Source organism: Rhizorhabdus histidinilytica (assembly GCF_900167915.1).
In the GTDB taxonomy this organism is placed as follows: Bacteria; Pseudomonadota; Alphaproteobacteria; order Sphingomonadales; family Sphingomonadaceae; genus Rhizorhabdus; species Rhizorhabdus histidinilytica.
Map to the genome: position 1 here is coordinate 336,743 of NZ_FUYM01000005.1, position 52,271 is coordinate 389,013.

Below are 52,271 nucleotides of genomic sequence, written 5' to 3' on the forward strand. Positions count from 1 at the left end.
GCCCGACAGGCGCGCCGCCGCGCCCTTGGCACCGTCGCTCGCGATCTGGACCTGGCGGAGCAGCGGGTACATGTCGTCGGCCAGCCGGTAGCCGAGCCATTCGTCCTCGGCCACGCCTGCCGCGGCGAAATGCTCCGCGCCCTTGTCGAGCAGGGTCGAGAGATTGGCGAGGCTCCTGCGGATCACCGGGATCGAAGCCTCGTAGAGTGTGGTCGCGGTCATGGCATCCCCTTCGGATATGGTTCGCCATCGCTATAGCCCGCGATCGTCGCGGGCAGAAGCGAGGTCCGCCCGAAAGCAAACCGCCCGCTCCCCGCGGACGGGAAACGGGCGGCGCGGATGCTGCGGGAGGGGGGCATTGCCCGCAGCAACAGCTTGCCGGTCAGCGGGCGAGCATCGCCACCGCCGAAATCTGGCCGGGATGGAAGCCGAGCTCGATCAGCCGGGGGCCGAGATCGGACACGTCGGCCCGATCGCGCACCTGGCCGACGAAGCGCCGCAGCGTCTCGAGCCGCGGATCGGCGAGCGGCAGCCTGGGCCGCAGCCCCGCCGCCGAGCCGACCAGCCGGGTCAGCCAGCTGCGCCGGCCGGCGCCGCCATCCTCGCCCGCCTCGCGAATCGCCAGGCTGACGACCTTCCATTCGAGCGGCGAGAGCGGCGGAAAATCCGCATCGGTCCCGGTCCTGATCGCAACGGCAGTCGTCATCTCTTCCTCCTCTTGGAAAGCTGTCTACGACTCAGCCGACCAGCTTGGCTGTGATCTCGGCCACATGCCGGCCCTGGAATCGCGCGCCATCCAGATCGGCTGCGCTCGGCTGGCGCGAACCGTCGCCGTCGGCGATGGTGGTGGCGCCATAAGGAGCGCCGCCCTTGACCTCCTCGACGCCCATCTGGCCCTGATAGGCATAGGGCAGGCCGACAATCGTCATGCCGAAGTGCAGCAGGTTGGTGATGATCGAGAAGAGCGTGGTCTCCTGCCCGCCGTGCTGGGTCGCGGTCGAGGTGAAGGCCGCGCCGACCTTGCCGTTGAGCGCGCCGCGCGCCCACAGGCCGCCCGCGCCGTCGAGGAACGCCGCCATCTGGCTCGACATCCGCCCGAAGCGGGTGCCGGTGCCGACGATGATCGCGTCGTAATTCTCCAGCTCGGCGACGGTCGCGACCGGGGCCTTCTGATCGAGCTTGAAATGATTCTTCTCGGCGATGTCGAGCGGCACCGTCTCGGGCACGCGCTTGACGTCGACGTCGGCGCCGGCCGAGCGCGCGCCTTCGGCGACGGCTTCGGCCATCGTCTCGATATGGCCGTAGGTCGAATAATAGAGGACGAGGATCTTGGGCATGTCGGTGACTCCGATGGGATGGATGGATTTCCTTTTCCGTCACCCCGGCGGAGGCCGGGGTCTCGGGAGGCTCACGCGCTGCGCTGCTCCCGAGGTGCCGGCCTCCGCCGGCACGACGGAGGATGGTTGCTACGCCACGTCGACCAGGACGATCTCGGCATCGTCGATCGCCTTGACCTCGATCGTGTCGAGATCGGCGATCGCCACGCCGTCACGCGGATCGGCAGCGACGCCGTTGACCTCGATCCGGCCTTCGGTCGCGACCAGATAGGCCTTGCGGTCGCGGCCGATCGCGTGGGTCGCGGTCTCGCCGGCCTTGAGCGTCGCACCGATCACCCGGGCGTTCGCCCGGATCGGCAGCGCGTCGCCGTCGCCCGCGATGCCGCTCGCCAGGGTGACGAACTGACCGGCGCGGTCGCCCTTGGGGAAGGGGCGGGCGCCCCAGCCGGGCTTGTCACCCTGCCGATCGGGAATGATCCAGATCTGGAACAGGGTGGTGTCGACATCCTCCTCGTTCCGTTCGGAATGGACGATGCCGGTGCCGGCGGACATCACCTGAACGTCGCCCGCCTCGGTGCGGCCGGCATTGCCCAGGCTGTCGCGATGGGTGATCGCGCCGCGGCGGACATAGGTGATGATCTCCATGTCGTTGTGCGGGTGCGGCGCGAAGCCGGTGTGCGGAGCGATGGTGTCGTCGTTCCAGACGCGCAGCGCGCCCCAATGGACCCGCTGCGGATCGCGATAGTCGGCAAAGGAGAAATGATGCTTGGCGTCGAGCCAGCCATGGTTGGCACCGCCGAGCGACGAAAAGGGGCGGACTTCGATCATCGTGCTTACTCCTCTGGCCACCCGATGGGGCGGCCTCTTCGAAAACCAATCTAGGCTTGCGCATCGGCAAATAAATGGAGATGATCGAAACCCATCGTTTCCATTTTCGACCTTTGAGGGTCTATGCCGCGCCTTCCCGATTTCGAGGCCTGGGCGATCTTCGCCAAGGTAGCCGAGCTGGGCAGCTTCTCCGCCGCCGCCGACGAGCTGGCGCTGTCGAAGGCGACCGTCTCCAAGGCGGTGTCGCGGCTCGAGCAGCGGCTGGCGGCGCCGCTGTTCCACCGCAGCTCGCGCAAATTGTCGCTGACCGAAAGCGGGCAGATGGCGCAGGAGCGCGCGGCGCTGCTGCTTGCCGAGGGCGAAGCGATCGAGGAGGCGATCTCCGAGCGCGGCGCGGTGCCGCGCGGGCTGGTCCGGCTGGCCGCGCCGATGTCGTTCGGTATCGCGCATCTGCGCCCGATCCTGCCGCTGTTCCACCAGGCCTATCCTGAGGTGGTGATCGACCTCCACCTGTCCGACGAGCAGGTCGACCTGATCGAGCGGGGTTTCGACGTCGCGCTGCGGATCGGCCAGCTGGAGGATTCGGCGCTCAAGGCGCGGCGGCTGTTCCCGGTGCGGCTGCCGCTGGTCGGCGCGCCCGCGCTGTTCGACCGGCTCGGCCGGCCGGGACATCCGCGTGACCTCGTCCGTTACCCGGCCTTCGTCTACACCCATGTGCGCCATCCCGGCCGCTGGCATTTCCGCCATCCGGTAGAAGGCGAGCTGTCGGTCGAGCTCAACGGGCCGATCCGCGCCAACAATGGCGACGTGCTGATCGACGCGCTGGTCGCGGGTGCCGGCATCGCGCCGCTGCCCGACTTCCTCGCCTGGCGATGCCTGGCCGAGGGCAGCCTGGAGGAGGTGCTGCCCGACTGGACGTCGGGGCCGAGCATCGCGCTCCACGTCGTCACCCCGCCGACCCCGCTACGCCCGGCGCGGGTCAAGGTGCTGATCGACTTCCTCGCCGCCGCTTTCCTCAAGCCCCCCTGGACGACGAGCTGAGCATCTTTCGTCATTCCGGCGGAGGCCGGAATCTCCGGAGATGAAGGACCGCGCGACTCTCCCGAGGTTCCGCCCCCCGCCTGAACGACGCCTTGGCATGGGGATGGGAGCGGTTGAGCCCATGCCCAAAGCTGGCTAAAGCCGCCCCCATTCCCCCTGAACCGGACCGCAGCCATGACCGACACGATGCCCGACCGCCTCTCGATCAACCCGTCGAGCCCGCATTTCAACGCCGAGCTGCTCGAGCGCGGCGTCGGTATCCGCTTCAAGGGGGTCGAGAAGACCAATGTCGAGGAATATTGCGTCAGCGAGGGCTGGGTCCGCGTCGCGGTCGGCAATACCCGCGACCGCAAGGGCAACCCGCTGACGATCAAGCTGAGCGGCCCGGTGGAGCCCTATCTGAAAGATACCGCCGAAGGCTGATCCATCCCGGATCGGAAAAATTCGTCGAATCCCGTCAAGGGTTTGGCTGGCATCTTGACGGAAGCCGGCGGCGAACCAAATTCGCCTCCGGCGTTTCCGCCGCAATGGAAGGAGTGACTGGAAGAAAGGAGGCATATCCCATGTCCTTCTCCACTTTTCGCCGCCCGTTCGACGTGGCGCGGCACCCCACCCTCGAGCCCGAGGTCAAACGGGCGATCCTCGCATCCTGGGCTTCCGACGCTGCCGCGGTCCCCGACCGCCCGGCACTCCGCCGCCCGCACCGACGCGGCAAGCCGATTCCGGTCGACGACGTGCTGTCGGCACTCAAGTCGCTCGACAGCTGAACGGAGGAAGGCATGTCAGACCGATTCTTCCATTATCTCACGCGCGAGCATGCGCGGCTCGAGGCGCTGATCGAGGAGCAGCGCCGCCGCCCGCTTCCCGACGACATGGAGATCGCCCGGCTCAAGAAGGCGAAGCTGGTGGTCAAGGACCAGATCGCGCGCTGGCGGGCGGACCGGGACGAGAGCGTCGCCGCCTGACGCCACGGGGCGGAGCGGCCGCGCCGGCCGCCCGTCCCGGGCATTGCCACCGGCGGCAAGACATGATGAGATCGACGCTCCACCATCGGAGCGACCATGCCCAAAGCGCGCACGCCCGGCCCGATCTGGAAACAGGTGACCGCCTATGGCGGGCTGCTCGCCGCCGGCACCCTGGCATTGCAATGGCTCGACTATCGCCGGTTCGCCCGGTCGCAGACCGACGAGATCGCCGTCGCGCTGGTCGCCGGGGGCTTTCTGGTGCTCGGCATCGTCATCGGTATCCGCGCCTTTGCGCCTCGCGCGCCCATACCGTTCGACGGGAATCCGCAGGCGATCGAGTCACTCGGCATCACCCCGCGCGAGCTGGCGGTGCTGCATGAACTCGCCGCCGGCCGATCGAACAAGGAGATCGCCATCCGGCTCGCCGTCTCCCCCAATACGATCAAGACGCATGTCACCCGGCTGTTCGAAAAGCTCGGCGCCGCGCGACGCACGGATGCGCTGGCCCGCGCCCGCGAACTGGGCATCCTGCCGTGACGACCCGACATTTTTCGGGCGATTGCGGCCGAATCACCCTTTTGGGCGATTGCATCCGCGCTGCAGCCGTCCTTCGATGCCGCCGGCCCTGACAGGAGGACGCCATGATCCGCACCATCCTGACCTATGGAAGCATCGCCGGCCTGATCGTCGGCATCCCGCTCTTCGCCATGGCGGTCGTGCTCGCCGGGCGGCCGCCGCTGCCCTATGGCGTGGCGCTCGGCTATCTGATCATGCTGGTCGCGCTCAGCACCGTCTTCGTCGCGATCAAGCGACGGCGCGACACGGCGCTGGGCGGGGCGATCCGCTTCTGGCCCGCCTTCGGCATGGGCCTCGCGATCAGCCTGGTCGCCAGCCTGTTCTACGTCGTTGCGTGGGAAGCCGCGCTGACGGTGACGGGGATGGGCTTCATCGACGATTATGCGAAGGCCGCGATCGCGGAGCAGCGCGCCGCGGGCGCCGGGCCCGAGGCGCTGGCCAGGCTCTCCGCCGAGATGGAGCAGTTCAAGGCCGACTATGCCGATCCGCTGTTCCGCCTGCCGATCACGCTGACCGAGATCCTGCCGATCGGCATCCTCGTCTCGCTGGCGTCGGCGGCGCTGCTGCGCAACGCGCGCTTCCTGCCGGCGCGGCCGCTCCCAGCCTGAGCGCGTCAGCCCTCGAATTCGATCGTCACGCTATCGGCCGAGCGCCTGGCCGGACCATGGTGGACCGCCTCGATATTGTTGCCGTCGGGATCGATCAGGAAGGCGGCATAATAGCCCGGATGATAGGATCGCTCGCCCGGCGCGCCATTGTCGACGCCGCCTGCGGCGAGGCCGGCCCGGTGGAAGGCGTCGACCATGGGCCGGTCGGCGGCCTGGAAGGCGAGATGGTGGCGGCCGGTGAGCCGGCCCTGCGCCGCCGCGCTGTCGGCGGTCGAGACGAACAGTTCGTCGGCCCAGAAATAGTCGGCGCCCGATCCGGCGATGGGGATGCCGAGCACGTCGAATATCGCTGTGTAGAAGCGCCGGCTGGCGTCGAGATCGACGACGACAAGCTGGATATGATCGATCAGCCGGCCGCGTTCGAGGCGTTGGGTTTCCATGGTCCTGCTCCTGTGTGTCGGGATAACCGGGCGGGGGACCGGCGGTTCCACCGTCCGTCGCGGGCGCGGGAACCATTCGCCGCCGCCGGGCGTCCTGCGGCCGACGACCGAAAAGCGGCTTAGGCGAGGCCCCGCCATGATCCGACCAAGCGACTGGATGTCCCTGGCTTTCGACGGTTGGCGCCTCGGCGCCGAGGCATCGGCGGTGATCGCGATGCGGCTCGCCAAGCTCGCCGCAGGCGACGCCGCCGCGATGGTCGAGGCGCAGCGCATGATCGCCGAGAAGGTGGAGGCGGCTGTCGCCCTGCAAAGCGGCGCGCTGGCCGGGCGGCTGGGAACGACGCCGGCCCGGCGCGCGAAGGCGACGATCGGCCATTACCGCCGGGCGGTGGCGAAGAACCGGAAACGGCTGCGACGCGGGCGCTGAACCCGCCCGGGCCGGCCAGGCAGCCCGGTCCGGCGGTAGAGCCATCACCGCCGGGCCGGGCGCCACTCCAGAGAAGGTGGGGGCGATTCCCCTGCGCCCCCATACGCCTACGCAACCACTCGGACGCCATGCAACGCCGGACACCGGGCTACTATGGTTGACGGAGCGCGGCAGTGATGCGCGTCACAGTCGCGAAAAACCGCTACGGACGATGGTTGACGCGAGCGCTTGACCCAGGGGCCGGCGCCACCCACATTCGCGTCATGGACAAGGTCGACCTCAGCGACGCCGAATGGCGCGAGAAGCTCAGCCCCGAGCAATATCATGTGCTCCGCCAGGCCGGGACCGAGCGTGCCTTCACCGGCAAATATTGGAACACCAAGGACGCCGGCAGCTATCGCTGCGCCGGCTGCGGCGAGTTGCTGTTCGACAGCGATACCAAGTTCGATTCGGGCTGCGGCTGGCCCAGCTTCACCGCCCCGGCCGAGGGCGAGGTGGTGACCGAGCATCGCGACACCAGCCATGGCATGATCCGCACCGAAGTCCGCTGCGCTCGGTGCGAGGGGCATCTCGGCCATGTCTTCCCCGACGGGCCCGGCCCGACCGGGCTGCGCTACTGCATCAACTCGGCATCGATCGACTTCGAGAAGAAATGAGGCAGGGAGCCGGCGTTCATCGCCCCGTCATCGCTCCTGGTCGATAGGGCTGGACGATCGGTCGAAATCGGGGGCGTTCCGCTTGGCAGAGTCGGGGATAAAGGCTAATCGGACGGTCGCGCATGTCGACCAAACCGAACCCCAGGAAAAAGCCTAGCCGTATGGGCTGGCTCCGCACCCTCTTCAAGATCGGCCTTTTCACCGCGCTCGCCGGCCTCGGCGCGCTGGTGATCGCCGTGCTGATCGCGATGGCCTCGCTGCCCGGCTTCGAGGAGCTGAAGTCGAGCCCGAACGGGCAGACGGTGCGCGTCCGCGCCGCCGACGGATCGGTGATCGTCGCGCTCGGGCCGAGCTATGGCGACTGGCTGCCGATCGCGCAGATCCCCGATCCGATGAAGAAGGCGATGGTCGCGGTCGAGGACCGGCGCTTCTACATGCATCCCGGCATCGACCCGATCGGCATGGCCCGCGCCGCCTGGGTCGGCTTCCAGCGCAAGGGCGAGGGCCGCCGCCTGCAGGGTGCGTCGACGATCACCCAGCAGCTCGCCCGCAACATCTTCCTGACCAACGCCTACAGCTTCGGCCGCAAGTTCCGCGAGGTGATCCTGGCACTGGCGATGGAGCGCAAATTCTCGAAGGAGCAGATCCTCGAGCTCTATCTCAACCGGGTCTATTTTGGCGGCGGCGCCTATGGCATCGACGCCGCGGCGCGCAAATTCTTCGACCATTCGGCGACCACGCTGAACCTTGGCGAGAGCGCGATCATCGCCGGGCTGGTCAAGGCGCCATCGCATTATTCGCCGACCGCCGACCGCGAAGCCGCGATCGACCGCGCCAAGGTGGTGCTGGAGGTGATGCAGGACGCGGGGGCGATCACGCCGTCCGAGGCCGAAGCTATCGATCTCGACAAGGTGCGCCTCGCCCCCGAGCGCGACCAGAACGCGGTCCGCTACTTCACCGACTGGGCGCTCGCGCAGCTGGACGATCTGGTCGACGAGCAGGTCCAGCCGATCGACGTGTGGACGACCATCGATCCGGTGATGCAGAAGGCCGCCGACGCGGCGATCCGCGCCAATGCCCCGCCGGGCGCGCAAGGCGCGCTGGTCGCGCTCGATCGCGACGGCGCGGTCCGCGCGATGGTTGGCGGGCGCGACTATGTCAGCTCGATCTACAACCGCGCGACCCAGGCAGAGCGGCAGCCCGGCTCCGCCTTCAAGCTGTTCGTATATCTGGCGGCGATGGAGGCCGGGATGAAGCCCGACACGCCCGTCACCGACGAGCCGATCGACATCGACGGCTGGAGCCCGCGCAACAGCAACCGCGAATATGCAGGCCCGATCGACATCCGCACCGCCTTTGCCTTCTCGGTCAACACCGTGGCCGCCAAGATCGGCCAGCAGGTCGGCTTCGACACCGTCGCCGACATGGCACACCGCTTCGGCATCGGCACCAAGCTCAACACCCATCCGTCGATGGTGCTCGGCACCTCCGACGTGCGGCTGATCGACATGACCCGCGCCTTTGCCGCAGTCGCGCGCAAGGGCGTAGCCGTGGTTCCCTATGGCATCGTCAAGGTGACTACCGCCAAGGGCGACCTGCTCTACGAGCATCGCGCCGACGACAATCGCGTGCTGGTCGCGCCCTGGGTCGCCGCCGAGGTGACCGACCTGCTCCAGACCGCGGTCAACACCGGCACCGCGCGCGCCGCGCAGATCGGCCGCCCGGTCGCGGGCAAGACCGGCACCACCTCGTCGAACAAGGACGGCTGGTTCCTGGGCTTCTCGTCGGGCATCACCGCGGGCGTGTGGATGGGCCGCGATGACGCCAAGACGGTCGGCGGCCTGCAGGGCGGCCGCGCGCCCGCCCGCGCCTTCGCCGATTTCATGCGGGTCGCGGTCGCCAAACGCCCGGTCGAGCCGTTCGAGACGCAGGTGACGCTCCCCGAATTCCAGATAGAGCCCGACGACGAGGCCTTCTTCGGCGCGCCCGACGACAGCTTCGTCAACCCCGACGGCTTGCCCGCGGACCAGGATATCGAACCGCAGGCCGACCCCGAGGACGGTTTCGAGCCCCAGGCGACGGCCCCGGTAGCCCCGGCTGCGGCGCCTCCTCGCGTCCAACCGGGCGCACCGCCGTCCACCCAGCCGCGCCCGCAGCAGCAACAGCGTCCCTCGCTCGGCTCGGATTTCCTGAGCGGCATCGACCAGCCCCGCCGCAACGCGGACCGTCCGCGGCCCTGATCTCCGTCATGCCGGCAGGGGCCGGCATCTCGGCAGGGAGGAGAAAGGTCGAGGCAGGAGCCGCCCGAGATTCCCAACCCCCGCCGGGACGATGGGTCAGGCCTCGCGCCCCAGCCAGTAGAGCTCACGCCCGCGGCGGCGCAGCCAGCCGCGCTCGGGCATCGGGTCGCGGCCCAGCAGCCGTTCGACGGCGGCGTGGAAATCGGGGCTGTGGTCCATGTGCAGGCGGTGCGCGACCTCATGCGCGACCGTCGCCTCGAGCACTTGGGGCGGGGCGAGGATCAGCCGCCAGCTGTACCGGATGTCGCCGCTCGCCGAGCAGCTTCCCCAGCGCGCGCGCGGATCGCCGACCGAGACCCGGCCGATCGTAACCCCGGCGATCGCCCCGAAGCGCGCCGTCTCCGCTTCCAGCCGGGCGAGCGCCTGCGCGCGCAGCCAGCGGATCACCCGCGCCGCGAGCATGTCGGCGGGCGGCGGCACGACCAGCCGATCACCTATCCGGCGGACGATCCGTCCGCCGTCGCCCAGCTCGATCGTCAGCCGCTCGCCCGCCACGTCGATGGCCAGGCCCGGCACGATCGGCCGCGCGACCGGCAGCGCGCCGAGCGCCTCCTCGATCCAGTCGCGCTTGCTCTCGACCCATTTGAGCGCCTGGCGCAGTGACGCCTGGGCGGGCAGCACCAGCCGGACCCCACCATCGCGCGGATCGACGCTGAGCCGCATTCGCCGCGCCTGCGCCATGCGCCGCACCTCGAGCGGACGACTGCGCCCGCCCGCTTCGAACAGCATCACTGGCTCGGGCTTGCGGCGGAAGATCATGCGCGGGAGTCTAGCGCCTTATCATGTCGGTTGGAATCGGGCTGGTCATCACCGGTCATGCTGAGCGCGTTTCAGCATGGCGGCCTTTCGTAGGGATGCGGCATCCCTACGAAACCTCTACAGATCGCGGTCGACCAGATGATGTTCGAGGTCGCCGGCCTCATCCTCCGACACGGTCCAGCCGCGCACCGACACGCCGGCCTTGTGGACCGATTCGGGATCGCCGCTGACCAGCGGGTGCCAGTCGGGCAGCGGCTGTCCCTCGTCGAGCAGCCGGTAGGCGCAGGTCGAAGGCAGCCAGTCGATCTCGCGCAGGACGCGTGGGGTCAGCCGCACGCATTCGGGAACGAAGGTGCGGCGGTGCTTATAGTCCTTGCACAGGCCGGTACGGCGATCGAGCAGGCGGCAGGCGACGTTGGTCGCCATCAGTTCGCCCGTCTCCTCGTCCTCCAACTTGTGGAGGCAGCATTTTCCGCAGCCGTCGCACAGCGACTCCCACTCGGCCCGCGTCATCTCGTCGAGCCGCTTGGTCTCCCAGAACGGCTTGTCGTTTGCCATCTACCTTGCCCAGCGCTCGATGTCGGCGGCGACCGCGTCGGCATCCTTGTCCTGGGCCACCAGCGCCAGCGGCTTGCCCTGCGGATCGAACAGCATCGCCTGGCGGCTATGGTCGACCAGATAGCCGGGGGTGCCGGGCGTACCGTCCTGCTTCTTGTAATAGATCGCGAATTCCTTGGCCACGGCGGCGATCTCGGCCTCGCTGCCGGTCAGGCCGATCAGCTTGGGATGGAAGGCGCGGACGAACTGCCTGAGCACCGGCGGGGTGTCGCGCGCGGGATCGACGGTGATGAAGATCGGCTGGATCTTCGCCGCCAGCGCCGGGTTCGACGCCTCGATCTTCCGATATCCCTTCATCAGGGTCTGCACGTCGACCGGGCAGACGTCGGGGCAGAAGGTGTAGCCGAAATAGATCAGCCGGTACTTGCCCGCGAAATCGCCGTCGCTGATCTTGCGGCCGTCCTGGTCGGTCAGGGTGAAGGGGCCGCCGATCTTCGCGTCGGCCAGCGGCGGCGTCTCGGCCGCAGGGCCGCAACCCGACAGGAGCGGCGGTGCCGCGAACAAGAGCAGCGCGGCGAGCGCGCGCGACAGGATCGGATTGTTCATGGTGCGGCCAGCCATGCTTTGCTATTGGCCCAGGCGCAAGGGCGTTTCATAACAGGGACATGCCACATATGATGATCCGCCGCCACCTGCTGGCCGCTGGCGTCGCCGCCACGATCGGTCTCGCCGCCGCACCCGCCGCCGCCCAGTTCTCGGACAGCTACAATTTCCTCAACGCGGTTCGCCAGTCCGACGGGACCAAGGCGACCAAGGCGCTCGAGGGCAATGGCGCGACGCTGGTCAACACGCGCGACTATTCGACCGGCGAGACCGCGCTGATGATCACGATCAAACGGCGCGACCTGACCTGGTCGAGCTTCCTGCTCGGCAAGGGCGCCAACCCCAATGTCCGCGACGCGCAGGGCAATGCCCCGCTCCACGCCGCGGCGCTGCTCGGCTTCACCGAAGGGGCCGAACTGCTGCTGGGCCGTCGGGCGCAGGTCAATATGGCCAACAACAGCGGGGAGACGCCGCTGATCATCGCCGTGCAGCAGCGCAACGTGCCGATGGTCCGCCTGCTGCTGATGAACGGCGCCGACCCGAAGATCGCCGATCGCATCGCCGGCAAGTCCGCCCGGGACTATGCCTCCGAAGACCCGCGCGGCAGCGCCGTGCTCAAGGTGATCGACGAGACCAAGTCGACCGTCGCGCCAAAGAAGAACATCGCGGGGCCGGGGCTTTAAGCCTGGAATAGCGGCCGGTCGAGCAGCAGATGGACGAGCGGATAGGGGCGCCCCTGTCCGTCGCGGTCCGAGCGGCCGGTCGGCACGAAGCCGAGCCGCCGATAGAAGCCCACCGCCTGCCCGTTCTGCTCATTGACGTCGGTGGTGACCGCACCGTGCAGCGCCGCCGCATGATCGACCAGCGCGCGGCCGACGCCGGCGCCGCGATGCCGCGGATCGACGAACAGCGCCTCCATGTGCGAATCGTTCATCAGCAGGAAGCCGATCGCGTGGTCGTCTTCGCCGACCGCCAGCCAGAGCGGCGCGCCCGGCAGGAATTCCGCGACCTCACGGCCGATCGCGGCGCGATCCTCAGGCGTCAGGAAATCATGGGTGGCGTCGACCGCATCGCCCCAGATCTCCACCGCGCGGGCGCCTTCCGCGGGTCGCATCGGCCTGATCCTGATCATCGGCGCGGCTGATAGCGGCGCTGGCAGGCGCCGGCAACGGGTCCGGAGCCTCTCCTATACGCAGCTTTCCGGAAACGGGTCGAGGTCGCCCCACAACCGGCGCGCGGCGCGACGGGCGAAGCGGAGGGTTTCGGCCTTGCGGCGTGCGCCCGGCAGCGGGCGGTGGAGCGGTTCGCGCAGGACCGCGGCCTCGTAGCGGTCGGCGACGATCAGCCCGCAGCAGTCGGGGCGGAACGGGTCGGTGCCGAACGGCGACAGATCGAACCCGCCGGGCACCGCCCAGAAGAAACGGTCGCAATAGTCGAGGTAGAAGGGCCATTTGGCGTCACCGAGCAGGTCGGCGCGCGACACCTTGATCTCGACGATGGTGATGCAGCCCTTCGCGTCGATCGCCATGATATCGGCGCGCCGGCCGTTGCCGAGCGGAACCTCGGGCAGCGGAGTCAGCTCGGCCTGAAGGAACATCCGCGCCACCCCACGCGCGACATCGGCCGCAACCATCGGGGCGAGCGAATCGATCGAGTCGGGGGCACTGGCCATGGTTCGGAAATAGAACATTGCGGGAACGATGGGAAGGCCCGTCGTCAGAGCAACACCTCGCCGGCGATACGCCCGGCCTCGGGATGATCGATCTCGACCGCCCATAGGTCGGGGTCGGAGCGCCGCCGCCGCGCGACATAGTCGCCGGCGGCGCCCGGTTCGTCGGGATCGGCGGGCCCGACCGGCTCGAGGCCATGTCCGCCCTCGAACCGCCACACCCGCTCGACGATCGCGCCGAGCACGCCGCGATCGGCCAGCAGCAGCAGGATCGCGCCGGCGATCGCGTCGCCGCGATGGATGACCATCGCCGATCCGCCCTCGGCCTCGATCCGGCGGATCAGCGCCGAGACCAGCAGCCCGGACGCCGCCCGCGGCTCGGTCATAGGCGCGCGTAACCCGGCAGGGTAGCGAGCGGGATGCGCGATCGCATGAAGGTCCCGGTGCCCCGCGCGACCTCCTCCCCCTCCGCGTCGATCAGCCGCGCGTCGGCGACCAGCACGCGGCGGCGGCCGTTGACCCAGCGGCCCTCGGCGGTCACCGGTCCCTCCTTCATCGGCCGGGTGAGCAGCAGGTTGAAGGCGGTGGTGAGCAGGAAGAAATCGTTGACCAGGCTGTTCGCCGCATAGAAGGCGGCATCGTCGAGCATCTTGAAATAGGTGGTGCCGTGCGCCGCGCCGGCGGCGTGGAAATGAACCGGATCGACGGTGAAGTGGATTCGCGACACCCCTTCGCCACCGATCTCCAGCCGCGACTGGAACAGTCGGTTGATCGGCGCCGCCGCATAGAGCGACTCGAGCGCGCGATAATGCGCTTCCGCCCCGGTCTCGCCGCTCATCGCCCGATTCCCATCGGCGGCGTCAGGCCGCGTGCCGGGCCTCGCCGGCCGCGAACAGCGCGTAGAGCGCATCGTCCGACCCGGCGCCGCGGAGCTTCGCGACGAACGCCTTGTCGCGCATCCGCCGGCTGACGCGGGCGAGCGCCTTGAGATGCTCGACCCCGGCGTCGACCGGCGAGAGCAGCAGGAAGACCAGGTCGACCGGCAGGTCGTCGATCGCCGCGAAGTCGATCGGATTGGCGAGTCGGGCGAACAGGCCGACGACTCGATCGAGTCCCTCGATCTTGCCGTGGGGAATCGCGACGCCGCCACCGAAGCCGGTCGATCCCAGCCGCTCGCGCTCCACCAACCGTTCGACGATCACCCGCGCCTCGCCGTCGACGAGCTTCGCGGCGACGCCCGCAAGCTGCTGGAACAGGGCCTTCTTGTTGGGGACGACCAATGCGGCCTGCACCGCCTGAGGCGATAGCAGGTCGCTCAGGTCGTCCATCGATTTGTTGTCAGTCATTCGACGGGGTTCGCTATTCCTTATCCGGCCGCCCGGCTCGGCTCCACCCAGCCGATCGTGCCGTCGGTGCGCCGATACACCATATTGAAGGCGCCCGTACCAGAATTTCGGAAGAGAAGCGCGGTCGTATTTCGAAGGTCGAGCATCATCACCGCGTCGGACACGCTGGCGTCGGGAACGTCGACCCGCGTTTCGGCGATGATCACCGGGCTGTCGCCGGCGGCCTCGTCCTCGCTCGGCGCCTCGAACACGGTATAGCCAGCATTCTCGTCGATCGCGTCGACGAGCTGCGGCGTCGCGGGAACCCGCGACTTGAGCCGGTTCATATAGCGGCGGAGCTGGGTTTCGATCCGGTCGGCGGCCTGGTCGAAGGCCGGATGCGCATCCATCGCCTGGCCCGATCCCTTCAGGATCACGCCGTGCATGACATGGGCGACGATGTCGCAGGAAAAACCGTTGCCGTGCTGGCCGCGCCCGAAGGTCACATGGGCGGAGAGGCTTCGGGAGAAGAATTTGTCGGCGATCGCGTGGAGCCGGGTCTCGACATGGGTCCGGAGGGCGTTGCCCGTATCAACCTGATGTCCCGAAACACGAATTTCCATGGCAATTCTCCAACTTCTGGTGTGCCGGTGGTGGACCGCCCCGTGGCTTGCCGCCATCCGGACATTATCGGATTGTCTTCTCAGCCCGTTGCACCCTCCAACCAGAGCGGCGCATCAAGCTTCTCAACAAAGGCCTTGTGTCGTTCCAGTTCCTCCTCGCTCGCAAAATGGGGGCGGATCGCCCGGATCGTCCTGCTCGCCGCCACGACCGCACGGGGGGTGGCGACGACAACGACCTCCTCGACCACGGCCTCGCCGATCGACAGGCCGATCTGGCGGCCGCCGGTCAGCTCGACATAGAGTTGGGCAAGGAGCTGTGCATCGAGCAGCGCGCCATGCTTGACCCGGTGGCTGCGGTCGATCCCGTAGCGGCTGCACAATGCGTCGAGGCTGTGCTTGGCGCCCGGGTGGATCTTGCGGGCGATCTGCAGCGTGTCGACCATCCGGCCCATGTCGACGATCGGCCGGCCGCAGGCGCCCAGCTCCCAGTTGAGGAAGCCGAAGTCGAAGCTGGCATTATGCGCGACCAGCGGTGCGTCGCCGATGAAGTCGAGCAGCTCCTCGACCTTGTCGGCGAACAGCGGCTTGTCGCTCAGGAAGCGTTCGGACAGGCCGTGGACCTGTTCGGCCTCGAACGGCATCGGCCGCTGCGGGTTGAAATAGCAGTGGAAGCTGTTGCCAGTTTCGACCCGGTTGACCAGTTCGACGCAGCCTATCTCGACCAGCCGATCGCCCGTTGCGGGGTTCAGGCCGGTTGTTTCGGTGTCGAAGACGATTTCACGCATGCCGGCAATATCGGACTCCGCGCGCGGTGAGGCAAGAGACGAGATGACGGACGGCCCCACGGGTCCGGTCGATCGTGCCGCCCGTGTCGATCACCATGTCGGCGCGCGCGCGCTTCTGGTGATCGGGCAGTTGCAGCGAGCGGATATGCTTGAGTTTCAACGGATTCATTCCCGGCCGCGCGAGCACCCGGCGGGCCTGCTTCCACGCCGGGGCCGACACCACGGCGATCGCGTCGACCTGTCGCCAGCCCTTCTTCTCGAACAGCAGCGGGATGTCGAGCACCACCAGCGGGCGCGATCGGTGCCGTCGGAGGAAGAGTCGGCGCGACTCGACCAGTGCGGGATGGATGATCCGTTCGAGTCGGTGGAGCGCCGCCTTGTCGCCGAGCACCGCCTTGCCGAGCACCGTACGGTCGATGCCGTGCGGCCCCGCCGTGCCGGGAAAGGCCGCCTCGATCGCCGCGACCAGCTTGCCGCCGCGGCCCTGGAGGCGGTGGACCTCGGCATCGGCGTCGTAGACCGGGACACCGAGGCGGCGGAACATCGCCGCCACGGTCGACTTGCCCATGCCGATCGATCCGGTGAGGCCGAGGACGATCATCGCGACCCCGTGCCTCAGCCGACCAGCAGCGCGCGCAACGCGTCGTCCGCGTCGCGCGGCGCGGGCCGGCCGAAGAAGCGCTCGAACGCCGCCGCCGCCTGGCCGATCAGCATGTGAAGCCCGTCGATCGTCCGCAGCCCCCGGCGCTTCGCCTCGGCAAGCAGCGGGGTTTCGAGCGGGGCGTAGACGATGTCGTAGATCACCGCGTTGGGCGGGACATGGCTGAAGTCGAGCGCCAGCGGCGGCTGTCCGCTCATGCCGAGCGAGGTGGTGTTGACGACAAGGTCGAGGATGCCTTCGCGGTCGTCGAACGGGAAATCGGTCGGGTGGGCGAAGATCTCGATCGGCGCGATCAGGCGCTCGTCGGGCTCGAACGCTTCCCGCAGCGAACGCGCCTTGGCGAGGTCGCGGGCAGCGATGACGATGGTGAAGCCATGGTCGTGGAGCGCCAGCACCACCGCCTTGGCCGCGCCGCCGGTGCCGAACACCCGCGCCATGCGGAACAGGTGCTGCTGCGCGAGCAGCGGTTGGATCGGCTCCAGGAATCCCGCATAATCGGTGTTGTAGCCGACCAGCTCGCCATGCTCCGGCACCACCGTGTTGACCGCGCCGATCCGCTCGGCGGCGGGATCGATCCGGTCGATCAGCTTCATCACCGCCTGCTTGTGCGGGATGGTGACGTTGCAGCCGCGCCAGGCGGGATCGCGGCGGCGCTCCTCGAAGTAGATCCAAAGGTCTTCGGGCTTCACATGCGCCGCGCGATAGTCCGCTGCGAGTCCGGCCCGGTCGAGCCAGAATTTGTGGATCGTCGGCGACTTCGAATGGCCGATCGGATCGCCGATCACCTCTGCGAATGGCAGTTCGCTCATGACGGCATCACCCCCCGAAGGCGCAGATAGTCGAGCAGCGGCAGCAGCGGCAGCCCCAATATGGTGAACTGGCTGCCCTCGATCCGCGCAAAGAGCTGGGCGCCGCGTCCCTCGATCCGGTAGCCGCCGACGCAATGGCCGATCTCGGGCCATTCGGCATCCAGATAGGCGTCGACGAACGCCTCGCCGAGCGGCCGGACGTGGAGGATCGCAGTATCGACATGGCGCCACACCGGCGCGCCGCCCTCGCAGATCACCGCCGCGCTGTGGAGCTTGTGGCGCTTGCCCGACAGCCGCAGCAGCAGGTCGCGCTGCGCCGCGCGCGTCTCGGCCTTGTCGATCATCGTGCCGTCGTCGAACGCAACGGTCGAATCGCAGCCGAGCACCAGGTCGGTCGGATGGCGCCGCGACAGCTTGGTCGCCTTGAGCTCGGCCAGCGCGTCGGCGAGATTGCGTGGCGACACACCCTCGGCACGCAGGCCGGCCTTCATGGAATCCTCGTCGACCCCGGCCGCCATCGCGGTGAACGGTACCCCAGCGGCATCGAGCATCCCCCGCCGCGATGCGGATTGCGAGGCGAGGATCAGCATGGCTGCGCCTCCCGTCCCCTCGTTCCGGGGAGGAACGGAGCCGGAGTGTCCCTCACTTCGCTTCTTCCTTCGCCGAGCGTTCGTTGACGAGATTGATGATCGCGGCCGCCGTCTCCTCGATCGAGCGGCGGGTGACGTCGATCACCGGCCATCCCTGGTCGGAGAAGATGCGCCGCGCGAAGCTCAGTTCGGCGGCGACCTTCTCATGGTCGACATAGGCGGTCTCGGGCGACTGGTTGAGCGACAGCAACCGGTTGCGGCGGATCTGGACGAGCCGCTCGGGGCTGGTGGTCAATCCGACGATCAACGGGTGGACCAGCGCGTAGAAGGAGGGCGGCGGCGGGGATTCGACCACCAGCGGCACATTGGCGACCTTGTAGCCGCGATTGGCGAGGTAGATCGAAGTCGGCGTCTTCGACGATCGCGATACGCCGGTCAGGATGATGTCCGCCTCCTCCCAGTCCTCGGAGGCGATGCCGTCGTCATGCGCGATCGTGTACTGGATCGCCTCGACCCGCGCATAATAGGCGGCATCCAGGATGTGCTGCCGTCCCGGCCGGGCAAGCGCCTGCTGGCCGAGCAGCTGCGACAAGGCGTCGATCACCGGATCGAGGGCCGAGACGCTGGGCAGACCGAGCGCGTGGCACCGCGATTCGAGCCGGGTGCGGATGTCGTTGTTGACCAGGGTGAAGATCACCAGCCCCGGCCGCTGCGCGATTTCGAGAAGGATGCGGTCGAGGTGCCCCTGGCTGCGCACCATCGGCCAGAAATGCTTGATCGTCTCGACTCCCTCGAACTGGGCGAGCCCCGCCTTGGCGATGTTCTCGAGCGTCTCGCCGGTCGAATCCGACAGGAGGTGGAGATGGAGGCGGATCATCGATCGTTTGATCCACTGACGTGGAGCGCGATACCCAAGGGGACGGATCTGTGGAAAACCATGCGGATGGAGCTAGCGGAAGGGCGGGGACGCTTTCAAGCGGCGGATTCATCCCCGCTGACCGAGCCGATCTCCGGCGATCCATCCACAGGGGATAGGATCGATCCACAGGCTGTGGATAATGGGAATGGCGTGAGGGACTCGGAAGGGCGCCGCGATTCCGCGTGAGTCAAGCTGTTGGCAATCGCGCCAACTGTGAATAAACCCCGGCACCCAACGCCCTACAAACCTCTTCAGTTCCTCTTCAAAGAATCAATAAGGAAGATAATGGCTGCCCTTCCCGCCGAGACGCGCCCCCTGCTCGCCGTGCTCCGGGGTGAGCGCCGCGATCCCCCGCCGGTCTGGCTCATGCGCCAGGCTGGCCGCTATCTTCCCGAATATCGCGCGCTGCGGGAAACCAAGGGCGGCTTCCTCGAGCTGGCCTATGACAGCGACGCCGCAGCCGAGATCACCTTGCAGCCGATCCGCCGCTTCGGCTTCGACGGCGCCATCCTCTTCTCCGACATCCTGATCATTCCGCACGCGCTGGGCCAGGACCTGCGCTTCGAGGCGGGCGAGGGGCCACGCCTGTCGCCAACCCTGGTCGACCGGACGCTCGCCGATCTCGAACCGGTGCCGGCGCGGCTCGAACCGATCTACGGCACCGTCCGCCGGGTCCGCGCGGCGCTGCCGTCCGAGACGACCTTCCTCGGCTTCGCGGGCAGCCCATGGACCGTCGCCACCTATATGGTGGCCGGGCAAGGCAGCCGCGAGCAGGCCGAGACACGGCGCAAGGCCTATCGCGATCCTTCCGGCTTCCAGGCGATCGTCGACGCGCTGGTCGATGCCACTGCCGACTATCTGTCGAAGCAGATCGAAGCGGGAGTCGACGCGGTGCAGCTGTTCGACAGCTGGGCTGGCAGCCTCGCCCCGCGCGAGTTCGAACGCTGGGTGATCGCCCCCACCGCCGAGCTGGTCCGCCGGCTTCATGCGCGGCATCCGGGCGTGCCGGTGATCGGCTTTCCGAAGGGTGCGGGTGGCAAGCTCCCCGCCTATGCGCGTGAGACCGGCGTCGACGCGGTCGGGCTCGATGAGACCGTCGACCCGGCCTGGGCCCACGCCAACCTGCCCCAGGGATTGACTGTGCAAGGCAATCTCGACCCGCTCGCGCTGGTATCGGGGGGCGAGGGGCTCGACGCCGCGGTCGATGCGATCCTGGGGGCTTTCCCCGGGCGCCCGCATGTGTTCAACCTGGGACACGGAATCCTGCTCGACACGCCGATCGCCCATGTCGAGCGGCTGCTCGCGCGAGTCAGGGGATGAGGCCATGACGACGATGATGGGTTTTCTGGGCAACGCCTACCCCTGGGTGAAGGCGGCGCACCTCATCTTCGTCATCTTCTGGATGGCGGGGCTGTTCATGCTGCCCCGCTTCTTCATCTACCACCATGCCGCGGCGCCGGGATCGGCCGAGGACCGCGCGTGGATCGAGCGCGAGCGGCGGTTGCGCTCGATCATCATCACCCCGGCGATGATCCTGGTCTGGCTGTTCGGACTGATGCTGGCGTTCGACCAGGCGCTGTGGAGCGTCCACTGGTTCCAGGCGAAGTTCGCCACCGTCTTCCTGCTGTCGGGTTTCCACGGCTGGGCGGTCGGCTATGGCCGGCGGATGGCGGCGGGCTACCGCGCCCCGTCGGACAAGGCACTGCGCTTCATGAACGAGATTCCCGGCATCGCCACGGCGGTGATCGTGATCCTGGTGATCGTCCGGCCGTTCTGAGTCGCCACCACCTGCGAACCATCGCCGGACTCTTGACTTGAACCCGGGCCGCGCTTACCTCCCGGCCAAGAACAGGCCCGCCGTTCGAGCGGGGACCCTTTCTCCTGCCAAAAACCGAAGCGGCTCCTTTCCCATCGCCGCCCGAGACTTCTCCCGACCGATCTGAAGACCCAGACCAGGAATTCCCTCGATGCACCTGAAGGACCTCAAGAAGAAGAGCCCCGCCGATCTCGTCAGCATGGCCGAGGAGCTCGGAGTCGAGGGCGCGTCGACGATGCGCAAGCAGGACCTGATGTTCGCCATCCTCAAGGTCGAGGCGGAGAATGGCGAGCAGATCATGGGCGAGGGCACGATCGAGGTGCTGCCCGACGGCTTCGGCTTCCTGCGCAGCCCGGAGGCGAACTATCTCGCCGGTCCCGACGACATCTACGTCTCGCCCAACCAGGTGCGGAAGTTCGGCCTGCGCACCGGCGACACCGTCGAAGGCGAGATTCGCGCACCCAAGGACGGCGAGCGCTATTTCGCGCTGACCCGGTTGGCGTCGATCAACTTCGACGATCCCGACGTGGTCCGCCACCGCGTCAACTTCGACAATCTCACCCCGCTCTATCCGGAAGAGAAGCTGCGGCTCGACACGCTCGACCCGACCGTCAAGGACAAGTCGGCGCGCGTCATCGACATCGTCTCGCCGCAGGGCAAGGGCCAGCGCGCGCTGATCGTCGCGCCGCCGCGCGTCGGCAAGACGGTGCTGCTCCAGAACATCGCCAAGGCGATCACCGACAACCATCCGGAGGTCTTCCTGATCGTGCTGCTGATCGACGAGCGGCCCGAGGAAGTCACCGATATGCAGCGTTCGGTGAAGGGCGAGGTGATCAGCTCGACCTTCGACGAGCCGGCGCAGCGCCACGTCCAGGTCGCCGAGATGGTGATCGAGAAGGCCAAGCGCCTCGTCGAGCACAAGAAGGACGTGGTGATCCTGCTCGACTCGATCACCCGTCTCGGCCGGGCCTACAACACCGTGGTTCCCTCGTCGGGCAAGGTGCTGACCGGCGGTGTCGACGCCAATGCTCTGCAGCGGCCGAAGCGCTTCTTCGGCGCCGCGCGCAACATCGAGGAGGGCGGATCGCTCTCGATCATCGCCACCGCGCTGATCGACACCGGCAGCCGCATGGACGAGGTGATCTTCGAGGAATTCAAGGGCACCGGCAATTCGGAGATCGTGCTCGACCGCAAGGTCGCCGACAAGCGCATCTTCCCGGCGATGGACGTCGGCAAGTCGGGCACTCGCAAGGAAGAGCTGCTGGTCGACAAGGGCAAGCTGTCGAAGATGTGGGTGCTCCGTCGCATCCTCATGCAGATGGGCACCGTCGACGCGATGGAGTTCCTGCTCGACAAGATGAAGGATTCGAAGACCAACGAGGATTTCTTCGACTCGATGAACCAATAAGCGGGAAGGGAGCGGCGCTTGGGGGGGCTGACCGACTGGACCTACAAGCGCTTCTGGGCGCATGTCGAGCATCCCTATCGCCGCCTGCGCCGCCGGTTGCTCGAACTGGCCGGCCCCGGCCTGACCATCCTCGACGCGGGCTGCGGCCACACCGCGCCCAACCTCCAGGAGCTGCGCGACAGCGGCGCGACGCTGATCGGCGTCGACCTCGTCCATCTCGAGCCGCAGCCGGGCATGGAGCTGATCGAGGCCGATCTTGGCCGGATTCCGCTGCCCGACGCCTCAGTCGACCTGATCTATTCGCGTTCGGTGATGGAGCATGTCGTCGATCCCGACGCGGTCTATGGCGAGGCGGCGCGGCTGCTCAAGCAGGGCGGGCGCTGGATCTTCCTTACCGCCAACCGCTGGGACTATGTCTCGATCGTCTCGCGGCTGACCCCCAACCGCTTCCACGCCGGCATCGTCCGCCGCTTCGAGGGCCGGGACGAGATCGACGTCTTCCCGACCGCCTACCGCACCAACGACCGTAGCCAGATCGCCCATTACGCGGCCGCGCATGGCTTCCGCATCGACGCGTTCGAGCGGCACGGCCAATATCCGGCGATGTTCTACCGGGTAGGCCCGCTCTTCCTGCTCGCCACCTTCTTCGAGAAGGCGGTGATCAAGCTCCCCTTCCTCGCCGGCCTGCGCGGCTGGCTCTATGTCGAGCTGGTCAAGCGCTAGATATTCAGGCCGTCCGCCGTCGCGCATTGATCCGCAGGATCCGGCGGAATTTCGGGCATTGTAGCTGATCGGGCTCGGGACAGGCGGCGGCATGCCGCAGGCCGTCGCGCAGCATGCCGAGCCGGCGGATCATGCGGTCGAGCTCGTCCGCCTTGTCGAGCAGTTTCGCCCGATCGATGTGCGGTGCCGCGTCGGGACGGACCATCGGCACGATGTCGTCGAGCGGGAATCCGGCGGCGCGGCCGAGCGCGATGAGGTCGAGCCTTTCGAGCACGCCGGGATCGAACAGCCGCCGCAGCCCGCGCCGGCCGATCGCGGCGATCAGCCCGCGTTCCTCATAATAGCGCAGCGTCGATGCGGGGACGCCCGATCGCTTCGCCACCTCTGATATGTCCAGGTCGCGCATGGTCTTGACCTCAAGCCGGCTTGAGGTGGCAAGCTAGGCCAAAGTCGATTCGCGGACAATGCAGGAGAAGGTAATGACCGATGCCGAGACGGTGCGCGCCGAGCAGCAGGCGCTGTGGAACGGGATTGCCGGACAGGCCTGGGTCGACGAGCAGGCGCTGCTCGACCGGCTGTTCGCGCCGTTCGCGGCGCTGCTGGCCGAGGCGGCGCACGAGGTCCATGGCGGGCGGGTGCTCGACGTCGGCTGCGGGACGGGGGCGACGACGTTGGCGATCGCAGCGGCGCTTGGACCCGGCGGGGAGTGCGTCGGCGCCGATATTTCGGGTCCGATGATCGACTTGGCGCGGGCGCGTGCGGAACGGGCCGGGGTCGCCGCAGCTTTCGTCCAGGCCGACGTCGAAAGCCATGATTTCGCCCGGGCGAGCTTCGACCTCGTCATCTCTCGCTTCGGGGTGATGTTCTTCGGCGATCCGGTGCGGGCCTTCGCCAATCTGCGGAGGGCGGTGCGGGATGGCGGCGGCCTTGTCCTGCTGGCATGGCGCGGCACCGACGAGAACGGTTTCATGACCGCGGCCGAGCGCGCCGCGGCGCCCCTGCTGCCGCCGCAACCGCCGCGTGACCCCGGTGCGCCCGGCCAGTTTGCCTTCGCCGATCCCGATCGGGTGCGCGCGATCCTGACGGCGGCCGGCTGGACCGGGGTGGAGATCGAGCCGGTCGACGTCGATTGCACCATGTCCGACGCCGAACTCGACAATTATGCGGTCCGCCTCGGCTCGCTCGCGCGGGTCCTGCCAACCCTCGACGAGGCGCTGCGGGCCCGCGTCGTCGCGGCGGTGCGGGCGGGATTCAATCCCTATCGCCACGACGGCCAGGTGCGCTTCACCGCGGCCTGCTGGCTGATCCGCGTCCGTCCGGCCCGTCCGACGGGCTGATCACGGTTACAGGCTCGACAGCGACCCGCTTTCGATTAGGGAGGGGGGAATGATCGATCTCTGGAATCATATCGTCGCGGATTTCTCCAACATCACCAGCCCGGCGGCGATGGCCGCCTTCGTGCAGGTGCTGATGATCGACATCATGCTGGCCGGCGACAATGCGATCGTGGTCGGTGCGCTGGCGGCGGGGCTGCCCGCCGACCAGCGGCGCAAGGTGATCCTGATCGGCATCATCGCCGCGCTCGTCCTGCGCATCGTCTTCGCGGTCAGCGTCAGCCTGCTGATGGGCATCGTCGGGCTCGTCCTCGCCGGCGGGCTGTTGCTGCTCTGGGTGTCGTGGAAGATGTTCCGCGAGCTGCGTCACGCCGGCGCCCCGGCGGGCGCGGACCCGACCGAGCATGACGGCATCCCGCAGAGCAAGACCTTCCTCGGCGCGGCCTGGGCCGTCGCTGTCGCCGACGTGTCGATGAGCCTCGACAACGTCCTCGCGGTCGCTGGCGCGGCGCGCGAGCATCCCGGCATCCTCGTCATCGGCCTGCTGCTCTCGGTCGCGCTGATGGGCGTCGCCGCCAACCTGATCGCCCGCTACATCGAGCGCTACCGCTGGATCGCATATGGCGGCCTCGCGGTGATCCTCTATGTCGCGGTCAAGATGATCTGGGAAGGCAGCCACCAGGTCTGGCCGCTGATCGCCTGAATCCTCTTCAGTGCCGGCTTTTTCGACGTGGGAAGGCGCTTTCCCGCGCCGATTCATGTTGCAATGCTTTACGATTCTCATCTTGTTAGATCTTATAGTATTGGTGAACTGACTTCAGTTTAACGGTATTTTTACTGAAGTGTCGGATTTTTTTACAATTACCGTCCGGGCGATCGCGACGATATTGGCGCGATAACGGCATTTATTACTGGAAAACGCTACGTTCTTCTGATAGGCGACGATCGATGGCGACGTTTGCGCCTATCGGTTGTAGGGATGAAACGATGCGTGGGTTCCGTGCTTTTCCGATCATCGTCGCCGGCTTGATGGCCGTCGCCCATGCAGGGCAAGCGTCTGCCGCGCTGGTCGGCCAGTCGGTCTCGACGGGTATCGCCGCGCTCAAGGAATGGAACGTCGTCTCGTTCAACAACTTCACGTCGTACAACCATGTCGATGGGCGCGTGTTCGCGGGCGGCAGCTTCACTGCCGGCGGCAACTTCACCATCCAGAATAACAACATCCCGTCGTCGAGCTACGGCACCCCGGCGCTGACCGTGGTCGGCAGCGCCGCGCTCAACGGCAGCATCAACGCGGGCGGCGGCATCAGCGTCGGCGGCAGCGTCAGCGGTTCGTTCAACAACAATGGCCAGAACGTCGTCACCTACGGCGGCTCCAGCAGCGCCTGGGCGAACAACACCACTTTCACCAAGGGCGCGTCGGACTTCACCAGCACGCTGCAGAACCAGTCGAACGACATCAAGGCGTCGCTGATCAGCCTCAGCCAGAATCTCGCCGCGCTCGGCAACACCAGCGGGGTGAGCGTCGGCGGCGACAGCAACAACCAGCAGATCACCGTGACCGGCAGCGGCCTTCAGGTGCTCAACTGGTCGGAGGCGATGTTCGAGGGCAACAGCAATCAGCAGCTGCTTGTCAGCCTGCCCAGCGACGCGACGCTGGTCATCAACGTCGCCGGCACCGACATCGACTTCAACCGCAATTTCAACCGTTTCAGCGGTGACAACCGGGTGCTGTTCAACTTCTACGAGGCGAACACGGTCGATATCGGCCGCCAGTTCAGCGGCTCGATCCTCGGCGTCTTCGCCGACATCACCGGCGGCAACAGCGGCAATATCGACGGCACGGTGATCGGCAACAACGTCCGCCAGAATTCGAACGGCGAAATCCACAACAATTATTTCCAGGGTGACCTGTCGAGCATCAACGGCCCCGTGTCGGTCGCGCCCGAGCCGTCGACCTGGGCGATGCTGATCCTCGGCTTCGGCCTGGTCGGTGCGATGATGCGCAGCCGCAACCGCCGGACGCTGGTCATCCAGGCCGCCTGAACGATCCCCCGGATCATCGGACAAAGCAAAGGGCCCGCCTTGGCGGGCCCTTCATTTTTCGATTCCCTGTCTTCCTGGCGGAAACCGGGATGACATCGGGACTCAGGGCAGCAGGACGATCGACCCCGTGGTGCGCCGCCCCTCGAGCGCGCGGTGCGCGTCGGCGGCCTGGTCGAGCGGGAGCCGCAGGCCGATCTCGACACCGAGCTTGCCCTTTTCGAGCATCGCGAACAGGTCGGCGGCGGCGGCGTCCATCTCGGCGCCGGTCGCGACATAGTCGAACGCGCGCGGGCGGGTCAGGAACAGCGATCCGCGCTTGGTCAGTTCGAGCGGGCTGGTCGGCGGGACCGGGCCGGACGCATTGCCGAAGCTGACCATCAGCCCGCGTGGGCGCAGGCTGTCGAGCGAGGCTTCCCAGCTCGCCGCACCGACCCCGTCGAACACCACGTCGACCCCTTCACCACCGGTCGCCGCACGAACGGCGGCGGCGAGTTCGCCATAGGGACAATCGAGCGCGACGTCGGCACCGAGGCCATGTGCGATCGCCGCCTTGTCGGCGTTGCCGGCATGGGCGATCACCCGTACCCCGATCGCCACGAGCCACGGTACCATCAGTCGCCCGACCCCGCCGGCCGCGGCATGGACCAGCGCGGTCTGCCCAGCTTCCATCCGGGCGCAGCCATGGACGAGCGTCTGGACGGTCACGCCCTTGAGCAGTACGGCCGCCGCCGTCTCGTCGTCGATCGCGTCGGGGAGCGCCACCAGGATCGCGGGATCGACATCGGCCCACGTGGCATAGGCACCGGGCTGGGCGGCCATATAGGCGACCCGCTGCCCGATCGCGACCCCGGCGACCCCCGCGCCGATTGCCTCGACCACGCCCGCCGCCTCGACGCCGAGCGGGGCGGGGAGCGGCTGCGGGTAGAGGCCGGTGCGGTGATAGGTGTCGATGAAGTTGACCCCGATCGCGCGGTGCCGGACGCGGACCTTGCCCGCCGCGACGGGCGTGTCCGCCAGCGGCTCGGCCTCGATCACCTCGGGACCGCCGAACCGGCTGGCGACGAGCCTATGGTCGGATGCCCTATGGTCGGACATGCGCGATCAGGCCAGGTGCTGGGCGAAGAAGGCCTCGGTCCGCTCGTCGGCGAGCTGCGCGGCGGCCTCGACGCGGCGCTTGCCCATCGTCGTCGCGAAGCCATGATCGACGCCGGGATAGTCGAACAGCGTCACCTTGGCATGACTGTCGAGCCCCTCGTGCATCTTTCGCTGGACCTCGGCCGGCACAAAGCCGTCGTCGCCCGCGATGTGGAGCGCCAGCGGGTGTGCGATCGCATGCGCCTCGCCGAGCAAGCCGTCGATGCCGACCGCATAATAGCCGACGCTCGCGTTGATGTCGGTACGCGCGGCGGTCATGTAGGCGAGCCGGCCGCCCAGGCAGTAGCCGACCGCGCCGACCTTGCCGCCATGGATCATCGCGCGGGTATCGCGGATCGTCGCCTCGATGTCGCGGATGCCCTGGTCCTGGTCGAACTGGCCGAACAGGTTAAGGCCCTCCTGCATCTCCTCGGGCACATCGGGGTCGAGCTCGATGCCAGGGCGGATCCGCCAGAACAGGTCGGGCGCCACCGCCAGATAGCCCTTCGCGGCCCATTGGTCGCACTTGATGCGGATGCCGTCGTTCACCCCGAAGATTTCCTGGATGACGATGATCGCCGCCTTGGGCTCGGAGACGGGCTGCGAGGTGTAGGCGAGGAATTCGTCGTCGCCGTGCAAGGTCTTGATTTCGGTATAGCTTTTCACAGAAGGCCTCCTCGTCTCTCAGGGCGTCTCTCATGGTCGAGCAACCATGTCTTCGTGATGATCCCGCGTCCGCCGGAATAATGACCGATCGTGCCGCCGCTGCCTACCACCCGGTGACAGGGGACGACGATCGGGAAGGGATTGCGGGCGCAGGCCTGGCCGATCGCGCGCGGCGCCGACCCGGCGATCCGCGCGAGCGCGCCGTAGCTCAGCGTGTCGCCGGACGGGATCGCGGTGATTGCATCGCGCAGCGCCGCCCCGCGCGGCGTCGCGGCGGGGAGCAGCGGCAGCTCGAACGTCGCCGCGCCGTCCTCGAAATAGGCGTGGAGCTGGCGGATCGCCTCGGCCGCCGGTCCCTCCGCCGGCGCGTCGTCGATATCGTCGGGCGCGGTGCGATCGCCGAGGATGTGGATCGCGCGCAGCCAATGCGCATCGGCCTCGATCAGGATCGGGCCGAGCGGGGAGGGAAGCAGGGTCGTCGTCATCGGGGCATCTTCGCGGAGATCAAGGGGGCGGGCAATATGGACAGAGGCTCCGCGAAACTCTAGCCATGGGGCGGGACGTTTCAATGACCCGGAGGGCGTGCATGAAGATCACCGTCGACGTCGATTGCACGCCCGAGGAGGCGCGCCGCTTCATGGGGCTGCCCGACCTGTCGAGCGTCCATGACGCCTATGTCGAGAAGATGAAGAAGACGATCGAGGAGGGGGTGACCCCCGACACGCTCGACACGATGATGCGCAACTGGATGCCGATGGGCGAGGCCGGCATGAACATGTGGCGCACGATGTTCGACCAGATCGGCCGTGCCGCCGGCACCCCTGGAAAATAGCCCCGGCGCTTCGGCGTCCGACACGATCTTCGCGCTGTCGAGCGGCGCCCCGCCGGCGGGGGTCGCGGTGGTGCGGGTCAGCGGACCGATGGCGGGCGCGGCGATCGACCGGCTGACCGGCGGCCGGCCGCGCCCCGCCGCGCGCCGCGCGAGCCTGCGCATCCTGACCGATCCCGCCAGCGGGACGACGCTCGACCGGGCGCTGCTGCTCTGGCTGCCCGGGCCCGGCACCGCCACCGGGGAGGACATGGCAGAGCTCCATCTCCATGGCGGCCGCGCGGTGACGGCGGCGGTGCTCGCGGCGCTCGGCCGGCTGCCGGGCCTGCGTCCCGCCGTGGCCGGCGAGTTCACCCGCCGCGCCTTCGAGACAGGGCGGATCGACCTCAACGAGGCCGAGGCGCTCGGCGACCTGCTCGCCGCCGAGACCGAGGCGCAGCGCCGCAACGCGATGCTGCTCGCGGGCGGGGCACTGAGCCGTGCTCTGGAGGGCTGGCAGCATCGGGTGCTGTCGCTGGCGGCGCGGCTTGAGGCGCAGCTCGACTTTTCCGACGAGGAGGACGTCGCGCCGCTCGACCCCGGCTTTGCCTCGGAGCTCGCCGCACTCGACGCCGAGGTGGCGCGCTGGCGCGGCCGGCTTCCCGTGGAACGCCTGCGCGACGGCGTCCGGGTGGTGCTCGCGGGCCCGCCCAATGCCGGCAAGTCGACGCTGCTCAACGCCTTGGCCGGGCGCGAGGCGGCGATCGTCACGCCGATCGCCGGGACGACGCGCGACCTGATCGAGGCGCCGGTGGCGTTGGGCGGCGTGCCCTTCCTGCTCACCGATACCGCCGGGCTCCACGCGGGGACGGGCGACGCGGTCGAGGCGATCGGCATCGATCGCGCGGCCCAGGCGATCGCCGCCGCCGACATCGTCCTCTGGCTCGGCGATCCCGGATCGGCGCCGGCGGGCGCGGTCCGGGTCGGCGCCCAGGCCGACCGGCGAACGCTCGACCCTGCCGCGCACGACCTGCTCGTCTCCGCGCAGAGCGGCGCGGGGATGGACGAGCTCGTCACGCTGCTGCTTGATTGCGCCGCGACGCTGCTGCCGGGGGAAGGCGAGGCGGCGCTGTCGGCGCGGCAGCGCGCGGCGCTCGACCGGCTTGGCGAGGCGCTGGCGCTGGCGCAGGGGGAGGGCGATCCGATCCTCGTCGCCGAGGGACTGCGCCTCGCCCGCGCCGCGATCGACGCGTTGACCGGGCGTGCTGGCACCGAGGACATGCTCGACGGCCTGTTCGGCCGCTTCTGCATCGGCAAATGAGGATGTTCCACGTGGAACATTTTTGACTCCGGCGGCAGGGTCGGATAGCGCGCTCGCATGGCGGACAGCTTCGATGTGATCGTGGTCGGCGGCGGCCATGCCGGCTGCGAGGCGGCGGCGGCGGCGGCGCGGATGGGCGCGCGCACCGCGCTCGTCAGCATGCGGCGCGACATGATCGGGGCCATGTCCTGCAACCCTGCGATCGGAGGACTCGGCAAGGGCCATCTCGTTCGCGAGGTCGATGCCTGCGATGGGCTGATCGCCCGCGCCGCGGATCGTGCCGCGATCCATTATCGCATGCTCAACAGCAGCAAGGGCGCGGCGGTTCATGGGCCACGCATTCAGGCCGACCGCAAGCTCTATAAGGCAGCGATTCACGACCTGCTCGCCGAGCTCCCGATGCTGGAAATCATTGAAGGCGCGGCTGAGAGGTTGCTGGTTGAGGATGTTTCACGTGGAACATCCGGCCTGGTCCTGGCCGACGGGCGGAGGTTGACGGCACGAGCGGTGGTGCTTGCGACGGGAACCTTCCTCAACGCCAGGCTTCACTTCGGGATGGACTGCCGCGCCGGCGGACGTGTGGGGGAGGCGGCGGCCGTCGAACTTGCCGAGCAGCTGCGCGCCCTTGATCTGCCGATCGCCCGGCTCAAGACCGGGACTCCGCCGCGGCTCGATGGACGGACGATCGACTGGGCCCAGCTCGACCGCCAGCCTTCGGACGAGGGGAGGTGGACCTTCTCGGCGCTCACGCCGCGCCGCCTCGTTCCGCAGCTCGCCTGCGCGATCACCCGGACCAATCAGCGCACCCATGACGTGATCCGCGCTGGACTCGACCGGTCGCCGCTCTACTCGGGCGCGATAACCGGCGTCGGGCCGCGCTATTGCCCGTCGATCGAGGACAAGGTCCACCGCTTCGGCGATCGCGACGGGCACCAGATATTCCTCGAACCCGAGGGCCTCGACGATCACACCATCTATCCCAATGGCGTCTCGACCTCGCTGCCCGAGGATGTTCAACGCGCGATGCTGCGGACCGTGCCGGGGCTCGAGCGGGTCGAGATTCTCCAGCCCGGCTATGCCGTCGAATATGATTATATCGATCCACGTGCGCTGACCGCCGGGCTTGGGCTGCGGGCTCTGCCGGGCCTGTTCTGCGCCGGGCAGATCAACGGCACCACCGGTTATGAGGAGGCCGCCGCGCAGGGGCTCGCCGCCGGGATGAATGCAGCCGCCTTCGCGGCCGGCCAGCCCGAAATCCATTTCGACCGGGCGACCAGCTATATCGGCGTTATGATCGACGACCTTACGCTGCAGGGCGTGTCCGAACCTTATCGCATGCTCACCGCCCGCGCCGAGTATCGGCTGCGGCTGCGCGCCGACAACGCCGGCAGCCGCCTGACCGGCTGGGCAGACTCGCATGGCGCGATCTCGGCTACGCGCCGGATGTTCCACGTGGAACGTGAAGCGCACCGCATGGCTATGGCCGATCGCCTCGCGACGCGCATCGCCGGGTCAGGCGAGCTGGTCGCGGCCGGCGCGGCGGTCGCCGACGACCATGGCCGGCGGTCGCTGGCCGAGTGGCTGCGGTTCCCCGAGGTCGGCGACGCCACACTGATTGCCCTGGCGCCCGAGCTCGCCGCGGTCCCGGAGGATGTCCGCGCCGAGGTGATCCAGGACGGCCGCTACGCGCCCTATCTCGCTCGCCAGGACCAGGAGATCGCTCGGCTGCGCGCCGATGAGCGGATCGGTCTCGCCGCGATCGCGGACTATGGTGCGATCGCCGGACTGTCGAACGAGATGGTCGAGCGCCTCAACGTAGCGCGTCCCGCCGATCTCGCCGCGGCGGGGCGGGTGCGCGGCGTCACCCCGGCCGCGCTCGCCGCCATCATGGTCCACGCCCGGCGGCTCGCGGCATGAGCATGACCGAGCAGGAGGCGCGCGCCTGGATCGAGGGGTGTGTTCCACGTGGAACAATGACGGGGCTGGAAAAATTCGTCGCGATGATCCTCGACGAGATGCCGCGACAGAACCTCATCGCGGCCTCGACCGCCGAGCATATCTGGAGCCGCCATATCGTCGATTCGGCGCAGCTCGTGCCGATGGTCGGCGGGGGCGGTCCGCTGCGCTGGATCGATCTCGGTTCGGGCGCCGGCTTCCCCGGCATGGTCGTGGCGCTGATGCTGCCAGAGGTCCGCATGACGCTGGTCGAGTCGCGCCGCAAGCGGATCGACTTTCTGCGCTTCATGGCCGAATCGCTCGGTATCGCTGATCGGGTGGCGGTGGCGGGCCAGCGGCTCGAGATGCTCGACTCGAGCCCGTATGACGTGATCAGCGCCCGGGCTTTCGCTCCGCTCGATCGGCTGTTGCCGCTCGCGCACCGTTTTTCGCACGATGCCACGCTCTGGCTGTTGCCGAAGGGACGTAGCGCTGCATCCGAACTGGAAGCCGTAACCACTTCGTGGCAGGGTGATTTCCGGGTCGTGCCAAGCAAGACCGACCCGGACGCGGCGATCATCGTCGCGTCGCAGGTTCAGCCGCAGGGCAAAGGTCAAAAGGGACGCCGATGATCCGCATCGCGATCGCCAACCAGAAGGGCGGGGTGGGCAAGACGACCACCGCGATCAACCTCGCCACCGCGCTGGCGGCGACCGGCTGGCGGGTGCTGCTCGTCGACTTCGACCCGCAGGGCAACGCGTCGACCGGGCTCGGCGTCGAGCAGGCGTCGCGGGAGCGGTCGAGCTATGAGCTGCTTCGCCGCGACTGCTCGCTCGGCGAGGCGGTGGTCGCGACCAGGATCCCGCGGCTCGATATCGTGCCGGCGACGGTCGACCTGACCGGCGCCGAGATCGAGCTGATCGACGTCGAGAAGCGTACCCACCGGCTCCACGATGCGCTCGCCCAGGACGAGAATCGCTGGGACGTCTGTCTGATCGATTGTCCGCCTTCGCTCGGCCTGTTGACCGTCAACGCGCTGGTCGCGGCGAACATGATGCTGGTGCCGCTGCAGTGCGAATTCTTCGCACTGGAGGGGCTGACCCAGCTGCTCCAGACGATCGAGCGGGTGCGCGCGCGCTTCAATCCGCAGCTCTCGATCCTGGGAGTCGCGCTGACCATGTACGACCGGCGCAATCGGCTGTCCGAACAGGTGGCCGCCGATGTGCGCGATGTTCTGGGGAATGTGGTGTTCGATACGGTGATCCCGCGCAACGTCCGCCTGTCCGAAGCGCCGAGCCATGGTGTGCCGGCGCTGATCTACGACCATCGCTGCCCGGGGTCCGAGGCCTATATCGCCCTTGCGCGCGAGTGCATCGCCCGGCTCACCAACAAGGCGCAGGCGGCATGAGCGCCGACGGTCCGCGCCGCGGCCTCGGCCGGGGCCTGTCGTCGCTGCTCGGCGAGGTGGCGACCGAGCAGCCGATCGCGCCCGGCGCCGAGCGTCCCTCGGGCATCCGCATGATCCAGGTCGCGGACATCAAGCCCAACCCCAGCCAGCCGCGCCGCCATTTCGACGACACCGCGCTCGACGAGCTCGCCGCCTCGATCGGCGCGCGGGGGCTGATCCAGCCGATCGTCGTCCGCACCCATCCGTCGGCCGGCGGCTACCAGATCATCGCCGGCGAGCGGCGCTGGCGGGCGGCGCAGCGCGCGCGCATCCACGAACTGCCGGCGATCGTCCGCGAACTGTCCGACGCGCAGACGTTCGAGCTGGCAATCGTCGAGAACGTCCAGCGCCAGGACCTCAACGCGATCGAGGAGGCCGAGGCCTATCATCGGCTGATCGGCGACTTCGGCCATACCCAGGAGATGCTGGGCAAGCTGGTCGGCAAGTCGCGCAGCCATGTCGCCAACCTGATGCGGCTGCTCGACCTGCCCAAGCCGGTGCGCGACATGGTCGCCGACGGCCGGCTGTCGATGGGCCATGCCCGCGCGCTCGTCACCGCGCCCAATGCCGAGGAGCTGGCCGAGCAGGTCGTCACCCAGCAACTGTCGGTGCGCGACGCCGAGAAGCTCGTCCAGACGGGACGGAGCGGGGGAGGCGCGGCGCCCAAGCCTGTCGCGCCGCGCCCGGCGCAACCCGCCGACGCCGACATCGCCGCGCTCGAACGCCATCTCGGCGACATCCTCGGGCTCAAGGTGACGATCGAGCATGGCGAGAAGGGTGGCCGGATCGGCATCGCCTATTCGACCCTCGACCAGCTCGACCTGGTCTGCCAGCGGCTGAGCGGCGAGCCGATCTGAGACGGCGTGCGAAGCGCCTCGGATGGGGTGGCGGTTCCTGCGGCCAAGTCCTTGATTTCGAATCGGTGAAACCGTTCGTCCCGAGCGAAGTCGAGGGACGTTTGCTCCCGGAACGTGTCTCGACTGCGCTGGACACGAACGGACCTTCCGTTCAGTGCTTCACACGGCGTCTCAACATCGAATAGATATGGGCTCCAGCCTCTGCTGGAGCGACGGGGTGTTGAGACTTTGGTCGAGCTACCTCACAGCCGGTCTCAGCGGCGAGCCGAGGCCGCGACCCGCGCGATGGTGAGAAGTTCCTCGCCGATCAATATCATGCCGGGCGATCCTGAGCGCTTATAGGCGCGTTCGAGCGCGGCGAGGCGGGTGGTGGCGGTGGCGATGCGGTCCGGCGACCAGCGCTGAAGAAGCCCGGCCACCACCTTCTGATCCTTCCAGAAGATCGCCTTGCCGGCGCCCGCCATCACTGCGTCGACGCTCTGGCCAGCGGCGACCTCGGCCCGCAACGGGGCGATCTGGGCCAGGCGGCGGAGCACCGCGCGGACCGCGCCGATCGCTTCGGGGGCGCCGATCAGCGCCAGCTCGGCCGCCGCCTGTTCGGGCCGTCCGCCCATCACCGCGTCGACGATCGCGCTGAGGTCGCTCTCGTCGTTGACCGCGCCGACCGTCTCGAAGGCGGCCGCATCGGCGGGCCTGGGATCGTCCGGGCTGGCGTCGAGGAACAGCGCCAGCTTCTCCAGCTCGCGGGCGATCAGCGCCCGATCGGCATTGGTCGCGGCGACGATCGCCTGCGCGGCGCGCGGATCGAGCCGCAGCCCCAGCTCGCGGGCGATCTCGACCGCAACCTGGTCGGCGGCGCGGCCCTCGGGCAGGTAGGAGGCGAAGGCGAGCGCCATCGGCGAGGCGAGGGCGAGCTTCACCAGCTTCGCGTCCTTGCGCAGGTTCCCCGCGACCACGACCACCGGATTGCCGGCCGAGGGTGCTTCCAGCAGCGCCTGCGCGGCATCGATGATCTCGTCGCCGGCCGGATCGACGCGGATGTGGCGGGCGCCGCCGAACAGCGAGATCGAGGCGGCCTCGTCGGCGAGCCGCGCCGGGTCCTCCTTGAGCTGCGCGCCGGCGATGTCGATCCGCTCGGCCTCGGCGCCCATCGCCTTGTCGATACGCGCGGCGAGGGCGCGCGATCCCGACTCGTCGGGGCCGTAGAGGAGGATCAGCCGGACGGCGGGATCGGGCCGGTCGAGCGCCCGCTGGATCTGGCCGGCATCGGCTTTCATGGGGCGCTCATCGGCATCGCGCGCTCACTGGCCCGCGCTGCGCCCCGCATAGGTGGCGAGGCGCGCGACGATCTGGTCGGCGAGATTCTCGGTCAGCCGTTCGAGCGCGGTCTGCTCGGCGGCGACGGTGGCATATTCGGAGCCGGTGACATCGATCCCGGCGTCGGCCGCGGCGGTCTGGTCAAGCAGCACGCCGCCGGTCGCCGCATCGAGCAGGCGGTAGCGCGCGCGCAACGTGCGCCGCTCGCGGCTTACCGCATTGTCCTGGCGGATACCGAAGCCGGTGATCTGGTCGTCGAGCTCGACTTCAAGCCGGAAGCGCGGGGTCGTCTCGCCCTGGCGATGGAGCCGGTCGTTGAGCGCGTTGCGGATCAGCCAGCCGCTCTGGCCGCCGACCGGCGCGACCTCGACCGCGCGCAGGGATGAGGCGACCGATCCGGCGCCGCCGTCGGCGTAGAGCGGCCGGAGCGCGCAGCCGGGCAACGCCGCGACAGCAGCGGCGAGGGCGATCAGGGCCGCCAGCCGCTTCATGCGACGATGTTCACCAGGCGGTCGGGCACGACGATCACCTTGCGCGGCGCGGCACCTTCGAGCAGCCGGGCGATCTTCTCGGATTCGAGCGCCATCCGTTCGAGCGCGTCCTTCGGGGCGCCCTTGGGAGCGGTCAGCGTGTCGCGCAGCTTGCCGTTGACCTGCACCGCGATCGTCACCTCGTCGTCGACCAGCAGCGCGGGATCATGCGCCGGCCAGGCGGCGTCGGCAACCAGTCCCTGTTCGCCGAGCCGGGCCCAGGCCTCCTCGGCCAGATGCGGTACCATCGGCGCGACCAGGCGGACCAGCGTGCGCGCGGCGGCGGTGCGGCTGGCCGAAGGCTGAGCCTTCTCGATCGCGTTGGCCAGCTCGTGGACCTTGGCGACGGCGCGGTTGAAGCCGAGCGCCTCGATGTCGACGGCGATACCGGCGATTGCCTTGTGGAGCTTGCGGTCGAGATCCTTATCCTCGCCCTCAGCCGCCTCGGCCGGATCGGTGATCCGCCACAGCCGGTTGACGAAGCGCCAGCAGCCCTCGATGCCGCTCTCGGTCCATTCGAGGTCGCGCTCGGGCGGGCTGTCGGACAGCATGAACCAGCGCACCGCGTCCGCGCCATACTGCTCGACGATCGGGCCCGGATCGACGACGTTCTTCTTCGACTTGGACATCTTCTCGATGCGGCCAACCGTCACCGGCGCGCCGGTCGCGACGACGATGCCGTCGGAGACCTCCTCGGGGCTCAGCCACTGTCCGGCCGGGTCCTTGTAGGTCTCGTGCGTCACCATGCCCTGGGTGAACAGCCCGGTGAACGGCTCCTTGACCCCGATCCGGCCGATCCGTTCGAGCGCGCGGGTCCAGAAGCGCGCGTAGAGCAGGTGGAGGATCGCATGCTCGACCCCGCCGATATACTGGCCGACCGGCATCCAGCTTTCGGCGACGGCACGGTCGAACGGCTTGTCCGACGGCTGGCTGGCGAAGCGGATGAAATACCAGGAGGAATCGACGAAGGTGTCGAGCGTGTCGGTCTCGCGCCGCGCAGGCTCGCCGCAGCTCGGGCAGTCGACATGCTTCCAGGTCGGATGACGATCGAGCGGATTGCCGGGGATGTCGAAGGCGACGTCCTCGGGCAGAACGACGGGGAGCTGGTCGTGCGGCACGGGAACCGCGCCGCAGCCTTCGCAATGGATGATCGGGATCGGCGTGCCCCAATAGCGCTGGCGCGACACGCCCCAGTCGCGCAGCCGCCACACGGTGGTGCCCTGGCCCCAGCCCTCGGCCTCGGCGCGCGCGATCACCGCGGCCTTCGCCTCCTCGACCGACAGGCCGTCGAGGAAGGCCGAATTGACGATGCGGCCGGGCCCGACATAGGCCTCGTCGCCGATCGGCGCGGCGGCTTCCTCGGGGGAGGGGGCGACGACCCGCTTGACCGGCAGCGCATATTTGCGCGCGAAGTCGAGGTCGCGCTGGTCATGCGCCGGGCAGCCGAACACCGCGCCGGTGCCATAGTCCATCAGCACGAAATTGGCGACGAACAGCGGCAGCTTCCAGTCGGGGTCGAGCGGGTGGACCACCGACAGGCCGGTGTCATAGCCCTTCTTCTCCGCGGTCTCGATCTCGGCCGCGGCGGTGCCGGTGCGCTTGCAGTCGGCGATGAACGCCTGCAGCGCCGGGTTGCCCGCACTCAACGCCTGCGCGATCGGGTGATCGGCGGCGATCGCGGCGAAGCTGGCGCCGAACAGCGTATCGGGCCGCGTGGTGAACACGTCGAAGCTGGTCAGATTGCCGGCGGGTGTGTCCAACTCGAAGGTGAAGCGCATCCCCTGCGACTTGCCGATCCAGTTCTCCTGCATCGTCCGGACCTTCTCGGGCCACTGGTCGAGCGTCTTGAGACCTTCGAGCAGGTCGTCGGCGAAGTCGGTGATCTTGAGGAACCACTGGTTGAGCTTGCGCCGCTCGACCAGCGCACCCGATCGCCAGCCGCGCCCGTCGATCACCTGTTCGTTGGCGAGCACGGTCATATCGACCGGGTCCCAGTTGACAGCCGATTCCTTGCGATAGACCAGGCCGGCCGCGTAGAGATCGAGGAACAGCGCCTGCTCCTGGCCGTAATAGTCGGGCTCGCAGGTCGCGAGCTCACGGCTCCAGTCGAGCGCGAAGCCGATCCGCTTGAGCTGTTCGCGCATCGCCGCGATGTTGGCGCGGGTCCAGTCGCCGGGATGGACCTTCTTCTCCATCGCCGCATTCTCGGCCGGCATGCCGAAGGCGTCCCACCCCATTGGATGGAGCACCTCGAAGCCCTTCATTCGCCGATAGCGTGCGAGCACGTCGCCCATCGTATAGTTGCGGACATGGCCCATGTGGATGCGCCCCGATGGATAGGGGAACATCTCCAGCACATAGGATTTGGGCTTGGGACTGTCGTCGCGCGCCTGGAAGGTGCCCTGGCTTTCCCAGACCCCCTGCCAGTGCGCGTCCGCCTTGAGATGGTTGAAACGCGCGCTCACTCTGTATTCCGTTTCTATCCGACGCTGACGGTGGCGCGGCGCAGGTCGCGCGCCTTGGTCAGGATGATGTCTTCCAGCTTCTGCACCGTCGACGCCTGGACCGCGGCATCGACCCAGTTGCCGTTCGACAGCACCTGGCGCTGCGCCGCGACGCGGACCGCGTCGGCGCGCAGGTCGGCGTCGAGGATGGTGACGGTCAGCTTCATGCGCTCGGCGGGCTGGTTGGGATTCACATACCAGTCGGTGACGATCACGCCGCCGTTCGAATCGGTCTGCAGCAGCGGCATGAAGCTCAGCGTCTCGAGCGACGCTTTCCACAGATAGGTGTTGATGCCGATCGTCGTGGTCCTGGCCGCCGCGACGTCGGAGGCGAACTGCGCCTTGTTGCGTCCGCCGCCGCAGCCGGCCAGCAGGGCGACGAGGGCGATGGCGGTCGCGGTGCGAAGGGTGCGGCTGGTCATGTCCGGGGCGTCCTTGGGGATCGATGTCTCGCGATGCGGCCGTTATAGTCGGAACCCCCGGCCCCGCAAGCGATCTTGACAGGATCGGGCGGTGCGCGCCGCTCCGGCTGTGGAGTCCGTGCAACAATGACTTTTTTTCTCAACAGGCAGGGAAATTCGCCGAGACGCGGCTGGTATCGACTCGGCTGCGATGCTAGGGCGACTGAATATAGAATAAAATCGAGTTGCGCAGGATGATGGCAAAGGGGGTCCGAGGAGTGCTGATTGGCGCCGCTGCGGCTGCGTCCATAGCCTTCGTCGCGCCTGCCGACTCCGCCAAGCCCGCGCCCACCCCCAAGGTCAAGATCGACAAGAAGAAGGCCCGCGGAATCGGCTTCTTCACGCCGACCGCGTCGGACCCGCGCCAGGCCGCCCTGTTCGATCGCATCGGCGGCAGCTTCAACGATCCCGGTTTCCGCTTCACGCCGTCGGGCGGCAGCAGCAAGCGCGCGGTGACCGTCGCGATCCGCGCCCGGTCGAGCAACAAGCCCAGCGCGGGCGCGCTTGCCGCCGCTAACAGCTCGAACATCGCCGCCGGCCTCGCCCCCAGCGCCTACAGCCTGGGCGCCTCGGTCGGCTGGAAGCATTTCGCGCTGTCGGGCGACTTCGCCAAGATCGACGGCGGCGCGGTGCCCGAGGGCCGCGAGATGGCCGACATCGGCCTGAGCTATTCGGGCCGCAAGTGGAGCACCCGCCTGCTGTTCGGCGCCGAGCGCGCCACCGGCAACGCCACGATCGGCGGCCCCGACGAGGCGATGTCGGTCGACCTGGGCGGCTCCTTCTCGCTGACCCGCAACCTCGAACTGTCGGGCGGCGTCCGCTACAAGTCGCAGCGCGAGCGCCTCGATCTGAGCAGCGACCAGCGTCGCGACAGCCAGGCGATCTACATCGGAACTGCCTTCAAGTTCTAATGCCGGGCCGGCGGCTGGTTTTTGCTTCATCAACATAGCCGTCATGCCTGCGGAGGCAGGCATCCATGTCTGTTGTCTTCTCAGATGCGGTCTGGCTGATGAGAGACATGGGCCCCAGCCTTCGGCCAGAGGCCGAAGTTTATCCCGAGCGCCTGCCTTGCAGGCAGTCGAGGGGCTGGGGCGACGTTCGTTAACTCACATCCAGGCATCGATCGCCGCCCAGCCATAGGCGCCGACCGCGATCGCCGCGCGGCCGCGTCGCAGGTCGACGCCGCCCAGTGCGATTACCGGCAGGCGGGTCGCCCGCGCCAGCGCCGCGAAGCGCATCCGCCCGAGCGCCGGGGCACCGGGGTGCGAGCGGGTGGGGTGGAGCGGCGACAGCAGCAGCGCCGTCGCGCTCGATCGTTCGGCCGCGCGGATCTCGCGCAGGTCGTGGGCCGGCGCTGTGCCGGCGCGCGGCGGGCCCGGACGGCGGTGGTGCGCCCCATCGGCGCCCCAGCGCCGCGCTTCGCCCTCGTCGCCGGCCAGCAGCAGGATCAGCCCGCGCCGGCGCGCGATCCGGCGGACCCGCTCGAACAGGCGGTGGCGCTCCCCATCCGGCAAGGATTTGTGGCGGAAGATGACCCCCGATCCCGGCGGCAGGCGGCGCAGCGCCGTCCATAGCGCTTCACCCTGCCGCTCGTCGGTCATCATCCACAACGACGGAAGCTCGGGCTGGCGGGGCTGCATCGCGCCTCCTATAGCGTGGCCCATGTCCGATATCGACACCGCTTCCCGCCGCCTCGCCGACATCCGCGCGCGGATCGCCCATGCCGCCGCGCTGGCCGATCGTGATCCCGCCGCGATCGAGCTGATCGCCATCTCCAAGACCAAGCCTGCCGAGGCGATCGCGCCGCTGATCGCCGCCGGCCAGACCGGCTTCGGCGAGAATCGCGTGCAGGAGGCCGAGGCGAAATGGCCGGCGCTCAGGGAGGGGCGGGGCCTTCGGCTGCACCTCGTCGGCCAGCTCCAGTCGAACAAGGCGAAGGAGGCCGTCGCGCTGTTCGACGCGATCCACTCGGTCGACCGGCCCTCGCTGATCGAGGCGCTGGCCAGGGCGATGGATGGCGCGGGGCGGCGGCCCGACTGCTTCGTCCAGGTCAATATCGGCGCCGAGGAGCAGAAGGGCGGCTGCGCGATCGACGGGCTGCCCGCGATGCTGGCGCGGGCGGGCGACGCCGGGTTGCCGGTGGTCGGGTTGATGGCCGTGCCCCCCGCCGACGTCGAGCCCGCCCCCTATTTCGCGCTGCTCGCCAAGCTGGCGAAGCGGCACGGGCTCGCGGGGCTCAGCATGGGCATGTCGGGCGATTTCGAGACCGCGGTGATGCTGGGCGCCACCCATGTCCGCGTCGGCACCGCGTTGTTCGGCGCGCGGTAAGCCAAGGCTGATCAGGTGGTGAATCGCTCCAGCGGCCGGCGGCCGGCGAGCGAGCGGCGCCGCTCGGGCAGGACGCGGGGCAGGCGGTGCGCCGCCCAGCGTAGCAGCCGCCATCCGGCGAAGGCGGGCAAGGCCGCATAGCGCCAGCGATAGCGGAACAGCGCGGCGCGATAGAAGGCATTATGCGGGGCGAGGCGGATCGCCAGCCGGGCGGGCCGCAGCGCGTCCTTGGTGCGCCCCGACAGCCACAGCATATGGCCGAGGACATGCTGGACATGTGCCTGCTCGGGCCAGGCCGCCGCCAGCCGCTTCGCCAGCGCCAGCGCCGCCGGCCGCTCACCCGCATCGGCCAGCGCCATGGCATAGGGCAGCGCATAGCTCCAGAACTCGCCCGACAGCTCGCATGCGCGGGCGTGCGCCGCCAGCGCCTCTGCGGCCTGACCCGCCAGGGCGAGACGGACCGCGAGGACATGGTGGACCAGATCGACATCGGGCACGGCCGCGACCGCGCGGCGCGCCAGCGCGATCCCCAGCTGGGGGCGGCAGGCGGGCTGGCGGCGGGCGAGCTCGCACAGATAGACCGGGTCGGTCTTGCGCGCCGCCATCACCCGCTGGCGGAATGGCGCCAGTGCGAAGCTGCCGTCGAGTACCGACAGCATCAGGTCGGGCAGCAGGCCGGTCGACCCGAGGAAGGTGGTCGCCGGATGCGCGGCGTGGCGGATAGGTACCGCCCGGCACCGCATGTCGCAGGCGATCCGGCGGACATGCTCGCCATCCTCTATCGTCGGGTCATAGACGATCACCGGATCGGCGGCGCAGCGGATCGGGCGATCGGGCTCGCCGCGCCAGTCGATCCGCCGGGCGTCCTCGGGCCATCGCCATTCGAACGGCACCTTGGCCGGATCGTTCGAATATTGCGGCGAGATCGCGAGGCAGCCATGGGCGCCCAGCGCGTCGGCGAAGCGGATCGCGGCATAGCCGCCCATGCTCGATCCATAGGTGATCACCCGGTCGGCCCGCAGCAGCGCCGATCGCGCGGCGGCGAGGGCCGCGTCCATGTCGGGATATTGGTACCAGTCGTTGCCCCGGCCGAGGATGGTGATCAGCGATATGCCCCGCGCCGCCAGGAACTCCTCGCCGAAGCCGGGCCGGTCGAAGCTGCCGGTGATCCCATAATGGTCGAAGGTGACGACCCAGTGCTTCCGGCACCGGCCGCCGCGCTTGCGCACGAGCAATGTGTCGCTGCGATAGATCTCCATGCCCCGCCCGTGCCAAGCCGGAGCGGCGCGTGCGACAGGAGCTTCGTCGGCGGGCGAACGGGCGAATGGGCGATCGGGACGGCCATCGTTGCCGGCGCCCGTCCAGTCAGTTGCGGAACCATTTCGCGGCGGCGAACCACAGCGCCACGCCGGCGCCGACCAGCAGGCTGAACCCCGTCACCGCCCAGAAGGACAAGGGATGGTGGGCATAGGGGATGCCGTCGACGTTCATCCCGAACAGTCCGGTGACGAAGGTCAGCGGCAGGAAGATCAGCGCGACGATCGCGATGACCAGCGAGCGGCGGTCGATCTTCTCGGCGCGCAGGTCGGTGATCTGTTCGTGGAGCAGCGCCGATCGCTCGCGCACCGCCTCCAGCTCCTCGGCCATGCGCGCGAAGCGGTCGGCGGCCTCGCGCAGGTGGATGCGGTCGTCGTCCTCGATCCAGTCGAGCTCGAGCAGCGCCATCGCCTCGAGCGCCTGGCGCTGCGGCACGATGAACCGGCGATAGCTGATCGCGGTCGACCGCGCCTTGGCGATGTGGCGGCGCAGGTGGAAGGTCTCGGCCGACAGCGCCAGCTCGCAATCGTCGACCTGATCGCCCAGGTCGGCGACCACCGGATCGAGATGGCGGGCGATCTGCACCGCCAGTGCGGCGATCAGGTCGCCGGGGTCGAGGAACTCGCCCTTGTCCATCCGCTCGCGCAGGTCCTCCAGGCCCGCCATGCGGCGATAGCTGACCGACACCAGCCGTCCGCGCTCGGCCCAGATGCGGATCGAGACCAGCTCGTCGCCCTCGCCATGCTCGTCGCTGTGGCGAGGCCCGCGCAGGTTGATGATGACGCCGTCGTGAAGCGGCTGGCAGCGCGGCCGGGTCTCGGCGGTGGTCAGGTTGAAGCGGGCCGTCGGCGGCAGCCCGTGCGATTCATCCTCGAGCCACCGCATCGCCTGGGCATCGCGCCCGTCGAGATGGATCCAGCGGAACTGCCCCGCACCTTCCTCGCCGATGGTCCAGCCGGGTGTCATGCGAATCCCAGGTCGATCGACAGCCCCGGCCCGGACGCGGCAGGCGGGACGGCGCAGGCGTGCCGCGCGGCATCGGCGCGGGCGCGGGCGAGGATCGCCTGCGGCACGTCGGGGCGGTGGTAGAGCCGGTCCGCCTGGCCCAATAGCCGCGCCTCGCCCAGCGTCAGGTCGTCGGGATCGGCCGACCGCAACCGGATCGGCACGATCCGGTCGGCCGCCTCGACATGATCGGCGGCGAGCCAGCGATCGACCGCCTCGGCCGCGCCGTCGCCGAGCGGATCGAGCGGACCGCCCTCGGCAAGAGCAGCGTCGATCGCGCGGCGGCGGCTATCGGCATCGGGCCAGCGGGCGCGCATGCGGGCCCGGGCGGCGGCGAGCGCCTCGGCCAGCGCGCCCAGCCCGGCGGGGAGCAGCGCCTCGATCCGCTGGCGCAGCGCCTTGGCGAGCCCCGCCGATCGCCCGCCGGTGCCGATCGCGAGCAGCACCGGATCGCGATCGACGATCGCGGGCAGGGTGAAGTCGCACAGCGCCGGCCGGTCGGCGACGTTGACGATCAGGCCGCGCGCCTTGAGCCGCGCCGCCGTGGCGGCCGCCTCGGCCTCATCGGCGCAGGCGACGAAGGCGAGGCGCGCGCCGTGATCCTCGCCTTCCGCCTCGCCGACCGGCCGGCCGCCCGCGCGCTCGATCAGCCGCCGCTTCGCCTCGGCGGCATCCCCTTCGCCCAGCAGGACGACGGGCCGGCCGCGAAGATCGACGAAGATCGGCAGGCTGTGCATCGCACGCCTTGTCGCGCGCGGGCCGGCTTTTGCCAAGCCGCTTCGCATGGCAGAGGGGAGCGGCAACGCAACCGGAAGGATTCCCATGGCGAACAAACGCAGGCTCGGCCGCTTCTCGATCAACCCCATCGGCCTCGGCTGCATGAGCCTCAGCCAGGCCTATGGCCCGCAGCCCGACGAGGCGGCGTCCGAACGGCTGCTCCACCGCGCGCTCGATCTCGGCTGCGACTTCCTCGATACCGCGGCGATCTATGGCGAGGGGCACAACGAGACGCTGGTCGGCCGCACGCTCAAGGCGCGCCGCTCCGAATTCACCCTTGCGTCGAAATGCGGCTTCCGCGTCACGGCCGATAATCCGCGCGTCGTCGACGGGTCGCCCGCCGCGATCGCGGAGACGCTCGACGCCAGCCTGCGCCGGCTCGGGCTCGACCATATCGATCTCTATTATCTCCACCGGCCCGATCCGAGGACACCGATCGAGGAGTCGGTCGGCGCGCTCGCCCGCGCAGTCGAGGCGGGAAAGATCGGCGCGATCGGCCTGTCCGAGGTGTCGGCCGACCAGCTCCGCCGCGCCCATGCCGCGCATCCGATCACCGCGCTGCAGACCGAATATTCGCTGTGGACGCGCAATCCCGAGATAGCGGTGCTCGACGTCTGCCGCGAATTGGGCGTGACCTTCGTTGCCTTCTCGCCGGTGGCGCGCGGCTTCCTGGCAGGGGCGTTCGAAACGCCCCGGATGCTGGGCCGCGACGACATCCGCTTCGCCATGCCGCGCTTCCAGGGCGACGACGTTGTACGGAACCAGGCGCTCTACGGTCCATACAAAGCGATCGCCGAGGAGATCGGCTGCACCCCGGCGCAGCTCGCACTCGCCTGGCTGCTCCATCGCGATCCGGCGCTCGTAACGATCCCCGGCACCCACCAGATCGCACATCTTGAGGAGAATATGGCCGCGAACGAGGTCAGCCTGTCGCCCGACCATATGGCCGCGCTCGACACGCTGGTGAACCAGGAGACCGTGTCGGGCGGGCGCTACAACGCCGCGCAGCAGGCAACCGTCACGACCGAGCAGTTCGCCTGACTCCGCCCCGTCATCCCGGCCTCCGCCGGGGTTATACCAGCGTCCTGATGAACGCCTTCACCGAATCGGCGATCTCGGGCCGTTCGAGCGCGAGGGCGATGTTCGCCTGGATGAAGCCGGCATTATCGCCGCAATCGTGGCGCTCGCCGTCGAAGGTGAGGGCGTGGAAGGGCTGGGTGCCGACCAGCTTGGCCATCGCGTCGGTCAGCTGGATCTCGCCGCCGGCGCCGCGCTCCCCCTTCTCGAGCAGCGCGAAGATCTCGGGCTGGAGGATGTAGCGGCCGACGATGGCGAGGCGTGAGGGGGCGGTCCCCGCGGCCGGCTTCTCGACCATCTTGCGCACCTCGGTCACGGCACCCTCGGTGGCGCCGGGATCGACGATGCCATATTTGTGGGTCTGGTCCTCGGCCACCTCGAGCACGGCGACGACGTTGCCGCCCTTGCGCGCATAGGTGTCGGCCATCTGCTTCAGGCAGGGCGCCGCCGGGTTCCACAACAGCTCGTCCGGCAGCAGCACCGCGAACGGCTCGTCGCCGACCAGGTCGCGCGCGCAGGCGACGGCGTGGCCGAGGCCCAGCATCTGCTGCTGGCGGACGAAGGCGGCCTTGCCGGGCGACAGCCGGGTCGATTCGAGCTTGTCGAGGACGCTCGTCTTGTTCTTGGCGGCGAGATCGCTTTCGATCTCATAGGCGGAATCGAAATAGTCCTCGATCGCATATTTGTTGCGGCCGGTGACGAAGATCATCTGCTCGATCCCCGCCGCGCGGGCCTCGTCGACGGCATATTGGATCAGCGGCCGGTCGACGACCGGCAGCATCTCCTTTGGAACGGCCTTGGTGGCGGGAAGGAAGCGGGTGCCGAAACCGGCGACGGGAAAGATGGCCTTGCGGACGGGCTTCATGCGGGCTCCCTCTATGGCGGTTCCGGGACGGCATGACGAACCGCCGGCCGGATATCCCTAAATCTTCACACCCACGGCGGAAGCTTGTCCGCCGCGATCAGCGCCTCGATCGGCTGCCTCTCCCGGACGACCGCCCATTGGTCCCCGCTCACCAGCACCTCGGGCGTCAGCGCGCGCGAGTTATAGGTGTTGGCCATCGTCGCCCCATAGGCTCCCGCCGTCATGAAGGTGACGAGGTCGCCGGGACCGACGGCGTCCATCGCTCGTTTCTTGGCGAAACTGTCGCCGCTTTCACAGATGGGGCCGACGATGTTGGCCGTCATTGCCGCACCGTTCGGCGTAACCGCACGGATATCGTGCCAGGCGTCGTAGAGGCTGGGCCGCATCAGGTCGTTCATCGCCGCGTCGACGATGACGAACGGATCGGTGACGCCGGGCTTGACCCGGATCACCCGCGACAGCAGCACCCCTGCATTGCCGACGATCACCCGGCCGGGCTCAAAGACGAGCCGCGTGTTCCAGCCCGCCGTCACCTCGCGCACCATCGCGCCATAGGCGTCGGGCAGCGGCGGCACCGGCTTGGCGGGGTCGTAGGGGACGCCGAGGCCGCCGCCCAGATCGGCGGTGACGATGCGGTGCCCGGCGGTGCGCAGCTCGGCGATCAGCGCGCCGATCTTCTCGAAGGCGGCGCGCGACGGGCCGAGGTCGGTGAGCTGGCTGCCGATGTGGACCGCGACCCCGCGGACGTCGAGCCCGGGCAGCTCGGCCGCGCGTGCATAGGCGGCGGTCGCACGGTCATAGGCGACGCCGAATTTGTCCTCCGACCCGCCGGTCGAGATCTTGGCGTGGGTGCCGGCGATCACGTTCGGGTTGATGCGGAAGGCGACCGGTGCGCGCAGGCCCATCGCCGCCGCCACCGCGGCCAGCATCTCGGCCTCCGGCTCGGATTCGATGTTGAACTGGAAGATGCCCTGTTCCAGGCCGAGCCGCATCTCCGCCTCGGTCTTGCCGACGCCCGAGAAGACGATCTTGTCGGCGGGGATGCCGGCGGCGCGCGCGCGCAGCAGTTCGCCGCCCGACACCACGTCGGCGCCGAGCCCGGCCCTGGCCAAGGTCGCCAGCACCGCGCGGTTGGGATTGGCCTTCACCGCGAAGGCGATCAGCGGCCCCTCGGGCCCCGATTCGACCGCGGCAAGCGCGGCCTTGAACACCGCGACATGCCGCTCGATCGTCGCGGTCGAATAGACATAGACCGGCGTCCCCACCGCTTCGGCGATCACGGGCAGCGCCACGTCCTCGGCGTGGAGGACGCCGTCCTTCAGGTTGAAATGGTCCATGTCGTTCCTTGGAAGCCCCGATTTCCCCCGTCATGCTGAACTTGTTTCAGCATCCACCGGGCCGCTGGGCTGGCCAGCGAAAATGGATGCGACGTCTCGGCCGGATATCGGAAGGCACGGTGAGAGAGTGGGTGGATGCTGAAACAAGTTCAGCATGACGGCAGATGGAACGCAGGGCGCCTCAGCCCGGCGGGGGCAGGTTGAAGCGGTCGTCGGGGCGCTCCTCCGATCGGCGCAGCACGTCGTCGCTGCGGCCGGGGCGCGTCTCGACCGGCGGGGTGAGCAGCGCCGGCACGTCGGGCTGGGTCGCGGCGGTCGCCGGCTTGGGCGGCAGGCTGTGCCCTTCGGCCGGGCGCAGCGCGTCGCGCTTGCCACAGGCGGCGAGCGCAAGCAGCGCGGTCGCGGCGAGGATGATGCGAATGTTCATGAGCCCAGTCCTACACGATCCGTTCGTGTCGAGCACCTCGACTGCCTGCAAGGCAGGCGCTCGGGATGAACGGAGCGTGGGGCCGGACCGGTCATCCCTCGATCCCCAGGGCGGCCTTGGCTTCGGCGATGCGGGCGCGGACCTGGTCGGGAGCGGTGCCGCCATAGCTCGCCCGGCTCGCGACCGAGGCGTCGACCGACAGCGCCTGGTAGACGCGCTCGTCGATCCGCTCGTCGATCGCCTTCAGCGCCTCGATCGGCAGCTTGTCGAGCGCCACGCCCTCGCGCTCGGCCAGCTTGACCGCGGTGCCGGTGATGTGATGCGCCTCGCGGAACGGGATATCGGCAATCCGCACCAGCCAGTCGGCGAGGTCGGTCGCGGTCGAAAAGCCCTGTTCGGCGGCCTGGCGCAGGCGGGGCACGACGAACTCGACCGTCTCGATCATGCCGGTCATCGCCGCAATCGACAGGGCGAGCAGGTCGTGGGCCTCGAACACCGGCGGCTTGTCGTCCTGCATGTCCTTCGAATAGGCGAGCGGCAGCCCCTTCATCGTCATCACCAGCGCGGTCATGCAGCCGGCGATCCGCCCCGAATGGCCGCGCACCAGCTCGGCCGCGTCGGGGTTGCGCTTCTGCGGCATGATCGACGAGCCGGTCGAATAGCTGTCCGGCAGCTTGACGAAGCCGTAGGGCTGGCTCGCCCAGATGATGAACTCCTCGGCCAGTCGCGACAGGTGCAGGCTGAGCTGGGTCGCCGCCATCAGATAGTCGAGCGCGAAGTCCCGGTCGCTGACCGAATCGAGCGAGTTGCGGGTCGGCCCGGCGAAGCCGAGCGCCTCCGCCGTCATGTGGCGGTCGATCGGGAAGCCGGTGCCGGCGAGTGCGGCCGAGCCGAGCGGGCAGAGATTGAGCCGGGCGCGGGCGTCGGCGAAACGGCTGCGGTCGCGGGCGATCATCTCGTGATAGGCCATCAGATGATGGCCGAGCGTCACCGGCTGGGCGACCTGGAGATGGGTGAAGCCCGGCATCACGCTGGCGGCATGCTCCGACGCGCGGGTGACGAGCGCCACCTGCAGCGCGACCAGCCCCGCCTCGACCGAATCGATCGCGTCGCGGACCCAGAGGCGGAAGTCGGTCGCGACCTGGTCGTTGCGCGAGCGGGCGGTATGGAGCCGGCCGGCGGGCGCGCCGATCAACTCGGCGAGCCGCCCCTCGGTCGCCATGTGGATATCCTCGAGCGCAAGATCGACCGGCACGCCCCGTTCGGCATATTCGGCGGCGACCGCGTCGAGACCCTTGGAAATCTCGGCCGCGTCGGCATCGGTCACGATCTTCTGCTTGGCCAGCATCGCGACATGCGCCTTCGATCCGGCGATGTCCTGTTGCCAAAGCCGCTTGTCGAACGGGATGGACGCGTTAATTTCGCGCATCACCGCGGCGGGCCCTTCTGCGAAGCGCCCTCCCCACATCTTGTTGGAGTTGTCCGTGCGGCCGTTGATCGCCTGTCTCCTCGCTTTGGCGCTGGCCGCCTGCGATAGTAAACCGAACGACGCCCCGCAAGGCGGCGTGCCCGCCGAATCGGTCGGTCGGGTCGATATTTCGCAACGCGGCAAGGAGATGCCGGCCATCCCCTTCGCCGACGAGAAGGGCGGTCCGGCGACGCTGACCCAGTTCCGCGGCAAGCCGCTCATGGTCAACCTGTGGGCGACCTGGTGCGCGCCATGTATCGCCGAGATGCCGACGCTCGACAAGATGGCGGCCGAGGACGACCGTTTCCGCCTGATCACCGTCAGCGAGGATCTGGAAGGCGCCAAGGTGATCGAGCCCTTCTTCAAGGAGAAGGGCTTCAAGGCGCTGACCCGCCACAGCGACCAGCAGAATGTGCTGATGACCGCGCTCGGCACCGAGACGCTGCCCACCACCGTGTTCTACGACGCCAAAGGCAAGGAGCTGTGGCGCGTCTACGGGATGATGGACTGGAACGGCGCGCCCGCGAAGAAGCTGATCGGCGACGCCGTCGGGGGATAGGGGGCTCCCTTCCCAGGCCGTCACCACCCCCGGCGGAGGCCGGGGTCCCCGGAGACGGGGTTCCGCGCCAGCCTCCCGTCATGCCGGCCTCCGCCGGCATGACGGCGAGACGGTGTCACGGCATCCGGTACATCGCGCAGAGCTTGTTGCCGTCCGGATCGCGCAGATAGGCGAGGTAGAGCTTGAACGCGCCCATGTCGCGAACGCCGGGCGCGTCCTCGCAGCTGGTGCCGCCATTGGCGACGCCGGCCGCGTGCCAGCGGTCGGCCTGCTCGGGCGAGTCGGTGGCGAAGCCGATCGTGCCGCCATTGGCATGGCAGGCGGGCTTGCCGTCGATCGGCTTGGTCACCCCGAACATGCCGTTGGGCGCCATCCAGAAGATGCGGTTCTTGCCCGGATCGTCGCGGCCCGGCTTGACGCCGAGCGTGCCGAGCACGGCATCGTAGAATTTCTTGGAGGCCTCGAGGTCGTCGGTACCGACCATGATGTGGCTGAACACGCGTCTCTCCTTTCGACAGGTGGTGCCATGGCTGATTGCACGAGCCCCAGCGCGATGTCGATGCCGCGATGGGCCCGCGAAGCTGCCCGTGCCGGCATCCGTTCTTGAAATGCAACGATCGGCTGCCGATCTCTCTCCCATGACGATACGCCAGCCCAGCTTCTACATCCCGCACGGCGGGGGTCCCTGCTTCTTCATGGACGATCCCGCCGGCATCTGGACCGGGATGGAGACCTTCCTGCGGAGCCTGCCCGACCGGCTGCCCGAGCGGCCGCACGCGATCCTGATCGTCTCGGGCCATTGGGAGACCGAGGGCTTCCGCTTCTCGGCCTCGCCGCACCCGCCGCTGATCTTCGACTATTACAACTTCCCGCCGCATACCTATCAGCTGACCTGGCCAGCGCCCGGCGATCCGGCGCTGGCAGAGCGGGCCGCCGGCCTGCTGCGCGCTGCCGGCCATCCGGCCGCGACCGATCCCGATCGCGGCATCGACCATGGCGTGTTCGTCCCCCTCAAGGTCGCCTTTCCCGATGCCGACGTACCGGTGGTCGAAATGTCGCTCGACCACGGGCTCGACCCGGAGGTCGCTTATCGGGTAGGCCGTGCGCTGCGCCCGCTGCGCGACGAAGGCGTGCTGATCATCGGCGCAGGGATGAGCTTCCACAACCTGCGTGCCTATCGCGACAACCGCGCGACCGAGCCGTCGCTGGCCTTCGACCGCTGGCTGGCGAGCGCGGTCGAAGGCGATGCGGCGGGCCGCGAGGAGCGGCTGGGCGGCTGGGCCGATGCCCCCGCGGCACGCTTCGCCCACCCGCGCGAGGAGCATCTGCTGCCGCTGATGGTCGCGGCAGGCGCCTCCGATGGCCCCGGATCGCGCGTCTATGGCGAACTGGTGATGGACACGATGATTTCCGGGTTCAGGTTCGATTGATGAGATGACGGGAAAGGAACCCGCGCCGCGCCGGTTCATTTTCCTGTGGCAATCGTCCGTGCGCTGCGCGATCGATCGCCGGGACATCCAAGGGGAAGAACCGAGTGAACGAATCCGAAGAACCGCGGCGTTTCCGTTTCGAGGACGGCAGTTTCCTCGCCCTCGTCCTGATCGTCACGGTCGGCTTCGCATTGGTGATCGCGCCCTTTTTCGGCGCGATCCTGTGGGGGCTCGTCCTCGCGCTGATGTTCAGCCCGATCCACCGCCGCATCCTCGACCGGATGCCGGGCCGATCGAACGTCGCGGCGCTGATCACCCTGCTGATCGTCATCCTGATCGTGATCCTTCCGGCCGCCTTCCTCGGATCGGCGCTGATCCAGGAATTCCTGCACGTCTATGCGATGATACAGTCGGGTCAGATCGACATCGCGCGGATGTTCGAGCAGATGACCGGCGCGCTGCCCGACTGGGCGGCCAACTGGCTCGCCGCGCGCGGCTGGACCGATTTCGCCGCCGCCCGCCAGCAGATCAGCGAGGCGCTCAGCGGCAGCTTCAGCGCGATCGCCGCGCATGCGCTGCAGGTCGGGCAGGGTGCGCTCAACCTCGTCCTGATGCTGGGCGTGATGCTCTACCTCACCTTCTTCCTGATCCGCGACGGCGAGGAGCTGGCGCGCCGGGTGATCGAATCGATCCCGCTCGATCCAGACCGGCGGCGGGCGGTGATCCGCAACTTCACCGTCGTCACCCGTGCGACGATCAAGGGCAGCCTGATCGTCGCGATCGTCCAGGGCCTGACCGGGGGAGTCACCTTCGCACTGCTCGGTATCGAGGGCGCGCTGCTGTGGGGGACCATCATGGCGGTCTTCTCGCTGATCCCGGCGATCGGCTGTGGCAT

General features: G+C 68.6%; 65 protein-coding genes (2 of these 65 running past the window's edge). 29 read left to right on the forward strand and 36 right to left on the reverse strand.

The genetic code is table 11. The features are described from left to right. The 4 genes from B5X82_RS13505 to B5X82_RS13520 form a co-directional block, all read right to left on the reverse strand. Nucleotides 1-222 carry the 5' portion of a DUF1993 domain-containing protein gene (locus B5X82_RS13505; protein ID WP_079648670.1) on the reverse strand. The gene continues 312 nt to the left of window position 1, outside the view, so 222 of the gene's 534 nt are visible here — the first part of the coding sequence; it begins with the start codon at nt 220-222; its stop codon lies beyond the left edge, outside the window. A gap of 160 nt (nt 223-382) precedes the next feature. Then, on the reverse strand, nt 383-706 hold the full coding sequence (locus B5X82_RS13510) for a hypothetical protein (RefSeq protein WP_079648671.1): 324 nt from the start codon (nt 704-706) through the stop codon (nt 383-385). 31 nt (nt 707-737) lie between these two features. Continuing rightward, a complete protein-coding gene (gene wrbA / locus B5X82_RS13515) occupies nt 738-1,337 on the reverse strand; it encodes an NAD(P)H:quinone oxidoreductase (protein WP_079648672.1) in 600 nt (199 codons plus the stop codon). Between the two features lie 129 nt (nt 1,338-1,466). Further along, entirely contained in the window at nt 1,467-2,165 is a 699-nt protein-coding gene (locus tag B5X82_RS13520) for a pirin family protein (protein WP_079648673.1), read from the reverse strand. 123 nt (nt 2,166-2,288) lie between these two features. Between B5X82_RS13520 and B5X82_RS13525 the strand changes: the two genes are divergently transcribed. The 6 genes from B5X82_RS13525 to B5X82_RS13550 all read left to right on the forward strand — a co-directional run bounded on the left by B5X82_RS13525 (nt 2,289) and on the right by B5X82_RS13550 (nt 5,355). Next, nucleotides 2,289-3,206, forward strand: a complete 918-nt coding sequence (locus B5X82_RS13525) for a LysR family transcriptional regulator (protein ID WP_079648674.1) — start codon at nt 2,289-2,291, stop codon at nt 3,204-3,206. A gap of 174 nt (nt 3,207-3,380) precedes the next feature. Next, nucleotides 3,381-3,629 carry a DUF3297 family protein gene (locus B5X82_RS13530; RefSeq protein ID WP_079648675.1) on the forward strand — a complete coding sequence of 83 codons (249 nt, stop codon included), beginning with the start codon at nt 3,381-3,383 and terminating at the stop codon, nt 3,627-3,629. 140 nt (nt 3,630-3,769) lie between these two features. Continuing rightward, entirely contained in the window at nt 3,770-3,973 is a 204-nt protein-coding gene (locus B5X82_RS13535; RefSeq protein ID WP_079648676.1) for a hypothetical protein, read from the forward strand. 12 nt (nt 3,974-3,985) lie between these two features. After that, nucleotides 3,986-4,171 (forward strand): YdcH family protein, encoded by a 186-nt coding sequence (locus B5X82_RS13540; RefSeq protein ID WP_079648677.1) that lies wholly within the window; start codon nt 3,986-3,988, stop codon nt 4,169-4,171. A 96-nt stretch (nt 4,172-4,267) separates the two neighbouring features. Continuing rightward, nucleotides 4,268-4,708, forward strand: coding sequence for a helix-turn-helix transcriptional regulator (locus B5X82_RS13545; protein WP_079648678.1), 441 nt, complete (start codon nt 4,268-4,270; stop codon nt 4,706-4,708). Nucleotides 4,709-4,812: 104 nt separating this feature from the next. Beyond that, nucleotides 4,813-5,355 carry a DUF4199 domain-containing protein gene (locus tag B5X82_RS13550; protein WP_079648679.1) on the forward strand — a complete coding sequence of 181 codons (543 nt, stop codon included), beginning with the start codon at nt 4,813-4,815 and terminating at the stop codon, nt 5,353-5,355. Between the two features lie 5 nt (nt 5,356-5,360). Here B5X82_RS13550 and B5X82_RS13555 read toward each other — a convergent pair whose 3' ends face one another. Continuing rightward, a complete protein-coding gene (locus tag B5X82_RS13555; RefSeq protein ID WP_079648680.1) occupies nt 5,361-5,795 on the reverse strand; it encodes a VOC family protein in 435 nt (144 codons plus the stop codon). A gap of 157 nt (nt 5,796-5,952) precedes the next feature. Here B5X82_RS13555 and B5X82_RS13560 point away from each other — a divergent pair, with 157 nt between their 5' ends. From B5X82_RS13560 to B5X82_RS13570, 3 genes are all read left to right on the forward strand, one after another. Continuing rightward, nucleotides 5,953-6,222, forward strand: coding sequence for a hypothetical protein (locus tag B5X82_RS13560; RefSeq protein WP_235862689.1), 270 nt, complete (start codon nt 5,953-5,955; stop codon nt 6,220-6,222). A gap of 263 nt (nt 6,223-6,485) precedes the next feature. Next, nucleotides 6,486-6,878, forward strand: a complete 393-nt coding sequence (msrB, locus tag B5X82_RS13565) for a peptide-methionine (R)-S-oxide reductase MsrB (RefSeq protein WP_176152560.1) — start codon at nt 6,486-6,488, stop codon at nt 6,876-6,878. A 161-nt stretch (nt 6,879-7,039) separates the two neighbouring features. Further along, nucleotides 7,040-9,118 carry a transglycosylase domain-containing protein gene (locus B5X82_RS13570; RefSeq protein ID WP_079648683.1) on the forward strand — a complete coding sequence of 693 codons (2,079 nt, stop codon included), beginning with the start codon at nt 7,040-7,042 and terminating at the stop codon, nt 9,116-9,118. 96 nt (nt 9,119-9,214) lie between these two features. Here the strand turns inward: B5X82_RS13570 and B5X82_RS13575 are convergent, their stop codons facing one another. The 3 genes from B5X82_RS13575 to B5X82_RS13585 form a co-directional block, all read right to left on the reverse strand. Then, a complete protein-coding gene (locus B5X82_RS13575) occupies nt 9,215-9,937 on the reverse strand; it encodes a M48 family metallopeptidase (protein WP_079648684.1) in 723 nt (240 codons plus the stop codon). Between the two features lie 117 nt (nt 9,938-10,054). Continuing rightward, nucleotides 10,055-10,495 carry a YcgN family cysteine cluster protein gene (locus tag B5X82_RS13580; RefSeq protein WP_079648685.1) on the reverse strand — a complete coding sequence of 147 codons (441 nt, stop codon included), beginning with the start codon at nt 10,493-10,495 and terminating at the stop codon, nt 10,055-10,057. Beyond that, entirely contained in the window at nt 10,496-11,116 is a 621-nt protein-coding gene (locus B5X82_RS13585; protein WP_079648686.1) for an SCO family protein, read from the reverse strand. A 53-nt stretch (nt 11,117-11,169) separates the two neighbouring features. Here B5X82_RS13585 and B5X82_RS13590 point away from each other — a divergent pair, with 53 nt between their 5' ends. Then, nucleotides 11,170-11,781, forward strand: coding sequence for an ankyrin repeat domain-containing protein (locus B5X82_RS13590; RefSeq protein ID WP_079648687.1), 612 nt, complete (start codon nt 11,170-11,172; stop codon nt 11,779-11,781). Here the strand turns inward: B5X82_RS13590 and B5X82_RS13595 are convergent. The 11 genes from B5X82_RS13595 to B5X82_RS13645 all read right to left on the reverse strand — a co-directional run bounded on the left by B5X82_RS13595 (nt 11,778) and on the right by B5X82_RS13645 (nt 18,437). After that, nucleotides 11,778-12,230 (reverse strand): acetyltransferase, encoded by a 453-nt coding sequence (locus B5X82_RS13595; RefSeq protein WP_079648688.1) that lies wholly within the window; start codon nt 12,228-12,230, stop codon nt 11,778-11,780. The two genes, B5X82_RS13590 and B5X82_RS13595, sit on opposite strands and share 4 nt — an antisense overlap. A gap of 54 nt (nt 12,231-12,284) precedes the next feature. Further along, nucleotides 12,285-12,788: an MmcB family DNA repair protein gene (locus B5X82_RS13600; protein ID WP_079648689.1), complete on the reverse strand. Its 504-nt coding sequence runs from the start codon at nt 12,786-12,788 to the stop codon at nt 12,285-12,287. Between the two features lie 26 nt (nt 12,789-12,814). Continuing rightward, nucleotides 12,815-13,153 (reverse strand): DUF1491 family protein, encoded by a 339-nt coding sequence (locus tag B5X82_RS13605; protein ID WP_079648690.1) that lies wholly within the window; start codon nt 13,151-13,153, stop codon nt 12,815-12,817. Beyond that, nucleotides 13,150-13,605, reverse strand: coding sequence for a PaaI family thioesterase (locus B5X82_RS13610; RefSeq protein WP_079648691.1), 456 nt, complete (start codon nt 13,603-13,605; stop codon nt 13,150-13,152). Before B5X82_RS13610 ends, B5X82_RS13605 begins: the two co-directional genes overlap by 4 nt. Nucleotides 13,606-13,627: 22 nt before the next feature. Continuing rightward, nucleotides 13,628-14,113 carry a PTS sugar transporter subunit IIA gene (locus B5X82_RS13615; RefSeq protein ID WP_079648692.1) on the reverse strand — a complete coding sequence of 162 codons (486 nt, stop codon included), beginning with the start codon at nt 14,111-14,113 and terminating at the stop codon, nt 13,628-13,630. 20 nt (nt 14,114-14,133) lie between these two features. After that, complete coding sequence (gene hpf / locus B5X82_RS13620; RefSeq protein WP_079648693.1) at nt 14,134-14,715, reverse strand: ribosome hibernation-promoting factor, HPF/YfiA family; 582 nt, start codon at nt 14,713-14,715, stop codon at nt 14,134-14,136. Between the two features lie 80 nt (nt 14,716-14,795). Further along, the gene (gene dnaQ, locus B5X82_RS13625; protein WP_079648694.1) at nt 14,796-15,500 is read right to left on the reverse strand and encodes a DNA polymerase III subunit epsilon; all 705 of its coding nucleotides are present in this window, start codon (nt 15,498-15,500) and stop codon (nt 14,796-14,798) included. Next, nucleotides 15,493-16,101: a dephospho-CoA kinase gene (gene coaE, locus B5X82_RS13630; RefSeq protein ID WP_079648695.1), complete on the reverse strand. Its 609-nt coding sequence runs from the start codon at nt 16,099-16,101 to the stop codon at nt 15,493-15,495. Before coaE ends, dnaQ begins: the two co-directional genes overlap by 8 nt. A 14-nt stretch (nt 16,102-16,115) precedes the next feature. Then, on the reverse strand, nt 16,116-16,970 hold the full coding sequence (gene aroE, locus B5X82_RS13635) for a shikimate dehydrogenase (protein WP_079648696.1): 855 nt from the start codon (nt 16,968-16,970) through the stop codon (nt 16,116-16,118). Beyond that, nucleotides 16,967-17,560 carry a Maf family protein gene (locus tag B5X82_RS13640; RefSeq protein WP_079648697.1) on the reverse strand — a complete coding sequence of 198 codons (594 nt, stop codon included), beginning with the start codon at nt 17,558-17,560 and terminating at the stop codon, nt 16,967-16,969. The genes aroE and B5X82_RS13640 overlap by 4 nt, the downstream gene beginning before the upstream one ends. A 52-nt stretch (nt 17,561-17,612) precedes the next feature. Further along, the gene (locus B5X82_RS13645; RefSeq protein WP_079648698.1) at nt 17,613-18,437 is read right to left on the reverse strand and encodes a pyruvate, water dikinase regulatory protein; all 825 of its coding nucleotides are present in this window, start codon (nt 18,435-18,437) and stop codon (nt 17,613-17,615) included. A 327-nt stretch (nt 18,438-18,764) separates the two neighbouring features. On the opposite strand from B5X82_RS13645, the gene hemE reads away from it, so the two are divergent. The 4 genes from hemE to B5X82_RS13665 all read left to right on the forward strand — a co-directional run bounded on the left by hemE (nt 18,765) and on the right by B5X82_RS13665 (nt 22,426). Further along, nucleotides 18,765-19,799: a uroporphyrinogen decarboxylase gene (hemE, locus tag B5X82_RS13650; protein WP_079648699.1), complete on the forward strand. Its 1,035-nt coding sequence runs from the start codon at nt 18,765-18,767 to the stop codon at nt 19,797-19,799. Between the two features lie 4 nt (nt 19,800-19,803). After that, nucleotides 19,804-20,256 (forward strand): CopD family protein, encoded by a 453-nt coding sequence (locus B5X82_RS13655; protein ID WP_079648700.1) that lies wholly within the window; start codon nt 19,804-19,806, stop codon nt 20,254-20,256. 190 nt (nt 20,257-20,446) lie between these two features. Next, complete coding sequence (gene rho / locus B5X82_RS13660; protein WP_047167261.1) at nt 20,447-21,703, forward strand: transcription termination factor Rho; 1,257 nt, start codon at nt 20,447-20,449, stop codon at nt 21,701-21,703. Nucleotides 21,704-21,721: 18 nt separating this feature from the next. After that, nucleotides 21,722-22,426 carry a class I SAM-dependent methyltransferase gene (locus B5X82_RS13665; protein WP_079648701.1) on the forward strand — a complete coding sequence of 235 codons (705 nt, stop codon included), beginning with the start codon at nt 21,722-21,724 and terminating at the stop codon, nt 22,424-22,426. A gap of 4 nt (nt 22,427-22,430) precedes the next feature. Here the strand turns inward: B5X82_RS13665 and B5X82_RS13670 are convergent, their stop codons facing one another. Then, entirely contained in the window at nt 22,431-22,832 is a 402-nt protein-coding gene (locus B5X82_RS13670; RefSeq protein WP_079648702.1) for a helix-turn-helix domain-containing protein, read from the reverse strand. A gap of 73 nt (nt 22,833-22,905) precedes the next feature. Here B5X82_RS13670 and B5X82_RS13675 point away from each other — a divergent pair, with 73 nt between their 5' ends. The 3 genes from B5X82_RS13675 to B5X82_RS13685 all read left to right on the forward strand — a co-directional run bounded on the left by B5X82_RS13675 (nt 22,906) and on the right by B5X82_RS13685 (nt 25,806). Next, complete coding sequence (locus B5X82_RS13675; RefSeq protein ID WP_079648703.1) at nt 22,906-23,763, forward strand: class I SAM-dependent methyltransferase; 858 nt, start codon at nt 22,906-22,908, stop codon at nt 23,761-23,763. A 49-nt stretch (nt 23,764-23,812) separates the two neighbouring features. After that, nucleotides 23,813-24,463 (forward strand): YjbE family putative metal transport protein, encoded by a 651-nt coding sequence (locus B5X82_RS13680; RefSeq protein WP_079648704.1) that lies wholly within the window; start codon nt 23,813-23,815, stop codon nt 24,461-24,463. Between the two features lie 284 nt (nt 24,464-24,747). Further along, on the forward strand, nt 24,748-25,806 hold the full coding sequence (locus B5X82_RS13685; protein WP_079648705.1) for a choice-of-anchor A family protein: 1,059 nt from the start codon (nt 24,748-24,750) through the stop codon (nt 25,804-25,806). A 102-nt stretch (nt 25,807-25,908) separates the two neighbouring features. Here the strand turns inward: B5X82_RS13685 and B5X82_RS13690 are convergent, their stop codons facing one another. Genes B5X82_RS13690 through B5X82_RS13700 form a run of 3 tightly spaced genes read right to left on the reverse strand, consistent with a single transcriptional unit; the run spans nt 25,909 to nt 28,091 of the window. Continuing rightward, nucleotides 25,909-26,901 carry a quinone oxidoreductase family protein gene (locus tag B5X82_RS13690; protein ID WP_079648706.1) on the reverse strand — a complete coding sequence of 331 codons (993 nt, stop codon included), beginning with the start codon at nt 26,899-26,901 and terminating at the stop codon, nt 25,909-25,911. 6 nt (nt 26,902-26,907) lie between these two features. Further along, the gene (locus B5X82_RS13695) at nt 26,908-27,606 is read right to left on the reverse strand and encodes a dienelactone hydrolase family protein (protein ID WP_079648707.1); all 699 of its coding nucleotides are present in this window, start codon (nt 27,604-27,606) and stop codon (nt 26,908-26,910) included. Beyond that, nucleotides 27,603-28,091, reverse strand: coding sequence for a methylated-DNA--[protein]-cysteine S-methyltransferase (locus tag B5X82_RS13700; RefSeq protein ID WP_079648708.1), 489 nt, complete (start codon nt 28,089-28,091; stop codon nt 27,603-27,605). The genes B5X82_RS13695 and B5X82_RS13700 overlap by 4 nt, the downstream gene beginning before the upstream one ends. 101 nt (nt 28,092-28,192) lie before the next feature. Between B5X82_RS13700 and B5X82_RS13705 the strand changes: the two genes are divergently transcribed. From B5X82_RS13705 to B5X82_RS13730, 6 genes are read left to right on the forward strand one after another with little or no spacing between them, the layout of a single operon-like run. Then, nucleotides 28,193-28,438 (forward strand): DUF6489 family protein, encoded by a 246-nt coding sequence (locus B5X82_RS13705; protein ID WP_029548395.1) that lies wholly within the window; start codon nt 28,193-28,195, stop codon nt 28,436-28,438. Next, nucleotides 28,413-29,735: a tRNA uridine-5-carboxymethylaminomethyl(34) synthesis GTPase MnmE gene (gene mnmE / locus B5X82_RS13710; protein ID WP_079648710.1), complete on the forward strand. Its 1,323-nt coding sequence runs from the start codon at nt 28,413-28,415 to the stop codon at nt 29,733-29,735. The genes B5X82_RS13705 and mnmE overlap by 26 nt, the downstream gene beginning before the upstream one ends. A 57-nt stretch (nt 29,736-29,792) precedes the next feature. Then, the gene (gene mnmG / locus B5X82_RS13715; RefSeq protein ID WP_079648711.1) at nt 29,793-31,652 is read left to right on the forward strand and encodes a tRNA uridine-5-carboxymethylaminomethyl(34) synthesis enzyme MnmG; all 1,860 of its coding nucleotides are present in this window, start codon (nt 29,793-29,795) and stop codon (nt 31,650-31,652) included. Nucleotides 31,653-31,654: 2 nt separating this feature from the next. Further along, nucleotides 31,655-32,302: a 16S rRNA (guanine(527)-N(7))-methyltransferase RsmG gene (gene rsmG / locus B5X82_RS13720; RefSeq protein ID WP_176152562.1), complete on the forward strand. Its 648-nt coding sequence runs from the start codon at nt 31,655-31,657 to the stop codon at nt 32,300-32,302. Further along, nucleotides 32,299-33,078, forward strand: a complete 780-nt coding sequence (locus B5X82_RS13725; protein ID WP_079648713.1) for a ParA family protein — start codon at nt 32,299-32,301, stop codon at nt 33,076-33,078. The genes rsmG and B5X82_RS13725 overlap by 4 nt, the downstream gene beginning before the upstream one ends. Beyond that, nucleotides 33,075-33,974, forward strand: a complete 900-nt coding sequence (locus B5X82_RS13730; protein ID WP_079648714.1) for a ParB/RepB/Spo0J family partition protein — start codon at nt 33,075-33,077, stop codon at nt 33,972-33,974. Before B5X82_RS13725 ends, B5X82_RS13730 begins: the two co-directional genes overlap by 4 nt. A 254-nt stretch (nt 33,975-34,228) precedes the next feature. On the opposite strand, the gene holA is transcribed toward B5X82_RS13730, so the two are convergent. From holA to B5X82_RS13750, 4 genes are read right to left on the reverse strand one after another with little or no spacing between them, the layout of a single operon-like run. Next, nucleotides 34,229-35,251 (reverse strand): DNA polymerase III subunit delta, encoded by a 1,023-nt coding sequence (gene holA / locus B5X82_RS13735; protein ID WP_079648715.1) that lies wholly within the window; start codon nt 35,249-35,251, stop codon nt 34,229-34,231. A 24-nt stretch (nt 35,252-35,275) separates the two neighbouring features. Beyond that, the gene (gene lptE, locus B5X82_RS13740; RefSeq protein ID WP_079648716.1) at nt 35,276-35,782 is read right to left on the reverse strand and encodes an LPS assembly lipoprotein LptE; all 507 of its coding nucleotides are present in this window, start codon (nt 35,780-35,782) and stop codon (nt 35,276-35,278) included. Next, nucleotides 35,779-38,286, reverse strand: coding sequence for a leucine--tRNA ligase (leuS, locus tag B5X82_RS13745; protein ID WP_079648717.1), 2,508 nt, complete (start codon nt 38,284-38,286; stop codon nt 35,779-35,781). The genes lptE and leuS overlap by 4 nt, the downstream gene beginning before the upstream one ends. Before the next feature lie 14 nt (nt 38,287-38,300). Next, a complete protein-coding gene (locus B5X82_RS13750; RefSeq protein WP_079648718.1) occupies nt 38,301-38,747 on the reverse strand; it encodes a DUF3576 domain-containing protein in 447 nt (148 codons plus the stop codon). Nucleotides 38,748-39,004: 257 nt separating this feature from the next. Between B5X82_RS13750 and B5X82_RS13755 the strand changes: the two genes are divergently transcribed. Beyond that, complete coding sequence (locus tag B5X82_RS13755) at nt 39,005-39,697, forward strand: porin (RefSeq protein WP_079648719.1); 693 nt, start codon at nt 39,005-39,007, stop codon at nt 39,695-39,697. Nucleotides 39,698-39,892: 195 nt separating this feature from the next. Here B5X82_RS13755 and B5X82_RS13760 read toward each other — a convergent pair whose 3' ends face one another. Then, nucleotides 39,893-40,426, reverse strand: a complete 534-nt coding sequence (locus B5X82_RS13760; protein WP_079648720.1) for a thiamine phosphate synthase — start codon at nt 40,424-40,426, stop codon at nt 39,893-39,895. Nucleotides 40,427-40,448: 22 nt separating this feature from the next. Here B5X82_RS13760 and B5X82_RS13765 point away from each other — a divergent pair, with 22 nt between their 5' ends. Then, nucleotides 40,449-41,114 carry a YggS family pyridoxal phosphate-dependent enzyme gene (locus B5X82_RS13765; RefSeq protein WP_079648721.1) on the forward strand — a complete coding sequence of 222 codons (666 nt, stop codon included), beginning with the start codon at nt 40,449-40,451 and terminating at the stop codon, nt 41,112-41,114. An 11-nt stretch (nt 41,115-41,125) separates the two neighbouring features. Here the strand turns inward: B5X82_RS13765 and B5X82_RS13770 are convergent, their stop codons facing one another. From B5X82_RS13770 to B5X82_RS13780, 3 genes are all read right to left on the reverse strand, one after another. After that, nucleotides 41,126-42,373, reverse strand: a complete 1,248-nt coding sequence (locus B5X82_RS13770) for an alpha/beta fold hydrolase (protein WP_079648722.1) — start codon at nt 42,371-42,373, stop codon at nt 41,126-41,128. A gap of 106 nt (nt 42,374-42,479) precedes the next feature. Further along, nucleotides 42,480-43,397, reverse strand: a complete 918-nt coding sequence (locus B5X82_RS13775; RefSeq protein ID WP_079648723.1) for a zinc transporter ZntB — start codon at nt 43,395-43,397, stop codon at nt 42,480-42,482. Continuing rightward, nucleotides 43,394-44,173, reverse strand: coding sequence for a precorrin-2 dehydrogenase/sirohydrochlorin ferrochelatase family protein (locus B5X82_RS13780; protein WP_079648724.1), 780 nt, complete (start codon nt 44,171-44,173; stop codon nt 43,394-43,396). The genes B5X82_RS13775 and B5X82_RS13780 overlap by 4 nt, the downstream gene beginning before the upstream one ends. Before the next feature lie 85 nt (nt 44,174-44,258). On the opposite strand from B5X82_RS13780, the gene B5X82_RS13785 reads away from it, so the two are divergent. Further along, entirely contained in the window at nt 44,259-45,254 is a 996-nt protein-coding gene (locus tag B5X82_RS13785; RefSeq protein ID WP_079648725.1) for an aldo/keto reductase, read from the forward strand. A gap of 31 nt (nt 45,255-45,285) precedes the next feature. Here the strand turns inward: B5X82_RS13785 and galU are convergent, their stop codons facing one another. The 4 genes from galU to argH all read right to left on the reverse strand — a co-directional run bounded on the left by galU (nt 45,286) and on the right by argH (nt 49,387). Further along, entirely contained in the window at nt 45,286-46,155 is an 870-nt protein-coding gene (gene galU, locus B5X82_RS13790; RefSeq protein ID WP_079648726.1) for a UTP--glucose-1-phosphate uridylyltransferase GalU, read from the reverse strand. A gap of 65 nt (nt 46,156-46,220) precedes the next feature. Then, complete coding sequence (lysA, locus tag B5X82_RS13795; RefSeq protein WP_079648727.1) at nt 46,221-47,492, reverse strand: diaminopimelate decarboxylase; 1,272 nt, start codon at nt 47,490-47,492, stop codon at nt 46,221-46,223. Between the two features lie 181 nt (nt 47,493-47,673). Next, nucleotides 47,674-47,919: a hypothetical protein gene (locus tag B5X82_RS13800; protein ID WP_079648728.1), complete on the reverse strand. Its 246-nt coding sequence runs from the start codon at nt 47,917-47,919 to the stop codon at nt 47,674-47,676. A 91-nt stretch (nt 47,920-48,010) separates the two neighbouring features. Further along, nucleotides 48,011-49,387 carry an argininosuccinate lyase gene (argH, locus tag B5X82_RS13805; protein ID WP_079648729.1) on the reverse strand — a complete coding sequence of 459 codons (1,377 nt, stop codon included), beginning with the start codon at nt 49,385-49,387 and terminating at the stop codon, nt 48,011-48,013. A gap of 16 nt (nt 49,388-49,403) precedes the next feature. Between argH and B5X82_RS13810 the strand changes: the two genes are divergently transcribed. Next, a complete protein-coding gene (locus tag B5X82_RS13810) occupies nt 49,404-49,946 on the forward strand; it encodes a TlpA family protein disulfide reductase (protein WP_223811117.1) in 543 nt (180 codons plus the stop codon). 115 nt (nt 49,947-50,061) lie between these two features. On the opposite strand, the gene B5X82_RS13815 is transcribed toward B5X82_RS13810, so the two are convergent. Next, a complete protein-coding gene (locus B5X82_RS13815; RefSeq protein WP_079648731.1) occupies nt 50,062-50,445 on the reverse strand; it encodes a VOC family protein in 384 nt (127 codons plus the stop codon). 109 nt (nt 50,446-50,554) lie between these two features. Here B5X82_RS13815 and B5X82_RS13820 point away from each other — a divergent pair, with 109 nt between their 5' ends. Together B5X82_RS13820 and B5X82_RS13825 are read left to right on the forward strand one after the other, a co-directional pair. Next, nucleotides 50,555-51,376: a DODA-type extradiol aromatic ring-opening family dioxygenase gene (locus B5X82_RS13820; protein WP_079648732.1), complete on the forward strand. Its 822-nt coding sequence runs from the start codon at nt 50,555-50,557 to the stop codon at nt 51,374-51,376. Between the two features lie 104 nt (nt 51,377-51,480). Continuing rightward, nucleotides 51,481-52,271: the 5' portion of an AI-2E family transporter gene (locus B5X82_RS13825; RefSeq protein WP_079648733.1), read on the forward strand. 286 nt of this gene lie beyond the right edge of the window; 791 of the gene's 1,077 nt are visible here — the first part of the coding sequence; its start codon is at nt 51,481-51,483; its stop codon lies beyond the right edge, outside the window.

What these genes read in the sequence shown, in the direction of transcription:
- B5X82_RS13510 (WP_079648671.1), bottom strand. Translation starts at nt 706, where the DNA reads ATGACGACTGCCGTTGCGATCAGGACCGGGACCGATGCGGATTTTCCG.
- wrbA (WP_079648672.1), bottom strand. Translation starts at nt 1,337, where the DNA reads ATGCCCAAGATCCTCGTCCTCTATTATTCGACCTACGGCCATATCGAG.
- B5X82_RS13520 (WP_079648673.1), bottom strand. Translation starts at nt 2,165, where the DNA reads ATGATCGAAGTCCGCCCCTTTTCGTCGCTCGGCGGTGCCAACCATGGC.
- B5X82_RS13525 (WP_079648674.1), top strand. Translation starts at nt 2,289, where the DNA reads ATGCCGCGCCTTCCCGATTTCGAGGCCTGGGCGATCTTCGCCAAGGTA.
- B5X82_RS13530 (WP_079648675.1), top strand. Translation starts at nt 3,381, where the DNA reads ATGACCGACACGATGCCCGACCGCCTCTCGATCAACCCGTCGAGCCCG.
- B5X82_RS13535 (WP_079648676.1), top strand. Translation starts at nt 3,770, where the DNA reads ATGTCCTTCTCCACTTTTCGCCGCCCGTTCGACGTGGCGCGGCACCCC.
- B5X82_RS13540 (WP_079648677.1), top strand. Translation starts at nt 3,986, where the DNA reads ATGTCAGACCGATTCTTCCATTATCTCACGCGCGAGCATGCGCGGCTC.
- B5X82_RS13545 (WP_079648678.1), top strand. Translation starts at nt 4,268, where the DNA reads ATGCCCAAAGCGCGCACGCCCGGCCCGATCTGGAAACAGGTGACCGCC.
- B5X82_RS13550 (WP_079648679.1), top strand. Translation starts at nt 4,813, where the DNA reads ATGATCCGCACCATCCTGACCTATGGAAGCATCGCCGGCCTGATCGTC.
- B5X82_RS13555 (WP_079648680.1), bottom strand. Translation starts at nt 5,795, where the DNA reads ATGGAAACCCAACGCCTCGAACGCGGCCGGCTGATCGATCATATCCAG.
- B5X82_RS13560 (WP_235862689.1), top strand. Translation starts at nt 5,953, where the DNA reads ATGTCCCTGGCTTTCGACGGTTGGCGCCTCGGCGCCGAGGCATCGGCG.
- msrB (WP_176152560.1), top strand. Translation starts at nt 6,486, where the DNA reads ATGGACAAGGTCGACCTCAGCGACGCCGAATGGCGCGAGAAGCTCAGC.
- B5X82_RS13570 (WP_079648683.1), top strand. Translation starts at nt 7,040, where the DNA reads ATGGGCTGGCTCCGCACCCTCTTCAAGATCGGCCTTTTCACCGCGCTC.
- B5X82_RS13575 (WP_079648684.1), bottom strand. Translation starts at nt 9,937, where the DNA reads ATGATCTTCCGCCGCAAGCCCGAGCCAGTGATGCTGTTCGAAGCGGGC.
- B5X82_RS13580 (WP_079648685.1), bottom strand. Translation starts at nt 10,495, where the DNA reads ATGGCAAACGACAAGCCGTTCTGGGAGACCAAGCGGCTCGACGAGATG.
- B5X82_RS13585 (WP_079648686.1), bottom strand. Translation starts at nt 11,116, where the DNA reads ATGGCTGGCCGCACCATGAACAATCCGATCCTGTCGCGCGCGCTCGCC.
- B5X82_RS13590 (WP_079648687.1), top strand. Translation starts at nt 11,170, where the DNA reads ATGATGATCCGCCGCCACCTGCTGGCCGCTGGCGTCGCCGCCACGATC.
- B5X82_RS13595 (WP_079648688.1), bottom strand. Translation starts at nt 12,230, where the DNA reads ATGATCAGGATCAGGCCGATGCGACCCGCGGAAGGCGCCCGCGCGGTG.
- B5X82_RS13600 (WP_079648689.1), bottom strand. Translation starts at nt 12,788, where the DNA reads ATGTTCTATTTCCGAACCATGGCCAGTGCCCCCGACTCGATCGATTCG.
- B5X82_RS13605 (WP_079648690.1), bottom strand. Translation starts at nt 13,153, where the DNA reads ATGACCGAGCCGCGGGCGGCGTCCGGGCTGCTGGTCTCGGCGCTGATC.
- B5X82_RS13610 (WP_079648691.1), bottom strand. Translation starts at nt 13,605, where the DNA reads ATGAGCGGCGAGACCGGGGCGGAAGCGCATTATCGCGCGCTCGAGTCG.
- B5X82_RS13615 (WP_079648692.1), bottom strand. Translation starts at nt 14,113, where the DNA reads ATGACTGACAACAAATCGATGGACGACCTGAGCGACCTGCTATCGCCT.
- hpf (WP_079648693.1), bottom strand. Translation starts at nt 14,715, where the DNA reads ATGGAAATTCGTGTTTCGGGACATCAGGTTGATACGGGCAACGCCCTC.
- dnaQ (WP_079648694.1), bottom strand. Translation starts at nt 15,500, where the DNA reads ATGCGTGAAATCGTCTTCGACACCGAAACAACCGGCCTGAACCCCGCA.
- coaE (WP_079648695.1), bottom strand. Translation starts at nt 16,101, where the DNA reads ATGATCGTCCTCGGCCTCACCGGATCGATCGGCATGGGCAAGTCGACC.
- aroE (WP_079648696.1), bottom strand. Translation starts at nt 16,970, where the DNA reads ATGAGCGAACTGCCATTCGCAGAGGTGATCGGCGATCCGATCGGCCAT.
- B5X82_RS13640 (WP_079648697.1), bottom strand. Translation starts at nt 17,560, where the DNA reads ATGCTGATCCTCGCCTCGCAATCCGCATCGCGGCGGGGGATGCTCGAT.
- B5X82_RS13645 (WP_079648698.1), bottom strand. Translation starts at nt 18,437, where the DNA reads ATGATCCGCCTCCATCTCCACCTCCTGTCGGATTCGACCGGCGAGACG.
- hemE (WP_079648699.1), top strand. Translation starts at nt 18,765, where the DNA reads ATGGCTGCCCTTCCCGCCGAGACGCGCCCCCTGCTCGCCGTGCTCCGG.
- B5X82_RS13655 (WP_079648700.1), top strand. Translation starts at nt 19,804, where the DNA reads ATGACGACGATGATGGGTTTTCTGGGCAACGCCTACCCCTGGGTGAAG.
- rho (WP_047167261.1), top strand. Translation starts at nt 20,447, where the DNA reads ATGCACCTGAAGGACCTCAAGAAGAAGAGCCCCGCCGATCTCGTCAGC.
- B5X82_RS13670 (WP_079648702.1), bottom strand. Translation starts at nt 22,832, where the DNA reads ATGCGCGACCTGGACATATCAGAGGTGGCGAAGCGATCGGGCGTCCCC.
- B5X82_RS13675 (WP_079648703.1), top strand. Translation starts at nt 22,906, where the DNA reads ATGACCGATGCCGAGACGGTGCGCGCCGAGCAGCAGGCGCTGTGGAAC.
- B5X82_RS13680 (WP_079648704.1), top strand. Translation starts at nt 23,813, where the DNA reads ATGATCGATCTCTGGAATCATATCGTCGCGGATTTCTCCAACATCACC.
- B5X82_RS13685 (WP_079648705.1), top strand. Translation starts at nt 24,748, where the DNA reads ATGCGTGGGTTCCGTGCTTTTCCGATCATCGTCGCCGGCTTGATGGCC.
- B5X82_RS13690 (WP_079648706.1), bottom strand. Translation starts at nt 26,901, where the DNA reads ATGTCCGACCATAGGGCATCCGACCATAGGCTCGTCGCCAGCCGGTTC.
- B5X82_RS13700 (WP_079648708.1), bottom strand. Translation starts at nt 28,091, where the DNA reads ATGACGACGACCCTGCTTCCCTCCCCGCTCGGCCCGATCCTGATCGAG.
- B5X82_RS13705 (WP_029548395.1), top strand. Translation starts at nt 28,193, where the DNA reads ATGAAGATCACCGTCGACGTCGATTGCACGCCCGAGGAGGCGCGCCGC.
- mnmG (WP_079648711.1), top strand. Translation starts at nt 29,793, where the DNA reads ATGGCGGACAGCTTCGATGTGATCGTGGTCGGCGGCGGCCATGCCGGC.
- rsmG (WP_176152562.1), top strand. Translation starts at nt 31,655, where the DNA reads ATGACCGAGCAGGAGGCGCGCGCCTGGATCGAGGGGTGTGTTCCACGT.
- B5X82_RS13725 (WP_079648713.1), top strand. Translation starts at nt 32,299, where the DNA reads ATGATCCGCATCGCGATCGCCAACCAGAAGGGCGGGGTGGGCAAGACG.
- B5X82_RS13730 (WP_079648714.1), top strand. Translation starts at nt 33,075, where the DNA reads ATGAGCGCCGACGGTCCGCGCCGCGGCCTCGGCCGGGGCCTGTCGTCG.
- holA (WP_079648715.1), bottom strand. Translation starts at nt 35,251, where the DNA reads ATGAAAGCCGATGCCGGCCAGATCCAGCGGGCGCTCGACCGGCCCGAT.
- lptE (WP_079648716.1), bottom strand. Translation starts at nt 35,782, where the DNA reads ATGAAGCGGCTGGCGGCCCTGATCGCCCTCGCCGCTGCTGTCGCGGCG.
- B5X82_RS13750 (WP_079648718.1), bottom strand. Translation starts at nt 38,747, where the DNA reads ATGACCAGCCGCACCCTTCGCACCGCGACCGCCATCGCCCTCGTCGCC.
- B5X82_RS13760 (WP_079648720.1), bottom strand. Translation starts at nt 40,426, where the DNA reads ATGCAGCCCCGCCAGCCCGAGCTTCCGTCGTTGTGGATGATGACCGAC.
- B5X82_RS13765 (WP_079648721.1), top strand. Translation starts at nt 40,449, where the DNA reads ATGTCCGATATCGACACCGCTTCCCGCCGCCTCGCCGACATCCGCGCG.
- B5X82_RS13770 (WP_079648722.1), bottom strand. Translation starts at nt 42,373, where the DNA reads ATGGAGATCTATCGCAGCGACACATTGCTCGTGCGCAAGCGCGGCGGC.
- B5X82_RS13775 (WP_079648723.1), bottom strand. Translation starts at nt 43,397, where the DNA reads ATGACACCCGGCTGGACCATCGGCGAGGAAGGTGCGGGGCAGTTCCGC.
- B5X82_RS13780 (WP_079648724.1), bottom strand. Translation starts at nt 44,173, where the DNA reads ATGCACAGCCTGCCGATCTTCGTCGATCTTCGCGGCCGGCCCGTCGTC.
- B5X82_RS13785 (WP_079648725.1), top strand. Translation starts at nt 44,259, where the DNA reads ATGGCGAACAAACGCAGGCTCGGCCGCTTCTCGATCAACCCCATCGGC.
- galU (WP_079648726.1), bottom strand. Translation starts at nt 46,155, where the DNA reads ATGAAGCCCGTCCGCAAGGCCATCTTTCCCGTCGCCGGTTTCGGCACC.
- lysA (WP_079648727.1), bottom strand. Translation starts at nt 47,492, where the DNA reads ATGGACCATTTCAACCTGAAGGACGGCGTCCTCCACGCCGAGGACGTG.
- B5X82_RS13800 (WP_079648728.1), bottom strand. Translation starts at nt 47,919, where the DNA reads ATGAACATTCGCATCATCCTCGCCGCGACCGCGCTGCTTGCGCTCGCC.
- argH (WP_079648729.1), bottom strand. Translation starts at nt 49,387, where the DNA reads ATGTGGGGAGGGCGCTTCGCAGAAGGGCCCGCCGCGGTGATGCGCGAA.
- B5X82_RS13820 (WP_079648732.1), top strand. Translation starts at nt 50,555, where the DNA reads ATGCAACGATCGGCTGCCGATCTCTCTCCCATGACGATACGCCAGCCC.